This is a genomic window from Acidobacteriota bacterium (assembly GCA_016712445.1).
Taxonomy (GTDB): Bacteria; Pseudomonadota; Alphaproteobacteria; order Caulobacterales; family Hyphomonadaceae; genus Hyphomonas.
In genome coordinates this window covers 2,443,279-2,494,271 of the sequence record JADJRB010000001.1, presented here as the reverse complement: position 1 = coordinate 2,494,271, position 50,993 = coordinate 2,443,279, and the positions used below count along the sequence as shown (strand labels likewise).

Sequence of the window (50,993 nt, the reverse complement as noted above, 5' to 3'; positions counted from 1 at the left end):
CCGCCTTGCGCAGTTGCTGGATGAACTTGGAGTCGTCGACTTCGAGGGCGAAGCCGATGCCGCCTACGATCGGGTTCCGTGCCATCGCGCCCTACTCCGTCAGCCAGGATTCGAGGCCGGCCCAGACCTGTTCAGGCGATTTTCGTTCGTTGCGGGTGCGCGGGGATTGTTTGCCCACGAGGTAGGCTTCGAGGCGCTTCGGCTTCTTCGCGCGCTCCATGCTGAGGGCCATGTAGTGGCCGGAAATGATCTGGTTCTGGGCCGCTTCCTCGCGCTTGATGAATGCGGCGTGGACCTGCCGGAACTGCCAGCACGTCAGGCGCCAGAAACCGGCCTCCGGAACACCCGCGACCAGAGCCTGCGCAAGGTCGTCCAGAATGGCTCGCCCCAGCCCACGTTCGCTGTCCTCTCCGGCTTTCCCGCGTCGGCCGCCGCCTCCTTGGCGACGGCGTCCTGATAGCGCCGCAGACCTTCAGGCCCCTCCATGCAGAGCGACCACGCGCCGGTGATACAGCGCTGCACGTCGGCGACGGGCGGTGACAGGGCGATGATGTCGGCCGGCGGAACACCGGTGAAGATCGATGCGATCTCGATCAGGGCGGACGCTTTCTGGAAGCCCATCGCATCGGCCATCAGCGCTCGCCAATCGGCGTTCGCTTCGAGCTTCAACAGCGTCGCATAGCTGCACTTGAAAATGAGGCGCTGGCCCCCGTGTTCGAGAACCAGCGCATGCATGTCAGACATGGGGCGTCCCGGATCAGGCGTTCGTCGTGACTTCCACGACCGGGGCGCCGGTGCGCTTGATGGTATAGGCAAGAGAGGCGGCCTCGCCCGGCGCAAGCGGTTCGGCCTCGCCCGTCACGTTGACAAGGAATTTGATCGACTTCGTTTTGATGCCGTCCGTCTTGGTGACGCGAAGCGAGATCGGATCACCTCCGAGCGCGTCAATGATCTGCTGCTGCACCGTGTCGCCGATCAGCTCGTAGAATTCGATTGTGCCGTCCGAGAACGATTTGAAGCCTGTCAGTTCTTCACGGAAGTCGCCTTCGGACGAGAAGCTGGTCACGTCGACCAGCTCGGCCTCGATCGACCCGCGCTCCATGTTGAAAACTTCGGGGATCTCGGTCCAGGTCGCGGTCCCAAGGTCGAGGGAGCTGCCGATGAAGATATCAATCGAGCTTTCCTTGAGGATGTACTTCTTGGCCATCGCGTCCCGCCTCCGGTTCGTATGCTGACTGGATCAGCCCCGAACGTCGCATGCACGGGGCGCGTGGGGATTTGTGCCGAACGTCAGTCCAGCGTGATCAGCATACGCACGTTCAGACGCCGGCCGCCGATGGATGGCCCGCTCGTTGGCGTCTCCTCCGGCAAGCGGCAGTCGATATCGTTCAGCACGCCCCCATCGAAGGTGAGTGCGGCGTCCAGCAACGCCTGATGAACGCGCCAGGCGGCTTGCGCCAGAACCTCGTCTCCTTCGTCTCTGATCAGCGCGAAGATCCTCACCGGAACATCGAACATTGGGGTGCGGCTGGAAAAGCTGCCGAGCGAGCGCGGCCCCTCCTGGAACGGGTCAACGATGATGAAGGGCGCGGCGCGCGGGCGATACGCTTCCGGGGCCTCGGTGCGGAACACAGCGCGTCCCGATAGGCCGGGCAGCGTGAAGGTGTCCAGCACACCGTCAAGGACGGCCGCGTCCCGCAGGAACGCAATGATGCTGGCCTGTGGATCGATCATGAGTTCAGCGATCCGCGCGCGCGGGCATACTGCCGCCGGACGCCGACGCGGAATGCCTTGAGGATGCGCGACCAGCGCTTTTCCTCGTTCAGGAGCGAGATCCAAGGTCGGGGCCGGATGCGCTCTGTGCCTAGCTCGAGGTGTGCCCCATAGTTCAGTGCTGTGCCGACCACAGCGCTGAACGTATCGCCGAATTCCTCGGGATAGCTCTTTACCGACTGGCGAAGTTTGCCGCTAATCGGCGCGGGCGCCTCGCCCGGCGCGGATGAGCGGTTGTTGCCCTGCTTGTAAAGGATACCGCTCCGGCGCGGCGGGACGCTCAGTATGTCGATCAGCTCGTTCTCGGCCTGCAGCGCGGCATAGTCGATGCCGGTGCGGGCCACCTCGCGCGTGATCCCCTTCGCCACGCGCTTGTTGATGATGACCTTAATCTTCTGCGCCAACGTCATGACCTCCGGCGTAGTATACGCCGCCTTCGGGCGAGCGGCGCACATCGGTGATCAGCATGGCGTCGCCGGCAATGGTGAGGATGTCGTCGGCGGCCGGCGCAAACCCGGGATCCGGAACATGGGCGTAGCGCGGGCACTCAGGAAGGCCGAGGCGGCGCATCGACTCCGTGAAGGCGGTCCAGTGAGCCTTGATATCGCGCGTCTCGGTCGAGGCCCGGATCGCCCCGCCTGCGCCGGCGCTGTAGGCGACCTTCGTTGTCAGCGTGGCGGGCTTCGAAAGGGCCGCCGCGGCCGTGCGAGTGATGCGACCTATGTTCATGCCACAAAGCCGATTGGACGATAGGGCTCGCGGATCGCAAGGTACCGGCGCCCGTAAGATGTGCTGGCGAAGAGCGTGTCGGCTTCTGATCGTGAGGCGCCTTCGCCGAGGAAGAACTCGACCTCGGTCGCGCCATCCTTGATCCGCTTCGCGCCGGCGGCCTTGGCTTCCGCATAGCCCGCAGCGGACGCGTCACCGAAGCCTTCCAGCGTCAGCTCATGCGCCGCAACGAGCATAACGCACCGCGGCTGGATTTCGTCGGGGAGGTAATAGGCCACGGCGCTGGCCGCGTCGGTCAGATACGCCGTGACAGTGTTGTCCGGGGTCTCATCAAACGCGGGGTGCCGTGCCCTGAACTCGGAAAGCGTGGGCGCGGGCATCCATTATCCGGCGGTGGTTGCGCCGCCTTCTGGCTGAGTCTCGGTGACGGCTTCAGGGGCCGTCTCGGCCTGGGCCTCGGTTGCCGTTTCGGCGACCGCTTCTGCAGCGGGCTGCTCGGTGACCGTACCGTCAGCGGCCACCGCTTCGGTGGCGCCCGGATCGGTCGTCACTTCGGCGGTGGCCTCTCCGGCGGCATCAGCAGGCGCGGCGGTATCAGTGGAAACGGGATCAGCGGCGGGCTGTTCGGCGGCCGGGGACAGGTTGGCGGCCGGCGCAGGCTGGGTCGCCACCGGCGTCCCGGCATTGATGGCCAGCGTCGAGGCTTCGCCTGGCAGAACAGTCACGGTCAGTTGGCCGACCAGGTTCTTCACGCCTTCGCCGAGATCGGCGTCGACCGTGCAGGTGATCAGGGCCGCACCAACGATTCCCTTGGGGCGGACGACCTTGTCGAACTCGTCAGCGCCCGGAAGGATTTCAACAAGCGCCTCGTCGCTTGACTTCCAGACGGGGGGGCCGTCAACGCGGGCGATATTGCCACGCGAGTCGCGGGGCGAAATGTGAACCGGAAGCTCTTGGTTGATCGTGATCTCGGCCATGGTCGGCGCTCCTTACGAAATGGGGCGAGGATCGCCCGCGATAATGGTAACGGACCCGGCCTGCGCGTCAGCGGCGAGGCGCGCGTCGGTGTCCCGACGCTGCGCTTCGAGGCGCGAGGCCTCCTCCGTTGCGGCTCGGGCCAGTTCGGCAGGATCAGCCTCGCCGTCCCTGACCATCCGCCCTTCATTGAGCCAAGCCCTGATCGGCGGGTGGTCGACATCGATGTCGCAGGTCACCGAACCGCCCCGCTCAAGATAGACCTCGGCGCCCCTGCGGTCATAGAAGATCAGCGCGCCGTTGCCTTTGTTCGTGAACTTTGCAGCGGCCATGGCGCGCCTCCTTGTCTGGCTCAGAAGCCCGTGGCGTAGCGAACCGCCTTCGGCCGGCGGATGTTCGTGCCACCCATCCGCATCACACCCGGAACGACGACGTTCAGGCCCGCGACCTGAGGCGGCAGGAACTGGTGGGGCATGGGCAGGTGGAACTTCAGCACCTCGGGCGAGCGGCGATAGGCAATCATGCGCTTGGCGCCCGACGCGATGGTCTCAAGATCCGTCAGACCACGGATGTCCAGCGGCTTGCCGGTCAGCGCCGTGTAGACGTTGTTCGCCTTGATGAAGGCCAGCACGGTCATGTTCGAGTCCGTCAGGCGGCGGGTCGAAATATGGGTGAAGGTCGACAGCGGCATCAACAGCGTATCGGCGTTCTCGATCCCGCGCGTACCCGTCACCATGCCCGTGAGCAGCTGGTTGATGCGCGCCAGGATTTCGTCCGGCGTCATGGTCTCGAAGGTGGTCGTCGAGCCGGCGCCGGCCGCGAAGGCCACCGTGTCGATGGAGCTGTTGTTCAGCAGGCCCTTGAGGCTCTTGCCGGTATCGCCGAGCAACGCGACGCGGTCGCACATTTCTTCGGCCACGCGGGCAGCGCCGATGGCATAGTCCGCCGACAGATTGTGGCCCAGCATGCGGGCCTGACCGACTTCCTCGAAGCCGAGGTTGTAGCCGATCGCCGCGGTGAAGATCGGCTCCTCCTCTTTCGACATGTTCATGCCGACGACCGGGATGTCGTTCGAGTTGCCGTTGACCCAATCAGCCTTGCCGACGTTGTCGGAGTAGAAGAACGTGACGGTCTTCGCGAAGGGATGCGCCTCGGTCGAGACAGGGATCAGCTCGGAATAGACGAGGCCCTCATAGGCGACCTGCTGAACCTGGCGCTCGATGTGCGAGGTCTGGGACAGGACGAAGCCAAGGTTGGCCTGCGCGTCGTAGAGGTTGACTTGGTTGAACGTCATGGCGCGGGGCTCCTTATTTCAGCTTCAGCTTCACGAGGGCGCCGGATGCGGCGGTCGAGTCGAACCGCGCACTGTCGATGGCGGTGGTATCGGCCGTCGTGGCCTTCTTGAAGGAGCCGTCTGCGGTCAGGTACGCGGCGCGGTCGCCCGCCGCGACGTTTTCGCCGGCCACGACCCAGATCGTGCCTTGGTCAATGATGCGCACCGCATCGTTGGCCTTGAACTGATCGGGCGAGTCGGCGCCGGTGGAGAGATCGCGCACCGTGACGCCCAGGAAGCGGGCGGCGCTGCCGTCCACCGCCTTGCAGGCGTCGTCCGTCGCGCCTTGCAGGACCGCCTTGCCGAAGCCGATGGCGGCCGCGGCGCGCTTCGAGAAGAAGTTGGCGGACTGCTGATCCGCAATCATGCCTTCGTAGGCCTGATCGTGGTAGCGCGAGTAGGTGGTCTGGATCGGCATGGTGCTACTCCTTGGCGGTCAGGTCAGGTTAGGCGGCGGGGCGCTTCTTCCAGGCGTCCTGCAGCTGTTGCAGGCGCGTGTTCTGACCCGGCTGATTGTCGCTTGTGTGAAGCTGGACCTCGCCGGTCGGAACGATGGCATCGGCGCCCGTCGCGGGTTTCGCATCGACAGCGACCACGTCGAAAGCGACGCGCACCTGATCGGCGGTGTAGTCCTTGGCAGCGTCGCCGAGCTTGGCGATGACGACTTCCTTGCGGATCGTCTCGGCATCTTTGCCGGCCGTCACGATGTCCGGCTTCAGGGCTTTCGCCTTTTCGCACAGCGTGGCGTGATCGCGCGCCATCTGCTCAAGGCGGGCCGCATCGGGCACCTGCGCCTTCGCCTCGGCGATCTGGGCATCCTTCGCCGTCAGCGCGGCCGCATGGTTGGCCGTCTCGGTTGCCAGCTTGGCATCAGCAGCGGCGAGTTTCGCACGGGCATCGTCGCGCTCGCTGAGTACTTTCTGGAGCGCGACGGCGCCCGCTTCGGTGGTCTCGACGTTCAGGCCATCAACGGCGACGGTGCGAGTGGTCATCGGGGAGTCCTTCGGTTTGTGGTCGGGCTGGCCGCATTTGCACATGGCGCTATCTTTAAGCCGCGCGGCGAAGGCGGGGGATTTCGCCATGTCGCCCGCCCGGCATTCCGGGCCGCAACGCGCTACGTCCACGATGGCGATGTGATTGGCCCGGATTTCACGCGCAACGAGGTCGTAACGCTCGCCCTGGGGGCTGATCCCGGGCGACAGATCAGCCATGAAGGAATAGCCGGTGGAGAGTTCCCGGCGCCCGCGCTGCACGTCGTTGACCGCGCCGGCGTCGGTGATCAGCAAACGGTGCGCGACGAAGTCGCCATCGCGGGACGCCTCGCCTTCGGTCATGCCAACGGCGTGCTCCTTCCAGTTCGCGGCGCTGACATCTTCCCACGGATGATTGTTGGTGACCGGCAGACGGCTGAAGCTTGCCAGGGAGTCCGCCGCGAAGACCTCTTCGCCGGGGCGGTAGACGATGATCCGCGAGTCCCACTCGCGCTCCTTGAACAACTCGCCGAACTCGAAGGCGTAGTATTCCTGAACGCCTGTGCGGGCGACGCGCGCGGGGACCGACAAATAGCCGTTCGGGGTGACGACGGCCCCTTCCGGGCTCAGCGGCTCAAGGTCGGCGATCGTTATGCGGGTCTTCGTCATGCACGAAGCATCGCGCCAGCCCGGCGCATGGGGAAAGCGATCAGCCTTCGCCCCACCGGTTCATGCCCGGGATGACGGCGCGCGCCCGGCAGCGGCATCGGATCTCCGTGCCCGGATGGCCCCCGATAGGCGGATCGCTCCACCGGAACTCGTCACCGTTGCGCGCGGCATGCGTCGGCCTGACCCTGCCATCGCCGACGGTGAGCCATTGATACGAGTCGATGCCCGCTTCCGACTGGCGCAGCTCGTCAAGTTTGCCGGTCAGCTTCCCAAGCTGATCCTCGGCAATCAGGTTTGCGCGACGGCGGGCGTAGCCGAACTCATCCCTCAGGCGCTTGGCGAGACCCGCCTTGCCCTCTCCGTTCTCGAAGGCTTCCAGCGCGGCCCGCTCAAGCCGGTCGGCGGTCTGGTCGCCGATGTCACGGATCAGGCGGGTCGATTCACTGATCGCCTCGCGCAAGGCCGGGCCAATCGTCTCGGAGCGCGTCAGCGGCGTGACATCGATGTTGACCGCCGCCATAACGCGCGCCTGCCATTTCCGGCCGTGCCATCGCCCAACGCTTTCGGCCCATTCGGCGAGCCGCCCGATGGCCTCGGACCTCGGCAGGCGCACATCATTGCGCAACTCGTTGATCACGGTCTGGATCGGCGCGGGCCGACCAAGGCGGGCGGCCGACAGGTAGGCGTCGATCAGGTCGGGGCGCCCCGCTTCGTAGTGGCGGATGACCTGGTTGATCAGGCTGCGTAGCAGATCTTCGTGCTGCTTTGTCGGGTTGATCGCGCCGAGGCGGGTCTTGCGGCGGCGGGACACCATTCGCTTCAGGTCATAGGGCACGTGATCAGACCGCCGCGCTCAGACGGGCCAGGGCGATGCTGTAGTCCCGGATCATGGCGGTGACGGCACCCCGGCCGCCTGTCGCGGCCAACGCCGCCGCAGTGGGATCATAACGCTGGATGTGGGTCGCGGCCACGTTCCCGGCCTGACGGAGCGGGCGCGCCTCGGGTGTCAGGATCACGGACGTCCACACCTGCCCCGTGCGCTGGCGCTCGCCCTGCGACAGGGGGTTGCGGTGCCGGATGCCGGCTGCGAGGCGGGCGTAGGCGTCACATCCGAACCGGGCCGCTCGCATGAACACAGCCTGGCGGGCAAGCGCAGGTGTTTGTTTGAGATCCGCCAGTCCGGACAGCTCGTCCCACGACTCCGAGGGATAGAGCGTCTCGAACAGCGCGCGCGCTGCTGCGGCCGTCGCTTCGATCACGGTGCGGGCCGTCTCTGCCGTGGCGCGATACTCGATCGTCATTCCGGTGCCTTCTTTTCCTTGGCGGGCTTGGCGGGCTGGGGCGGAGGTTGCTCGTCCGGCGGGAGGCGCACTTCATCGTCCGGCGGATCGTCGTCCTTGAAGTCGATCTCGTTGCCTTCCTCGCGCCACTTCGCATAGGCGGCCTCGGCGCCGGGCATGTCGCCCGTCTCGGTCAGCATCGACTCGACCGCCGCCTCAAGAACCGGCTCCGGCATCACGCCGGTTGCGGCAAGCGTCTGGACCGTCTTGGCACGGATCTCAGCATGCTTGACGCGCATGTCCTCGGTCAGCGTGTCGGGGCGGCGCCAGTCGTACCACAGCGCGGCCTTCATGTCGCCGAAGGTGGATCGGATCAGCGCCTCGTCGAACGACGACATGCACGGGGACAGCGTGGACTCCTGGATCGCGGTCAGCATCGCGAAGTAGTTCAGCATGTCGGACTCGCCCGTCGCGTTCATGCCGGCGGGCGAGCGCCCGAGTAAGCGCGTGATCGGGATGTCGGCGGCGGCCGCGACGAGGGCGTGCTGGATCTCGACGATGTCCTTGATCCCGCCGAAGCTGAAGGCGTTGCGAGAATACTCCTGCGACTTGTCGAGCATCAGCAGGCGGTAGTTCGACTTGCTGGCGCTCATCAGGCCGGCGGCGGTCAATACCTGTTCCCGACCCTTTACCGTTTCGAGGCGGCCCAGCAGGCCTTCGGTCTGGATCACGTCGACGTTGGCTTCTTGCATGAGGTGCGTCGCCGCGCTGCGCGCCCCGCTCGCGTCACCAATCGCCGACAGCACGGGCTCAAGGGCGGAATCCCCCCACCACCATTCCGCGCGCGTCCCGTCATCGATCGCGTCACCATGCGTGATGAACACGAGACGGCTGTGGTGGATCGTCTTGTGGCCCTGCTGGACGAAGCGCTTCTGCGTCCAGTTCCACATCTCCGGGATGCCGTAGTGCGGGTCGGCCGGATCGTTCACGAACTTGTTCAGCGCCTGCGGCTGAAGCTCCATCCGGTTCGCGACGACGAGCGCCTTGAGCCCGCCCTTCTTGACGCTTGCCGCGATGAACGGCTTCGAGAGATCGGCCTGCCCGTCATGGATCACAAGCGCGGCGCCGCCGAAGAGGCGCGCCTGCTTCAGTGCCTGGCGCACGCGGTCCCGGACGCGCAGGCGTTTTTCCTCGTCGAACAGGGCCGAGTTGTCTTTCGCCTCGCCGTTCCAGACGCGCCACGGGCGAGTCGCATCGTCGGCCGGCACGTCAACGACCTGCCGGGCGAGAAAGTCATTGCGGTAAAGCTGCAGCAAGTGCTGATCGCTGACGACCGTGCCCATGGCTAGCGCGCCGTTGATCGATTTGTCGATGCCCGGTGTGCCGAGGCCGGTCACGAGGCTGGCATAGCTGTCCGCGAGATTGGTGCCGGCGGCCGATGCGTCAGCCACGACGGCCTTCGCTGCCTTGGCGGGGGCGGCCTTGGCCGATGCGGAGGAAGTGGATCGCTTGGTCATAGGCTGTCAAAGAAGCTCCGGGCGCCGCCGCACATCTCGGCCACCGCATCAAAGGTCGGGTCGCACTGGTCATCATAGACGCCCTGCGGGAAGCTGAGCATTTCAGCGCGCCAGCCCTTGACCCATGGAAACTTCGTCTCGTCGGGGTGAAGCGCCAGGCCGGACGCAAAGGCGGCGACGACATCGTGCGCCCGCATGACCTTGTCCTTGGCGCGCGGGATCGCTTCGACCGGGATGGAGTGCTTGCTGCGAAGGTTCTGGATCAGGCCCGTGCCGCTGACCTTGTCCTCGATGGCCATGGCCCTCAACGCGCCCATTGCGGTTGAGTCCATCGCCTTGTGTTTCGTCCAGAACGCGAGGGCCTGCCGCTCTAGCTCAGGCGCTTCGAGGCGCATGCGCAGCTGATCGATGAAGCGCGCCTTGCCATCGATGCCGCGCCCCCAGCACTGCATCACGGTCCAGTCGTGTTCCTCGCCAGCCTTCTGCGCCGTGTCGACGAATATCTTCCGGTACTCGAGGTTCGGCAGTTCCTTCCAAGGATGGAAGTGGTCGGCGGTGAAGATCAGGCCGCTGCCCTCGAGGGGCTGCTGCATGTACTGCGCCATGAAGATGGATTCGGGTTGGCGCAGCGCATCGATCTGGGCGGCGTTGTGCGCGAACTCCCATAGCGGCCCGGCCGGCAGGTCGTGCGCGAACGGAATGCCGTGCGTCCATTCGTCGGGATAGGTCCAGTTCGGGATGACTTCGACGGGCAACACGAGGTGATGCCACTTCTCGCCCGATCCGCCGGTCAGCAGGTGTCCCGATAGGTCATCGCGGTGCACACGCTGCTGGATGATCAGCACGGGCGTCGTCGAGGCCGGGAACAGGCGCGACTTCAGCACCGAGTGATAGCGCTGGTTGACGGCGCGCAGTTCGGCGCCGGTCATCGCCGATTTGATCGGGTCGGCGTCCTTCGCCATGTTCGGGTCATCGATGAGCAGAGCGCCTGTGAACTGGCCGGGATGCGCCTGCTGACGTCCGGCGCGCATGCCGGTGATGGCGCCCTTGCCCTGCAACGCGAAGAACTCGCCGCCCTGATGCGTGGACCATTTCAGGTCGCCGTTCGTCTTGAAGTCCATCGGGAAATGGCGCTGATATCGCTCCGCTTCCAGGACGCCTTTGATCTGGCGGGAGTTCGCGCTGACAACGTTCGGCGACGCTGAGGTGTGCAGGAAGCGGCAGGCCGGATTGATGGCGAAGCCGCGGGCCGCCAGCATCGTCGTAGCGAGCATCGTCTTGGTATAGCCCGGCGGCAGGCTGATGATGCCCCGCAGGATCTCGCCGGCGAACACCTTGTCGATAAATCGGCACATCACGTCATGGTGACTGCTCCACCGAAAGCCGGTGTCTTCGATGGTCTTGAAGTGCTCGTCGGTGAAAGCCCGGTGCGACTTGAGCTGCAACTGCCTGTCAATGCGCTGCCGGGCGAGTTTCGGGTTCTGCTTCAGCAAGTCCAGCGTCGAAGAGGCCTGCGAGGACATGGAGTTGCTCCGGGGTTGCGCGGTCCAGCAGGTCGTCCATGGCCTGGGCCTTTGCTGCTTCCTCCGCGGTCAGGTTGATGTTCCGGCGCGTGTTGTCCTGAGCGAACAGGTCGAGGTGGCGGGCCAGCGCTTCGAGGGCTTTGGCCTTGTCGTGGAACTTCACGCGGATCTCGCCGGATACGGTACGCGTCACCTCAGCGATCGATGCGAGCGTATCATCGTCGAGGTCGTCGATGTCGGTCAGGACGAGTTTGCCATCCTCCCAGCGGATCACGTCATCGGGCCGGGCGAAGGCGATCTTGGCGTATTCCTGAATGACGCGCTCGGCATCGACGTCGATCTTCTCGGCCAGCCGGGCCAGCCCGATTTCGATGGCCTCCTCGATTTCAGGTTTGTTCAACAGCTCGTTGCCGATCGATCCGGCCGTCTTCTCGCTGTATCCCGCCAGCACAGCGGCCTTTGAGGCGTTCCGGTGCCGGATGTATTGGCGGACGAAGAGTCGATGCTTCGGGTTGAGGCGTTTGCGGGGCTCGGTCATGGTCAGCCCCTGCCGTCTACGTCAGGCGTGCTCTCGCCCTCACGGATGAAGCCGTGCCAGCAACCGTGGCAATTGACGGAGGGTGACAGGGTCGGCTTCTCGCGGTCGCCGTTCCATTCCCATGTCGCGCCATTGCTGTTCCGCTGAGGCGATAGCGGCACCATGCATCGGGCGCCGGGATGGGTTTTCCCGCGGGACCCCGGACAGGGAAACGAGAACCACTTCGGGCGGCCGCCCTCGCCCTGGCCCATGAACATGAACTTTGCGGGCGGCTGTTCGTCTTCTTCGAACATCGCGTCGGCTTGGCTGTCATCGCTCATGCCGCAGCGATCCTTTCCGGCGGTGCGTCGGCCAGTTCCTGAGCCCGGGCGAGCACGGCGCAGGCCCTATCGATCCAGGCATCGACGGCGGGATCGTCCCGCAGCTCTTCGATCACAGTGCGGGCATGCTCGACAGTGGTGCGGTCCCGGCCCATGACGCGGGCCACTCGAGTCGCGTTCCAGCCATTGTTGATCGAGAGAGCATAGACCGTGAGCTGACGGGCAAGCGTGGCCCGGGCCGAGTGCCGGGTCGGCGCCATGATCTCGTCCGGGGTCGAATTGCACAGGCTGGCCATGACATGCACCACGCGCATCGCGTGATCGCGGTCCTCGACCGAGGGTGCCGGCGGCGGTTCATCCGGCGTGTCGGGAACGGTCGAGGCGTCACCGGGTGTGCGGGGAACGAACCGGAGGGCGCGGAGGTCTTCGCGCTTCATGCCGGGATGGATGACGCCCTTGCGGATCGCGGTCTCGATCGTGTCAGCATCGAGGCGGACCATTTCGGCGAGGATCGACCAGCGGGGAGGCAAATCCGCAGCCCGCGTAGGATTTGAGAGAACGGGGTGCGAGGCGATCTGGACCAACCGAAGCGCAACATTGACGCCGAACGGCAACCGCGACTCGACGAGCGATTCCCATTGGCCGTGCGCCGTCTCGCTCTTGAGGCGGACGAGCAGGCGTCCGGTCTCGATGATCGACGAGACCATCGACGACCAGGTGCGGTTGATTTCGCCGACGATCTGGTCGACCGCCGCCGACTCGGCCGCCTCGGCAATCCGGTCAAGGCTCGCGCCTTGCCCGCTCTCTGCATCGTTGGCTGCGGTCATCATGGCTTTGCATCCTTTGCGGCTTCGGGTGCGTGGGGATTTCCGGGCGGCGGCGCCGGAACGGTCAGGCCCTTTGCATGGGCGGCGCAGTAGGCGCGGCCCGCCTTCTGCTTTCGGCCGCAAAAGCGGTGCGGCGCCTCGGCGGTCAGCGCGTAGCGGCATTGGCCGTCGCGGATCTCGATGATCGTCAGGCCATCCTCGACCGATTGGCCCGGAAGCAGGCGCGGTTTCCTGATCCACACCCTCGCCAGTCCGGCCTTGCGCTCAGGCGAAGGCTCTGCCGGCGCATCGCGGCTGGCCCTGCCTTTGCTGTTCATCCGGCCCTGTTGGCGGTTCGTCTCAACGCTGCGCGGCGGCAGGCCCAGGCGGCTGACCTTGCCGGTCACCGCCATCTTCGTGCGACCATTGGCGAATTCGGCGTTGAGTCGCGAAGCGACCACCGGTGCGGTGTGGCCCTCGCCCCACAGTGTGCGCAGACGGACGATTTCCGCCTCGCCCCATTCCGCAGAGATCGCCTTGGCGGCCCCATCGGCGCTCAAAGCTTCATCCCCCCATGCGGCTTCGTCGTCTCGAAGTGATAGGCGCAGACGCCGAGCGTCTCGCCGCAAGCCGTCTTCATCTTCGGCTCGCCGCAGACAGCGAAGCCCTTGCGGCGGTCGGGACGCTGGCACGTCGTCGGCGCCGGGGCGCGTCGATGCGGCGCCGGCTTGGCCGCTTGCGTCGGCAAAAGGACGTTGGTGAAGCTCAGGACCTGGCTGACATAGGACCGACTGCAATTGAGCCGACGTGATATCTCGGCGCCGTGGACGCCGTCGGCGTCGAGCGCCTTGATCTGCTCCCGGAGGGCTTTGTGCGAACCGGTCATGCCGCCGCCCCCCGTGGCCGCTCGACCCGGTACTTCGCGTAGAGGTCATCCGGGTAGAGCCCGGCCGCCTCAGGATCATCCGGCTTGACCGGGCAGCCGAATTCACGGCCCCGCCACGCCCCGCCGCTGCCGTATTGGTAGAAGCATCGCTCGAGGTTCAGCCGGCGCTCGTCTTCGGGCGTGGCCTTCGCCGCTGCCTCGGCCGGTTGCAGGAAGGCGTCGAAGCGATTGTCGTTCAGCCAGACGTGGATGCCAGGGCAGAACCTGCCCTGCTCTTTCCGGGCGTCAGGTGTGCGCAGGAAGGCATGCCAGGCCGCGAGCAACTGCTCCGCGGCGATATCCTTCCGGGCCTTGAGGATCCTCGAGACGGATTCGGCGACACGCTTCTTGCTTGATCGCTCCCGGGACTGCGGGGGGCCTGCGTCCCAGATGGCTTTCAGGACCGGACCAAGGTCAGGCCGGTCAGGCGCCTGTTCCGGTTCCTTCCGGTTAAGTTCCGGTTCATCCTTATAGAGACCACCTGAAATCCGGGGGTCTAAAGGCTGGTTTTTTAGAGGTCTAACGCCTGTATTTTGGACCTCTAAAATCTGGGGGTCTAAAATATGGAGGTGTAACTCGAAGTCCCGGCGGCTACCTTTGCCGCGCCCCAGCGCCTTCGTATGCCGGGTCAGGAAGCCCCAATCTTCGAGTTCCTTGATGCAGGCCGCGACGGTACTGTCGGCCAACCCGCTCTTTTCCTCGATCCATTCCTGCGACGGAAAGCATGCCCCGGTATGGCCATTGTGCGCCTCGGCCAGCAGCATCAGGACGAGCTTGTGCGACCCCTTCACTTTCGCCTCTACGGCCCATGTCATCGCCTTGTTGCTCAAAGCAGCCCCTCCTGTTGCAATTCCCGCTTGTCGGCGCAGACCGTATTCGTCTCGAACTCGACGTGGACTTTGATCGTGCCGGGCTTGCCCTGGCGCACCTTGGCGGCGATCAGTTCGACGACGCCCTCAGCCTCGCGCAATTCGTTCTGCCACTCATGCCACTTGGTGTTCGTGGTCGACGGCCCACCCTTCGGCTCTTCCTTCGCGAGGTAGTATTCATCGCGGTAGACGAAGACGACCGCATCGGCGTCCTGTTCGATGGCACCGGAGGCGCGAAGGTCGGAAAGCTGCGGGCGCTTGTTGTCGCGCTGCTCGACCTCGCGGCTGAGCTGCGAGAGGCAGATGATCGGCACACCGAGTTCTTTCGCGAGGGCTTTCAGCCCCTTGGTGACCTTGCCGATGGCGCCGGCGTCATTCTCGCCGCGCCCGATCTCGTACTGGATCAGCTGCAGGTAATCGATGATCACAAGGTCGAGGCCGCCCAGCTTCCGGGACGCTTGCCGGCATCCGGCGACGATCTCTGGCAAGGTCAGGTCGCCCGTGGTGTGCCAGGCCACCGTCTTCGGCAGATGGGCGACGGCCGCCTTCAGGATGGCCGCCTCGTTCTGCCCGATACGGCCCTTGCGGATGTTGCGGTAGGGCACCTTCCCCTTGCGCTGGAAACGCGCGGCCATCGACATGACGCGGTGCGCCAGCGGATCATCATCCATCTCGAGTGAGAAGAAGGCGCAGCGGGCGGGGTGCTCGAAGCCTTCCTGATCCCGGCGCAGCGACCGGTGGGCGAGGTGGAGGCTGATGGCGGTCTTGCCCATGCCGGGACGCCCGGCCAGGACAATCAGGTCGCCGGGGTGCATCTTGCCGAGCTGCTCATCGAGATCCGCGAGGCCCGTCGATATCCCGGCCGGCAGCGGCTTTCCTGAAGCGAGTGTTTCGCTGATCCGACCGATCACCCCGTCCATGACCTCGTCGGCCATGTTGATCTGCCGGGTGCGGATCATCGCGCTCTTGAGGATCGACTCGAGGCCCGCGCTGGCGTCCATCGCCGCCGCTTGCCCGTTCCTGTCGACCGGCATCAGCGTGGCGTCGGCCTGTACGTCGGCGCCGAACCTGATCAACGCGCGCCGGGTCCAGAGGTCCCGGATGATCCAGGCGTAGTCCCGGATCTCGGGGCCGAACGCGGCGGCGTCGATCAGGTCGAGGAGGTATTTCGTGCCGCCAATCTCGGTCAGCTTTTCTTCGGCATGGAAGTGCTCCGAGAGCGTGACACCGTCTGCGGTGTGGCCCGCAGCGATCTGGGCGGCGATGACTTCGAAGAGGTGCCGGTGGGCCGGGGCGTAGAAGTGCTCCGCCTCGATCAATTCCGAGACGGACTTGAATGCCGTGTTGTCGAAGAGAATGGCGCCAAGCACCGCCGCTTCAGCGGCCAGGTTGTGCGGCGGCGCGATGGAGGCGGAGCCGTCAGCCATCAGGCGGCCTCCGCCATGTTCGCGCGGATGACGCCGGCAAGCACCTTGTGGATCGGGAGGCCTTGCGCCTTGGCGCGCACCGATGCCGTCCCGGTCAGAGTGTCCTGCCCGTGGCGGCGAAGCACACGGATGATGGCCTCGTCCTCTACCGGGATCCCGTTGCCCCAGATGATGGCCTCGATCGCCTTAAGCGTACCGCCCTTGATCGGGGTCAGGCCGGCCGCAACGCCGATCGCCACCGCGCGCTTGACGTAGACCGGGCCTCCCCGCTTCGCGAGCATCTTGAGCTGGCCGACGCAAATCAGATCGCCGGGTTGATAGACGCCCAGCGCCGGCGGCCCCTTGAGGATGCGGCCCCCGGCCGACTGGACGCCCCGCTGAACCTCCGCGGCGATCTCGTCGCCGGCGGCGAGCTCGGCAAAGAACACCTGCATCGGCGTCATGGCGAGGCGGTCCTGATTGAGGCTGACGAAGTCGGCCGCGCATTCAGCGACCGTCTTGCCGCGCGTGATCAGGCAGGGAAGCGACTCGATCCCGCCGTGCGTCGCGGCGGCGATTGCCGTGTGCTGACCATCGATCACCTCGAAAGCGCCACCTTTGGTTTCGACGACCGAAAGCGCCTTGACGCGCCCCCAATCGAAGCCGGCGACCATCCGCCGGATTATGCGGTGCGAGCGCTCGGAAAGGCTGCGCTGGTATTCATCGTTGATGACGAGGGCCGACAGCGGAAGCCAGGTCAGCTCGGGCCGCACCTTCAGGGAGGCGGGCGAAATGTCGGGCGCCTTTATGGGCGCAATGGGGCGAAGGAGATCAGACACGTGCCACCTCGTCGAACTTGCCCGCCTCGTTGCCCCATGTGTCCCAGCCGGGGCGCGACTGCCGGCTGAAAAGGTCGAGGCGCCGAAGCGCCCCCTGTCCCATCGCTTCCGCCTCCCGATAGGCCTCTTCGGGCTTGCGCGAATGTTCGCGCGCCGGGCCTTCGATCACGGTGCGGACGTTCTTAGCGGTCTTCGGATTCCCAAGCGTCCCGATCAGGAAAGGCTCAGAGGCGCAGCGCAGCCGGTAGCCCGTGCCAAAGGCCAGCTTGCCGGTCTTGGTCCGCTTCACCCAGACCCCGCTCGTGACATAGCGGAACCCCCATGCATCCATGACGTCGAGCGCCTCGCGCAACATCGGATGGGTTGCCCAGAGCCAAAGCAGACAGTCGCCGCGCCCGAGGTGTGAGACAGGCATCGCCTTGATGGCGTCGAGATCCATGAGGTCGTAGTGAGCCGACGCCGCCTTGTGCTTGCCCTTGTCTGACCACGACTCGAACGACCACGGCGGGTCGGCCATGATCAGGTCATAGGAGAGAGGCAGGAGCGTTTCGAACATCACATCCCACCCCTAAGCGGGTTCGAGTTCGCGATCCTTACGGGTGTCTTGAGCCAATGTTCCCCGAGGAAATCGGCAACCAAGGAGACCGACATCCCGAGAAGGGCCCAGCTAGCCAGTGCCAACGTCGTCACGACCGCGAACTTCAGTGACGCCCTCACAGCAGGGTCTCCCCGGCTTCGGCGCCAGCGGCGCGGCGGCAGGCTTCCCAGGCCTTGAACTCTTCCGGGTGCCAATGCTTCACCGCAACGAGCCAGACCGCGCAGGCGTCGGCCTCGTCGTGCCCCTTGGGGTCGAATCCCCAGAGCTGGGCGCGCGGCACGGCCACCTTCTTCGCCTCGGCCGACTTCAGACCGCCGTTGCCGTAGCAGAGCTTCTTGGCCTCGGTGTTCGAGACCTGCCGGGCCGGTATCCCGCGCCGGGCACATTCCATTTCGAGGACGCCGGCAAGGCCGTACAGCTTCCGCGCCGTCTCGAGGTTCAGCGCGGCGAAGGGCCGGACGGGCTTCTCGAAAGCGACGAGCTTGATCTGGTCGCCTTTGAGGAAACCGTCGAGCCAGCGGCTATGGGCGAGCAGTAGCCCGCCGATGTCCTCACGAAACGGCGGCAGGCGGAACGACCCGGTTTCAACCGGGCCGCCCGCTTCGCCGATGCACCAGCCCGAGCAGCTGGCGGAAAGGTCGAACGCTGCAATCACGCGTTCGCCCTCGCCCGCTTCGGACCTTCCTTGACCTTCGGCGGGTCAAACATGTCCGGCTGCTGATCAAACCCCATCGCGGTCCCGGAGCGCATCAGGGCGTTCCAGGCGTGCGAGCGGTTCGCCGCGTCTTCGATCTGGTCGAACTTGCGGATGATCTTGGAGATCCAGACCGGGACGCCGTGTGTGGCCTCGAACTCTTTCAGTTCGGCCTTCTGGCTCTCCGCGATCTCCTTCTTCTCGTCCTGCTTTTCCTCGTAGGACGCGAGCATGGACCGGATGTCGCCACCCGTCGCCGGGACCGCCTCGCGGCGATCCTCGTCTTCCGTATCGTTGATGTCCTTTGCCATGAGGCAAGGCCTCCTATCGTCAGTCGGCGGATTGAAAGCGGGCCTAGCGGCCAGCAGCGCGACGAGGCTCCGCCGGGGCGCCTGTCTCGATCTGGTTGAGTTCCTGCGCGCCCCAATCAATCAGGGCGCAGCCGTCAGCGATCAGCACCGGGTCATTCATCCGGCGGCCCAGGTCGCGCAGCCCCTCGCCGAGCTGGATCTTGCCCAGCGCGCCGCTGCGCCGCCGGCTGACGCGCGCCGCCAGCGATTTGATCCGCAGACGAAGCACCGCCCTTTCCAAGACGCGCTTCAAGGCGCGCCACCTCTTCCCGAAGGTCATCGATTTGTCTCGCCATTCGTTGTTCGTGTGTCTCGACTTCTGGCGAGAACAGCGCGAGCAGGCCTTCCCGGCCCATGTCTGAAATGATCGCGAGCAGGGCTTCGCCCTTCGGCTCGCGGGCTTCCTCTACCCAGCCCCGCGCAGTGCGCAGGTCAGATTGTGTGATTGAAGCGGCGTGCTTCGCCGCGTCCCTGCCGAAGCGCCAGCGCAGGTATCTCTGAACGCGCTGCCCCAACGTTTCCCGGGCATCCCCGACCTCGATTTGCATGTGTCACTTGCTCCATAGCTTTCCGAGGAAGGAGGGCGGATGAAACGAGCCGATGAACTTCGAGACGAGGCCGCGTGTCTGGACAGGGCGGCGGCCTTCCTCTTCGCCGAGGCGATGCGCAAGCGCGCCCTCGCTTCGGAAATGGACAGGATTGGCGGGACGGAGGGCGCCCGGGGAGGAGATCGAATCCCCCCGCCCCGCCTCGACAGCCAGCGCCGGGGACATGGCGCTTGACCGGCGTTCAAGTTCGGCCGCAAGGCCGGGCGTGTCCCGCACCAGCGATGGCACGGCCTCGTCGGGCACCTGGCCGGACAAGATGCAGGCCGCGAGGTCGAAGGCGCGGGTCATGGCGAGGCCTCCGCGGCACCCTGACCGGCAATCTCCTCAATTTTCGAAAGGCCGCCTTCCAGCTTGCGCAGGTTTTCAATCGCGCGCGTTCCCCAGGCGGGCTGAAGCATCTCGTGAACCGTGGAGTAAGGAAGCCCGGAGACCTCACTGACCTGGCCCAGAGTGATCTTCTTGTCTGCAACCAGTTGGCGAATGCGGGTGATGGCATGGTCGATCATGCGTCTGGTATTTTCCGCAACTTCGGATTTGTCAACCGATTATTCCGAAATAGCGGAAATGACGCTCCGCGACCGCGCGCTTAAGCAGGCGGCATGGTGGATTCGAACAAGAAGCTTCGGGCGGCGATCAAGGCGGCCGGGATCCGGAAGATCTCGGAAGCGGCCGGCGTACCCTACAACACACTGCACACCTTCCTGAACGATCCCGCCCGGAACCTCCGGGGCGACAACCTCGAAAAGGTGCAGAAGGCGCTGGGCGAGTTCGGCGCGCCGCTGCCTGACAGCGACGTCCGGCAAGTCGCCATCTACGACATCCGGGCGTCCGCGGGCGCCGGCGCCCTCGTCGAGGACGGCACGCCGTCAGGCTGGCAGCCCTATCGGGCCTCAGAGATCGACCGCTGGAACATCGAAGACTTGGCCGTAATCCAGGTGGGCGGCGATTCGATGTGGGAAACCCTGCACGACGGCGACAAGGTTCTGGTCAATCGGGGCGAGCGGCGGATCGTGAAGCCGGGGATCTACATTCTCGCCTACGAAGGCGAGCTGCTTGTGAAACGCTGTCAGCGCAACCTGAACGACGGCTCGGTCATGGTGTCATCCGACAACCCGGCCTACGCCTCGTTCAAGGTCGACGACCCTGAAGTGCTCAACGTGATCGGCCGCGTCGTCTGGATCGGGCGGGCGCTGGGTTAGCCCGCGCCGCTTAGAATTCGTCAGCTTGCGCCGCCGACTTGTGCTCATAGTTGACGCCCAGAAAACCATCGTCGCCGCCGCAGAACATGCACGAGATCCCAATCGTGAGATCGCCGTCACGAAACTCATTCTTGTATAGGCGAAGGAATTGCGAGTCCTGCATTTTGGCGGGCATTTCATAAAGCGGAGCGCCATACCTGCGATTCAGCAGCGCCTCCACGGCGTGGTAGTCGACGGAGTTCGGGATCTCGCCCGTGTCATCCTTGCTCATCCGAAGCACGACCATATCAAGCGCGTCGCCGCTCATGATGAAGAAAACGTCGAAAATCTCGCCACCGATCGATCGGTCGTCGAGATAGAGAAGCGCAAGTCGATCCTCGGTGTATTCGACCGGCTTGTCGAAGGCCAACACGTCAGGAAACGCCTGCCGTATCTGCTCCAGGGAATCCCCCTTTTTTGCGCCCTGCCAAAGCTCCTGAGCACTCGCCGGCACGGTCAAGGCCATCGCCGCAAGAGCCAATACAACGATCGTTTTTCTGAACATTTTTATCCCCTTCGTAATGCCATCGTGAGTCGTCAGATGCCGCCAACGCGGGTTAGAGCGGCGCGTAGCGCGGCACTTCGCGTTCTTCGACTTCGCCCGCCCTGCGGGCCATGTCATAGGCCAGATGCCGGATTTCCCTCAGGATCGGCGTCACCGCAAAGACGATCAGGCTGACCTGCACGAGCCCCGCTCCTAGCCAGAGCGGGATCGGGCCGGCATATGGGTCTGCGATGGCCCACGTGATCAGCACACAGGCCACAAGCAGAGACAGCCAGGCGACGGCGATTCCGGATCCGCCCTGCGCGTTCGGCAGCGGTGGGCGGTTCCAGATCTTCATCTTGCGGGTTGCTGGCGTTTTGGTCATGGGCTCGTCCCTCTTCTCTTCAATCCGTTAGCTGGCGGGGTCCGCCGCCAGGGCGCAGGAGCACCATGGCGCATCGCACTCCGCGGGCGGCCACTCGCCTGCCCTGGGCACAGGAATCATCGCGCGGTCATGGCGCCGGGCGTAGTCGCACGCGCGGGCTCCCCCCGCGTAGATCCTGCATTTGCTCAAGCCGAGCGTACGCGCCTGACTGAATGTCCCTTCAAACGACACGGCACTCAGCGCCCGATGGTAGATCGTCTCGGCGGCGTCCACGGGATCCGCCTGCCCCGCCGGTGAAAGCGAGTTCCAATATTCGCGGTCCATCTTGATGCTGCCGCGCAGGCCCAGCGCCTTGAGTTCATCCTTCGTGAGCGCCGCGTCCCCGTCAGAGCATCTGACCTTCAGGGGCGACTCCGCGTTCCGGAGCACGTACAGCAGCCGGACCGCGATCTCCGCTTTTCCATTTTCGGAAAACTTGCCTGATCGGTTCACTTCCGACACCACGAGCTCGATGGCGCGGGCCGGTTGGGATTTCCATAAATCGGAGCTGGTCACTGTGGAAGCATGTCTTCGGCAGCGCGCATCTTCGCGCGTGCTGTGGTCAGTTTGGCCATTGCGGATTCATATCGAGGTAACACCTCGTTGATCTCAGTAAGGTCGCCCTTCGCCTCAGCCAAATCCATCTCGAACCGAAGACACGCCAACGCCGTCTCGCCGCGACTCTTGCTGGCATAGAACGTTGCGCACTCCGCGCCTTGCTCACGATAAACCTGCATTTCAATGCGGCATCGGTCAGCTTGGTGTGCCTGCTCTTCAAACAGGGCAATGTTGTCCTCGTGTGAACACGCCCGAGCGGGCGCTGCAGCCGTCAGCCCCAACGCCAACGCTATCAGAAACCGCATTTCCCTCTCCACCTGCCGCCGACCGACTTGAAACTTAGCGTTAACGCGGAGGGAGCGGAAAAAATATTCCGAAGTTTCGGAATCTTGTGTTGACGATTCCGCAATTGCGGAATAGCGTCCTTTCAACCCACAGGGAGAAAGCGATGCAACAACGACCCGCCACCGAGGCAGAATACCTCCGCCAGTTTGGCTACGCGCCGGGCAGCGCGGTCGGCAAGCTGGGCTGGGAATTCTTCTCCGCCCCGAACGACGCGGCCCGCATCAAGCTGGGCGCCATGATCGGGTGGACGGTGCCGGCCAACGAGGCGGAACGCCAAGCCCTCGAAGCCTTCGACCGCAGCGTCGAGCGCCTCCGGGTCAAGCACGGGGTCGCAGCATGACCCTCGTCATTGACCTACGCTCGCCCGAGGAGCGCCGCGCGGCAGCTATTGCCGACACCGAGGAAGCCCGCGCCGCTGAAGCCCGGCTGCAGCTGCTGGCCACTCACAAGGCGGCCACGGCGGGCGCGCTTGAAAGCCTCGAACAGACCCTCAAGGCGCGCATGGCCCCGCACGTCCAGCGCAAGGTTGAACTGCGCCGCGCTATCGAATTTCTCGAAGCGCTTGAAAGCGAGACCGACGACGCGATCGTCGCGGTTCAGGACGACTTGGCGCCGGCCATTGCCGCGGCCGAGGCCGACGCCGCCGCCGCCGACCTGGCTCATTGGGAAGCGTGGAAGGCGGCGCGCCAATGAAGCCGAAGCGTCTCTCCGCCGACGGTCAGGCCCGGCTCGACTTTGCCCGTGAGCGTCTGATCGGCGCCTACCGCCTGAAGGCATTCGCCGAGGCCGCCGGCGTCAAATCTGACATCGCCCCCGACGCCTTCCGCCAGCTTGAGCGGGACGTTGAGCGCGCCCGGCAAGGCAAACCCATCCCGGCCTATGACGCCCTCGGCGGGCGAGGCCTCTGGAACAATCGAAAGGACGAAGCGGCATGACCGACTCCGAGATCATCGAACACCTGATCGAGGCGCAGCGCGGCCTGATGGGCGCGCAGGCGCAGCTCGTCGCCGCGATCGAGGAAGTGAATTCCGAGCGCCCGGCAGTGGTGGAATACGGCGCGCGCCTTGAGACCGCGCACTTGGCCGTGGCCAAAGCGCTCGAGCACAACACCGACTTCACCCGATACGCGCGAAAGGCCGCCGAAGGGCTGCTGCAGCGCATCGCTCCGGAGGCGCCCTTCTGATGAGCACCGTCGAATATACCGAGGCCCAGCTGGAGCGCGTTCAGGAAGCCGCCGACGCGCTGATCCTGACAATGGCCGATTGCTTCAACGCCGAAACTCCGGCGGCTTTCCTAGCCAATGTGATCGGCCAGGTGATGGTGGCGCAGAACCGCCACACTGGAAACCAGATCACGTCCGCAGATGCCGCCAAAGCGGCGATCGCAGGCCTGCTCTACGCGGTGCCCGCGCCCGGCCACCTCGCCTCCCTGTCTATCGCCGTGACCTATGCGACCGGCCGCGCCATCGATATCGCAAGGGGCCAAGCATGATCACCGAAGCCTTTGGCCTGCCGATCCGCACACTGAGCGACGGCGAGCAGATCACCGAGAACGGGCTCTACTACGTCCCGATGTCCCGGTATCACCGCGATCCCGATCTTTGCGACGGCTTCGCGGTCAGCAACAGCCGGCTTAGGCTGGTCGACCGCTGCCCGGAGAAGCTGAAGGCACGTTACGACGAAGAGGAAGGCGAGTCCGATACGAAGGCGACCACCTTCGGGAGGATGGCCCATGCGCTCTGCATCGAGGGCCGCTTCCCCTCCGATATCGCGGTCAGCCCCTTCCGCGACTTCTCCAGCAACGAGGGGAAGGAAGGCCCGCACGAAGGCTTCGACAGCTTCCTGAAGTTCAAGAAGGCGTGGAAGGCCGAGCAGGAAGCGGCGGGCAAGACCATCTTCAGGCAGGACGAGATCGATGACGTCTATTCAATGGCTGAGCGTCTGGCCCGCGAGCCCATGGTCAAGGACGGCCTCTTTTCCGGCCCACTCGAAGTCACGGTCGCGGCGCGCGATCCTGAGACCGGAATCTGGATGCTCGCGCGCCCGGATAGTCTGCCTACGGATACGATCTGGGGTGATTACAAGACCACGCGGAGCGCCGATCCCGAGGATCTGCGATTTGCCATCAAGAACTATGGCTATCACTGCCAGGCGGCCTTCAGCGCAGAAGTCATCGCCCGTGCCACCGGCCGCGTATTGGAGACTTTCGCGCTGATCGCGCAGGAGAAGAAAAGCCCCTTCGTAGTGACCATCGCCCCGATCGATGACGAGGCGATCGAATGGGGCGCGCGGGAGAACCGCCGCGCCCTGCGCCGCCTTGAGCACTGCATCAAGACCGACAGCTGGCCCGCCTATTCCGAAGGCCCGGTCACAGTCGGCCTGCCCGCCAACCACGTGAAATGGCTGCGCGAGAACGACGCCCTTTTCCCCCAAGTCCCGTCTCTGAAGGAGATTGCAAATGCCCGATACCCAGCAACAGTCTGACGACATGAGCCCCGCCGTGATCGAGCGGCCGGGCACCCTGCCTCAAGCCGTCAAGGCCGGCGACCGGGTGCCGATGACCAGCTTCGGCGGCTCGTTCATGGTCGCCCCCCAGAGCCTCGGCGAGCTCGTCGAAATGGCCAAGCTTATGGCCGGCGCCGGGCCGATGGTCGGCAAGGCCGTGCGCGGCAACACCGGCGCCTGCCTGGGCATCATCCTTCAGGCCGGCCGGGTCAACATGGACCCCTTCGCGCTGAGCCTGAAGGCGTACATGGTCAACGATGCCATCGCCTATGAGGCGCAGGCCGTCGCCGCCATGATCTACGCCAGCCCGGTCCTCGACGGGCGCCTCGATTATGAATTCAGCGGATCGGGCGACGAGCTGACCTGCACCGTCCGAGGGCGGATCAAAGGCGAGTCGAAAGAGCGGGTCTACACGTCACCTGCGAAGGGCACGATCAAGACCCAGAATTCGCCGCTCTGGAAAGCCGACCCCGAGCAGCAGCTTGGCTATTACTCCGCCCGCGCATGGGCGCGCCGGCACGTTCCGGACGTCATTATGGGCGTCTATACCCGGGAGGAAGCCGAGGCGATGCCCGGCGGCTTCGTGAACGTCACGCCCGAAAAGGCCGACCCCGCCGAGCGCCTGCTCCAAAATCTTGCCGAGGGCCGCAAGGCATCCGCGCCGGACCAGCCCGAGCCCGACCCGCCGGCGGCGTCGCAGCCGATCCCGGAGAATGAGCCGGACGCGGACGACGACCAGGCCCAACCCCTTGCAGCCGAGACGGAGGGCGAGGCAGGCGAAAAACCAGCTGCCGGGGCCGAGCCGTCCGTCCAGGAGCTTCCGCCCCACCCCGGCGAACTGATCCGCACCAAGAAAGGCGGGCTGGAATATGCCGAGCGGTGGGCCGTCCGTTACCGCGCGCTTCCCGCTGACCAAGAGGACGCGTTCATCGACGAGACCGCCGAGGACTGCCGTCTCGCCAAGGCGCTGAATCCAAAAGCTGAGGACATCATGTCCGACGCAGTCAACTCCCCGAAAACCCCTGTCTGACCCCAACCCCTCGAAAGGAATCCCTTCCCATGCCTGACACCCTCACCCGCGAGCCTGGAAGCCGCTCCCCGACCGAGATCGACAAGCAGGTCGGCCGGAACATCCGCACCCTCCGCACCGAGGCCGACATGACGCTCGACGAGATGGGCGATGCGCTCGGCATCAGCCACCAGCAGCTGCAGAAGTACGAGACGGGCACGAACCGTCTCAGCGCCGGCATGCTGGCCGCTGTGGCCCGCGTCCTTCGCGTCCCGATCCAGTCGCTCTTTGACGAGGAACCGGCGGCCTCGCCCTTCATCCCCGGCAACCTGCGGCGGTCGCTTGAGGCGGCGCAGCGGGCCATTGCGACGGCGCTGGAAGGAGCTGCCGTATGAGCCCGCTCGTCTGCCTCCTCGACGTCGAGACTACCGGCATGGAAGACGACGCTCGAGTCGTCGAGATCGCCGCCATCACGGGCCGCCTGTTTGACCGCGGCGCCCCTATCGAGCGGACGATCAACACGCTGGTCAATCCTGGCGTGCCGATCCCCTGCACAGCCTCGGCGATCCACCACATAACTGATGCGATGGTGCAGAACGCACCGCCGCTCGACGAGGTGATGGAGACCTTCCCCGTCGCCGATCTGTACGTCGCCCACAACGCCGCGTTCGACCGGCGCTTCCTTCCGCACCTGAAGGCCGCGCCCTGGGCCTGCACGCTGAAGGTGGCCTATGCCGAGTTCGACGACGCACCGTCCTACGGCCTTCAGGCGCTCCGGTATTGGCTCGGCACACCCGGCCCGCCGCTCGGCTCAGGCGGCCACGCGCACCGTGCGATGTACGACGTGTGGACCTTGGCCGGGCTATTCGATGACCTACGCTCGCGCGGCTGGACCCGTGAGCGGATGATCGAAGTGTCGGGCCGCCCGCGCCTACTCCGGACGATTCCGTTCGGGAAGCACAAGGGTGCGAAGTTCACAGATGTGCCGGGCGACTATCTCTCATGGCTCCGGCGCCAGACGGATCTGGATGAGGACGTCCAGTTTACGCTCGACCAGCTGGCGGGGGCGCGCTGATGAATAGGCCAAAAACCGCACGAGGCCACGCCCACGCCGAGGCGTTCTGCCTGATGAAGTACCGCTGCGACGAGTGCGGTCATCAAGAAGTGATCTGGAATTCCAGAGACGGGGTTACGCCCTTCAGCATGGGCTGTCCAAGTTGTGGGGGCCTGTCCCTTCTGCATTGCGACTTTCGGGGCGACGTCTATGCGCCGGGTCACGCTCTCAACCGGGGCCAGCGATTCTGGCGCGACGGCACACCGGAAGAAGCTGAAGCCATCATGCGGCGCCGCTTTGAAATGATGCGGGCCGAGTACCCAATTGCGCCTGAGCGCGCCGAAGAGATCGTCCGTCAAATTCGGGATGGAACGTGCACGGAGTTTCGGCCCGGCTGGCCAACTATTGATCGCCATGCTGAGCAGACATGACCTGCCATCGCATCCAAACCCCCGCGGGTGTCGCCATCGTCTGCGGCCCGACGAAGCGCTGCAAGTGCGGCAACCGCGCCACGCTGGAATGCGACTGGAAGGTGCCGACGAAGAAGTCCGGGACCTGCGACGCGGGCCTGTGTTCGCGCTGCACCACGTCGCCGGCGCCGGAGAAAGACCTCTGCCCAAAACATGCGGCGGAGTGGACGCACCGGCTTGCGCAAGCGGATTCCTCTAAACGCCGTCAGGGAGCAAGCGATGCCTGACCAAACCACCCCCTTCGAACCGTTCGACGATGACGACGACGAGCCCGGCTACTGCGAGGCCTGCTGCAACACGGGCGAGGTCGACTGCTACTGCGGCGGGGACACCTGCGCCTGCGGGGATGAAACCCGGCCCTGCCCACAATGTCATGGAGACGGTTACGATGGCTGAAGACACAAAAATTGAGTGGGCTGACCACACGTTCAATCCGTGGATCGGGTGCACGAAGGTCTCGCCGGCGTGCGATCATTGTTATGCCGAGGCGCAGACGAAGCGGTTTGATCCGGACACGGACCTGTGGAGTGGCGGGCGCCGCCGGACCGCCGAGGCGAACTGGAAACAGCCGCTGAAATGGAACCGGCAGGCGCCGGCGTTTTTCGCAGCGCATGGCCGGATGCCGATGGTGTTCTGCGCGAGCCTTGCGGACGTGTTCGACAACCAGGTGCCGCCGCATTGGCGCGATGCACTCTGGGCGCTGATCGATGCGACGCCAGAACTCATCTGGCTCTTGCTCACCAAACGGCCGCATAACATCCGAAAGATGCTGCCGCCATTCAATTGCTGGGAGAACCATCCCTGGGAGTGGGACACACGGCCATGGCCGAACGTCTGGCTCGGCACGACCGTCGAGAACCAGGCCGAAGCCGACCGGCGCATCCCGCACCTGCTGGCCGTGCCCGCCGCAAAACGTTTCCTGAGCTGCGAGCCCCTGCTGGGGCCGGTGGATCTGACGCGCATCCCCGTCGCCGCACAAATCAACGCGGGCGATCAATTTCGCGACGCCGAAGTCAACTGCCTTTCGAGCGGGATGATCGTTCAACGGCCCGGCATTGATGCGCTGGTCCGCTCACCATCAAAGATCGATTGGGTCATCGCCGGGGGCGAGAGCGGGCCGCAGGCGCGCCCGTCGCACCCCGATTGGTTCCGGGGCCTGCGCGACCAGTGCGCGTCGGCCGGCGTGCCCTTCCTGTTCAAACAATGGGGAGATTGGGTCTGCGAGATTCAAGCGCCGGAAGACGCCGTATTCCCCGGGGAAGGCCGGAACTTTTTCGGGATGCCGGACTACTGGGGAAAGTTAGGGAAGAAGAAGGCCGGGCGCCTGCTCGACGGTGTCCTGCATGACGGTCGCCCGGAGGTGGCGCCATGACCGTGCGTCCGATCATCTTCAGCACACCGATGGTTCAAGCACTGCTCGCTGGCCGCAAGACGCAGACCCGCCGCCTGGCATCCTCACCGCTCCGGCGGGTTGAGGTCGGCGATCTGCTCTGGGTCCGCGAGGCTTACCGGCAGCGCGACGGCGGGGTCATCCGTGACGCTGCGGGCGGTTTCGAAGACGCTTTCGACCCTGAGACAGTCTACGCCGCCACCAGCCCGAAAGGCGGACCGTTCAAGCCTTCAATCCACATGCCCCGCTGGGCCTCGCGCCTCACCCTCGAAGTGACCCGCGTCCGGTATGACCGGCTGCAGGCGATCAGCCGTGAGGACTGCCAGGCTGAAGGCCATCCGTGTCGACCAGAAATTTCTGACGAACTGACGGTGCATCTCGACGCGGCCCACGACTGGTTCATGGACCTCTGGGACACCTTGCACGACAAGCCCGGCGAGCGGTGGGCGGATGATCCGCAGATCGTGGCGCTGACCTTCAAGGTGCACCTCGCCAACGTCGATCAGGTCGCGGCCGGAAAGGCGGTGGTGTGATGGCGCGCGTCCTAATCGCCTGCGAGTTTTCCGGCGTCGTCAGGCGCGCCTTCACAGCGGCGGGCTTCGATACCTGGTCCTGCGATCTTCTGCCGGCGGAGGATGGATCGAACCATCACATCCGCGGGGACGTGCGCGAAATCCTCGACGACGGCTGGGACCTGATGGTCGTCGCGCATCCGCCGTGCACTCGCCTTTGCAATAGCGGTGTCCGCTGGCTGTCAAAGCCGCCGCCGGGCCGGACGGCTGACGACATGCAGACCGAGCTTCGGGACGGCGCCGCGCTGTTCTCCGACCTATGGAACGCGCCGATCCCCCGTGTCGCGGTCGAGAACCCGATCATGCACCGGCATGCCAAGGCGCTGATCCGCAACTACGCGCCGCCGGCACAAACGGTCCAGCCTTGGCAGTTCGGCCACGGAGAGACGAAAGCGACATGCCTGTGGCTTCGCAATCTCCCGGCCTTGACGCCTACCCAGATCGTGGACGGTCGAACCCAGCGCGTCGCCCGGATGCCACCCGGCCCGGATCGCTGGAAAGAGCGCAGCCGCACCTTCGACGGGATCGCCGCCGCGATGGCGGATCAGTGGGGCGCATTGCTTCGCGAGCAGATCAGGAGCGCGGCTTGATCGACCTCCCCTGCCTCGAATGCCCGAACGATCAGGCCGAATTCGTCACCGGCGCGGTGATCTATCCGAACCGCCGCGATCTGGCGGACAAGAAGCTGTGGCGCTGCACCAGATGCGGCGCCTATGTCGGCTGTCATCCGGGGACGGTCGATCCGCTCGGCCGGCCGGCGGGCTTCTACACGCGCCGGGCGCGTGGCTTTGTCCACAAGCTGCTGGACCCGATCTGGCGCGAGGCCTGGCGCGATTATCCCGCCGCGGCGAAGCGGCCGCACATCACCCGCCTGGCGCGCGTCCGCTGCTACGAGTGGCTCGCTGATCGCATGGGGCTGGCGGCCGAGGAATGTCACACCGGCCTTTTCTCCATCGAACAGTGCCGCGAGGCCTACAGGCTGCTGCGCGCGATCACCTACGCTGAGATCAGAGATTGGGCGAAGGCCCGGAGGGAGAAGGTATGAAGACCTGCGAGAACTGCAAATTTCAAGGTGGCTTCGGCCCGCCTCAAGATCAGGACGTCACGCACTTTGTCGAGTTTGTGCGATGCAGACGACGCGCTCCGGTGATCACCGGTGGCATGATGTCGGCGACGATGACGATCTGGCCGCAGGTCCACAAGAATGGCTGGTGCGGAGAGTATGAACCGCCGGACGAAATCATCCCGGAGGGCGACGTGATCCGCGACGGCGACAGGCACTATGCGAAGGACTTCCTGTCATGAGCGACTACACGCCCGAAGAGAAAGCACGAATTGCCGCCGAAGCGCGCGCCGAAGAGGAAGCCCGGCTTGTCCGACCAATGGAACCGCAGCGCGGAAACCGTAGGTCGCGGCGCATCCAGAAGTCGATCTTTCGTAAGACGAAACGCGAGGAGCGGAAGTCATGAGCATCCCCGACGAAGCGCTCGACAACCACCTCGCGATCCTCGGCAAGACGGGTGCGGGCAAGACCGTGACCGCGAAGGGCGCGGTCGAGCGCCTGCTGGACGCTGGTGAACGTGTCTGCATCATTGATCCGACCGGAGCATGGTGGGGCCTGCGCCTCATGGCTGACGGAAAGACGCCTGGCTATCCCGTCGCGATCTTCGGCGGCTCGCGCGCTGATTGTGGAGGACACCCCATGATCGAACACCCCCACACCCGCGAGCGCGCTGAACTGCTGCTGGACGCCCTCGGGCGCAACCCGCTGCCCGTCGTCCCAAAAGCCATCGAAGCGCGCTGTGTGACGATGAGCGAAGATTTGATGCGCGTGATTGAGCGCGCGAAGCGTCCGGATACGGAGGGAACGAAGTGACTGACGAACAGATCACCCAGGTGCGCGAGATCCTTCAATTGGCTGCCAACACGTTTGGCCGCTATGAAGACTTGCACCGAGAAAAAGGCACCGAAGATGGCAACCGCAAGGCCAACGCCAATGCGGCTTTGATGCTGCGTATGGAGGAAGCCCTCGCGCTCCTGCCCGCCCCGGCTCCCGAGAGTGCGGTGGATGAGGTGGAAAAGGTAGCTGCGCAGTTGCGAGCCGACACGCAGATGATGGCTCACAACCGCTGGGACATGGGAATGTCCACATGGAACAGCGTGTCCAACAACATTCTCCGCGCCGCCGACCTTCTCGACGCAGAGCGTGCTGCGCGTGTGAGGGTGGAGGAGGCGGCGATCAAGGCGCTTGATCAGTACGCTGAGTCATTTCGTAAAATGTCCTGCGAAGAATATCTCGTGGACAGGCTAACTTTTGGCGGGGCGAGCGATAACGTCAAGCTGGCAGATGGCAGAGCGCAAGGAATTGAATTGGCCCGTGATCGCCTCGCCGCAGCGCTTCAGGAGCCAGCCCCGGTCGCACAAGGAGACAGCCATGAGTGAGACGACACAGAGCGCGATGCGGCTCATTGCGCCGCAGGACCGCAAGGCGGTCGAGGCCTGGATCGGGGAATGGGCGACGAAGGACGAAGGCGCGGGCATCATCTCGTCGCTTCCGTCCCTGCCGCGCGGCGAAGGCTGGGTCTGGGCGCCGGAGCTGGACATGCTTGAACGCATGCGCTTCCCGCTGATGAAAACCTTCGACAGCTCGAAGGCTCCGAAACGAGGTGAGGCGCGCATCGAGGCGCAGACCCTCGCCGAGGTCGACCTGACGCCGATCCGGCGGGCGCTTGAGCCCGCGCCCCCTTCGGGCGGATCAGCCGTGAAACCTCCGGCCAAGGCGAAGCCGGCTGACTGGCAGGCCGAGACCGACCGCCTCGTTGCGTCAGCTCGCGAGGAAGGCTTCAGCGAAGGTCACAAAAAAGGCATTCAGAGCGGCATCGGAGCCGGCATCCTCATGGCCCAGAAGGCGCTGTCTAAGCTATCGGAAAAGCACTGCGAAGCCGCAGCGGAGATCGCACATCCTTCTGCGCCGCCGCCGCGCAAGCCGGCAGTGAAACCGCCTCAGGTGCCGCAGGCTGCCCCAAGCAGTGACGCAAGCCTGACCGGCCCGGAGCGCACCCTGCTCGGCGCCCTCGCCTTCTGGCGCGCGCTGGGGCACGAACAGCCGTCCCGGGCGATGGTCGCCGGCGTCGCAGGTTGGCGCATCACCAGCGGGCATCTGAAAAACGTGTCCGGCTCTCTGCGGACCAAGGGCATGATCGACTACCCAATGCCGGACCATATCGGGCTGACATCGGCCGGCATCGACGCCGCGCCAGAGCCGCCAGAGGGCGACCCGATCGACCTGATCAAGCCCGTGCTTTCAGGCCCGCAGGTGCAGGTCGTCGATACACTGGCTCAATACGGACGCCGGACGCGCGGCGAGCTATGCAACCTGCTCGGCTGGAACGAAACGAGCGGCCATGTCAAAAACGTGCTGGGGTCGCTGCGGTCGCTCTCGATCGTGACTTATCCGGCGCAGGGCGAAGTCGATCTTGAGGGATGGCTGAAATGAAAACAGCGCTTCTTTTGGCAATGCTGGCGGGCTGCGCCAGTCCCGTGCGGGCTGAGCCCCTGCCGCAGGTCTACGACTGCTCCGAGGCCAATCCGCGCAATCCGTCGAAGGTCTGGACCGCCGCGCCGACGGCTGTGATCGACGGCGACAGCTTCTGCATGGGCGAGGTCGAGATCCGCATGCGCCGCTTCAATGCGCCGGAATACGACGAGCCAGGCGGCCCGGAAGCGCGCGAAAAGTTGCGCGGGCTCCTTTCCTCGGCCGGCGAGCTGACCTGCGAAGGCTTCGCCCGCAACGGCGACCGGATCATTGCTTCCTGCGCACTCCCGGACGGCTCAAGCCTCGACAAGGCGATGAAGCAATGACTACGGGGAGCCCCTATGTCGCGGTCGCCCGCGACCTTTGCCTGAACGTGAAGCGCGTCCGCCAATATCTCGACCGGACGCCTGGATCTCACTTGCTGAACGGGAACCGCAGGGTTTTACTGCCCGAACATATCCTGAAGCTGAAGAAGGCGATGGAGAACCGCCCCAAATGCTCAAGCTCATCGCCCCCGGCACTCGTAAGGGCAACCGCTTCTGGCTCGTCAAAGGGACGTTCGAAGGCGTCAGCGTGGAGCGAAGCACAAGCACTACTGACCGGCGAATAGCCGCCCGGAAGCTGGACGAGATCAAGGACGAGATCCGCGCCCAGATCGCCGCCGGGCCTCAGACAACGTTCGTGCAGGCCGCCGTGCCCTACATGGCCGACCGAAAGGAAGTGATGGCGGCCAAGGGTCTCGCCTATCACAAGTCGGCCGAGGCCCGGTACATGAAGGCCCTCCTCGACCACCTTGGCCCGGAGCGCACCCTGGCGTCGCTGACGCCCCCGATCATCGATGCGGTCGCCCGGGAGCTCTATCCCGAAGCCAAGGCCGTCACGCGCCGCCGGCAGGCCGTCACGCCGATCCGGGCGGTGATCAACCACCACGCCCGCGGCGGGCTTGTGCAGCCATCAGACGCCCAGCGCCGCATCCGCTGGCTGACGCCTGAGGAAGCCGAGCGGCTGATCGAAGGCGCGCGCCGCGTCGATGCCGAGCGCGCCTGCGGCCCGGCGATGTGCGAACGTCTCGTGCTGATGCTGCTCGGCACCGGGTGCCGCACGGGCGAGCTGGTCAACCTGACCTGGGAGAACGTGAACCTGAAGACCGCCGAAGCCTACGTCGCCGATCCGAAGAACGGGATCTCGCGGTGGTCGGGGATCGAACGTGCACGGACGTTGGCGCATCTGCGCGAGTCGCCAGCGGAGGGCGCCGTGATGCTGACGCCGAAGGGCCAGCCCTATCGCATCCGGGACAACAATTCAGGCGGCCAATTCGCGGGCATCTTCAACAAGGCACGCGACTATGCCGGGCTCGAAGCCGAGGGTCCGAGCCGTGTCACGCCGCACGTGCTCCGGCACACATGGGCGACCTGGTTCTGGGTCGCCTCCCGGCACAATCTCGTCGCACTTCAGCGCAACGGGGGATGGGAGGATTCCCGCACAGCGATGCTCTACACGAAGCTGGCGCCGGCCGATCTTTCCACAAGGCTCCGCGCCCATGGGTGGAACTTCGCAAATGGGGGAGATTTCGGGGAAGGCGTCGCCCGCCCTCAACTTCGCGCAGTGTAAACAATGACTTAGCCGAAGCGCCAAGGCCCTTAGCAGGGGCGCGCCTTCGACCACTCGGCCACCTCTCCAACGCGAAAGAGGGGTCTATTGAAACCGCCCCGCCTCCGCAAGCCCTGCATACCGTTGAAATTTGGGAAGTCCCTTCAACCGGATATTGACGATACCCGCATAGCTTCGGCCCCGGAGCGCCCAATTCGGCAGCATGGCAATGTCAACGTTAACATCATCGCCGCCGAACCGGCCGCGCATGGCCGGAAGCGGCTTGCCGGCCACCCCGCCCCTGGCACGCAATCCACTGCTCGGAAGGCGGCGCTCCCGTATCGCTTCGGCCGTGGTGCGCACCAGCGCCCGCTGGGCTGCCATGGCGGCTGCCATCACCTGCAGCATCGCGTTTCTGCCTGAAGGCGTCACCACGTCGCTTCTGCACGCCCTGCCATTCCTCTGCCTTCCCTTCGCCAGCGCGACCGCCTTCGTGTTCTCGCGCGGCTTTGAGTTCAACCGCGGCAACCATGCTGTCGGCCGCATCATTCCTTCCGCCTTCAGCCTCTGGTGTGTCCTTGCCCTGGTGTGTGTCGCCGCGCTGGCCAGCGTGCCGGGGATGCCGGCGAACGCCCTCTTCTCAGCGGCGCTCGGCGTGTTCGCCAGCGGGGTGCTGATCCAGGCCGGCGCCGCAATCGCGTACGACATCCTTCGCCGGCGCGGCCTGTTCAGCGAAACCGCAATTCTTGTCGGGGCAACCGACAACGCGCGCCGCCTCATCGCCGGCAATGCGCGCTCTCGCGAACTCGATATTGTCGGCGTTTTCGACGACCGCACGAGCCGGGCGCCTTCCGATATCGAAGGCGTGCCGGTCATCGGTGCCATCGATGACCTTCTCGGTTGGGACCAGCTGCCCCACATCGACCGCATCATTGTCAGTGTGACCAGCGACGCGCGCGGACGTGTGCGTGGATTGATCGAACGCCTGCGTATCCTCCCGCAACGCGTAGTCCTGTTGCTCGACCTCGACGGCTTCGGAAGCGAAAAGCAGACGCTCGCGCAGATCGCGCGGTCCCCTGCGGCCTATGTCTGCGGTGCCCCGGAAGACCTCCGCCGCGCCATCGTCAAACGCTGCGGCGACATCTTCTTCGCGCTGACGCTACTCGTCGTCTTCGCGCCCGTGCTGCTGGCTGTCGCCATCGCGATCCGGCTCGATAGCCCCGGCCCCATCCTCTTCCGGCAGCGCCGCCACGGGTTCAACAACCGCATCATACGCGTCTGGAAGTTCCGCTCGATGCGGGATGATCCGCGCGCCGAATACGCCATGACGGCGCAGGCCACCGCAGACGACCCCCGCATCACCCGTGTCGGTCAGCTCATTCGCAGCACTTCGCTCGACGAGCTTCCCCAGCTTGTGAACGTGCTGATGGGCGAGATGTCCATCGTGGGGCCTCGCCCCCACGCGCTCGGCATGACGGCCGAGTCAACCGAAGTGCACGCGATCGTAGCCGACTATGCGCACCGTCACCGGGTCAAGCCTGGGATCACGGGCTGGGCCCAGATCAAAGGCTCGCGCGGTCCGGTGCACACCAAGGCGGAAGTGCGCGAACGCATCCGGCTTGACCTTGAATACGTCAATCGAAGCTCGTTCTGGCTCGACCTTTACATCATGTTCATGACTGCGCCTTGCCTCTTTGGCGACCGTCAGAACGCGCGGTAGGACATGTCATGACAAGTCTTTCCGAGCCATCCGACATCATCCTCGCAATATGTATCCCGGCCTACCGGGACAATGCCAGCGACTTGATCCGGGCACTGAGCGCCTTGCCGGAGGCATCCAGGTGCGCCCTGCTTCTCTATGACGATGGCTCAGGTGACCCGGAGCTCGCCCGCGAACACACCGACGCGCTGGCAGTCTACCCCGGCCCCACACGCCATGAAGTCGCCGCCGAAAACCGGGGGCGCAGCTTTGCGCGAAACTGGCTGGTCGCCAACGCACAGTCAGACTGGATCCTGCTGATCGACGCCGACATGCGTCCCGACCAGCAGGATTTCCTCGAAGCCTACATCGCCGCCCTGCGCAGCGCGGGCGGACCCGCCCTGATCGCCGGCGGTTTTTCGGTCGACCAGGCAAACCCTGCGCCCGACCGGCGCCTTCACTACGCGCAATCGCGCAAGTCTGACTGCGTGGACGCCGCCGTGCGCCAGTCAGACCCCGGCCGCTACGTTTTCAGCTCGAACGTGCTCGTGCATCGCGCCATCTTTGACAGCGTCGCCTTCGACGAGTCCTTTTCTGGCTGGGGATGGGAAGATGTCGAGTGGGGCCTGCGCGTGGCAGACGCCTTTCCAGTCATCCACATCGACAACACCGCAACGCACATGGGTCTGGAGACCGACGCCCGCCTGCTGGAAAAGTTCGGCAATTCCGGCGCCAATTTTGCCCGCCTCGTACAACGCCATCCGGACGCTGGCGCGCGCATGCCGCTCCTTCGCGCCGCGCAACGGGTCAAGGGCATCCCCCTGCTCGCGCCTGCAGCACGCACGCTGGCCGCCGCGCGTTTCCTGCCGGACCCCGTGCGAGTCATGGCCCTGAAAATCTACCGTGCCGCCGCCTATGCGCCATTCGTGGAGCCTGCGCCGTGACCATGGCGACCGCCGGCGACTACGCGCCCAGCCGCAGCCTGCCGGCGCGCCTTGAACGCCGCCGCGTGCAGTGGCGTACGGCTGCCCCCCTCGCGCGGACACCGGATCGCCCGATCATCACCTTCACCTTCGACGATTTTCCGAAGTCGGCCGCCGAAGCAGGCGCCGCCATCCTTGAAGCCGCAGACGCCCGGGCCACGTACTACGCCGCCAGCGGTCTCGCCGGCACGCGTCTCGTTCTTGGCGAGATGTACGACGCGGGTGATCTCGCGTGTCTGCGCGCGTCGGGCCATGAAATCGCAAGCCATACCCACAGCCATGCGGACTGCGCCCGCAGACCGCTTGCCGACAGCCTGGCCGACATCGCCCAGGGCGAAACGAACCTGCGGGCGATGCATGCCGGACACGACACCCGCCAGTTCGCCTATCCGTTCGGCGAAACAACGTTCGCCCTGAAGCGGGCGCTCGCTGGCCGGTATGACTGCGCCCGTGGCATCCTTCCCGGCATCAACCGCAAGGGCAGCGACCGCACCCAGCTGCGCGCCATCGAACTCGGCGATGACCTTTCACGTATTGTCCGCGCGCTCGACGCCATCCGGGAGGTCGTCCGCAAACCCGGCTGGTTGATCTTCTACACCCACGATGTGCGCGAAAACCCGTCCGCCTACGGCGTATCCCCGGAAACCCTCCAACAGATCGTCAGCGCAGCCCGCGCCAGCCGCGCCGACATCCTGCCCATGCAAACCGCCTACGCCCGTATCATGGCAGGTGCCACATGAGCGCGCCGGTCACGGTAGTGATCCCGACATTCCGGCGCCCAGATTGCCTCGCACGGGCCCTCGAGAGTGTGTTCGCGCAAACGGGCGCGCCGCCGTTCGACGTCCTTGTCGTCGACAACGATCCCGCTGCAAGCGCCCGCGCAGTCGCCGATCAGTTCGCACAACAAGCCGTGAGCGGCATCCGCCTCACCTACCTGCATGAACCGCACCCCGGTGTGGCGAACGCCCGCAACGCCGCCATTGGCGCCGTCCGCACGCCGCTCGTCGCTTTCCTTGACGACGACCAGACGGCCACCGAGACCTGGCTCGCGGCCCTGCTGGCCTGCCACAAACGCTTCCCGGCCGCCGTGACCTTCGGCCCCGTGCGCGCCGCCCTTCCTGCCCCCGGCGGCCCGCACGAAGCTTACCTCACCGAGTTCTTCAGCCGGCCGGAATCGGGGCCGACGGGCTACATCCGCCAGCCCTTCGGCTGCGGCAACTCCCTCGTCGACCTGTCAGCCATTCCGCCCGCTCGCCCGGTATTCGATGCACGCACGAATGAAACCGGCGGCGAAGATGATCTCTTCTTCGCCCGCGTCAAAGCGGCTGGCGGTGCTTTTGCCTGGTGCGCCGAAGCCGCGGTACTTGAGCACGTCCCCGCGGCCCGCGCCCGGCTTGGCTATACGCTCCACCGCGCCCTTGCCTACGGCCAGGGGCCGATCACGCTGGCCCGCCGGAAGACGCCGGTCGACTGGCCGGCGATTGCACTCTGGATGGGCGTCGGCGCCTACAAGCTGGCCGGCAACGGCGCCTTGTACCTCGCGGGCCTCATCACGCGCAGCCCGCACCGGGCCTGGCACCTTGACCGCGCCGCGCGCGGTCTGGGAAAGCTGATCTGGTGGGTCAAGTTCCGCTTCTACGGCGCCGCGCAGCTCTAGAGCGAGCCGTCAAGACGCCCCGCGAGCAGGGCGTCATCCTGAATCCGGTTCATCACGATCCCGAGCACCCGCCCGCCATGCGCCTCGATATCCTGGCGCATCGCCGCTACATCCGCTGCTGCCGTCTGGTCCGCCTTCACCACCAGCACCACGCCGTCGGCCTGCGATACGAAGGCCAGCGCGGCGCGTGTCCGCTCCAGTGGCGGCGCATCAATCACGATCCAGTCCGCAGCCGCTCTGAGCGCGGTCCACCATCCGGGCGCCGTTCGCAGCTGCACCTTCTCGCCGGCCGCCAGCCGGTCTCGGCGAAAGCGCGTCACCAGCAGGCGAAGCCCGTCAATCTGGTGGGCATTGAACAGCTTGCCGTAAGCGGGATCCTTCTCACGCCCGGCAACGGCGTAAATCTGCTCGGCGCCCAGCGACGCATCCAGCGCGTGTCCCGGCCGGCCAGCATCCTTGATGATGCCCTGCGCAAATGCCGTGTACTGAGTGTTCCGCCGGATATCGAGATCCACCAGCCAGGCCGTGCGGGCAGCGCGGCTTGCCGCGATCAGCGCGAAGGATGCCGCCACACTGCTCGTGCCTTCACCCGCATGCGCAGCAACGAACAGGATGACCCGTCCGCCCCGCGCCGGTTCCACCTGCGAGGCGAGCCGCCAGAGGCCGGCTAGGTCTGCCCTGAGGTCACGCATCCGCGAACCTTCTCAATACTTCTGGATCGAGGCAAGCACGGGCAGACCCAGCGTGCGCTCGGCCGCGCCGGGCGTCGCAAACCCGCTGCGCGTCAATGCCCGCATCAGCCCTACTACCAGCGCCGTGAACCCCGCGAACAGCAGCGCCAGGACCGCCGCCGGCACTTTCAGGCTTGATCCCTTGATCGGCGCAGTTGCGGGCTCCAGCAGCCGGATATTGTCCGCATTGCGCTGTGTCAGCTCGCCGCGCGCCCGCTCTTCCACTTCGCGCTCGGCAAACGCCTGCGCGGAACGTTCTGCCACATCCCGGCTGCGTTCAAGCTCCTGCAGCGCCGGCTCCAGTTCCACGAGCCTCCTCTGACGCTCCTCGAACGCGCCGATCTGCGACTTCAACTCGGTCTCCTGGCTGCGCAGCGCCTGCACTTCCGATTGCAGCGTCGCAATCGACGCCTCGACCTGCTGGTAAAGCGGGTTCGGCCCCCGGCGCACCACACCGCCCGGCCCGCTGCGCGTGTCCAGAAACGCTTCCGCCTGCTCGATACGCTTGTCCAGTTCCGTGATCACGCGGGAATCCTCGCGGTAGCGCGACAGCTTCTCCTCACGTTCCAGCTTCAGCGCGGTCAGCGTCTGCTGCGTCGAGTCCTCCACATACAGATCCTGTTCCGGCGGAATCGTCTTGATCTGCCGCTGGTAGTTCGCGAGTTGCGACTCCAGCTGGCGCATGCGCGACTGCGTCACCAGCAGCTCGCTGCTCGCCGACTGGTAAAGCTGACGCAGCGTGTCGCGCTCGCCCGCAAGGTTGGTCAGGTTGTTCGCCAGCAAGTAGGCGCGGATCGCCTGGTCCGCTTCGGCGAGGTCCTGTTCGAACCGCTCGCGCTGCTCCCGGAACCGGTCCGGACGGTCGTCCGCGAAGATGTCGGCGCGGTAGGCGAGGTAGGCCTCCACCAGCGCATTCAGCAGCTCGGCCGACATCGCGGCATTGCGGTGTTCGAACTCGGCAATCATCACCGGATTCTTCGGCGTCCCGCCCGCCGTCAGCCCTTCCGCAATCGCCGCGACGCCTTCACGCCCACACGTCTCCGGCTTGCAGCGCGCCGCGATCTCCGGATAGGCCCGCGCAAGGGTCACCTTCGCCAGCGCCGCCTCGGCCACCACCGGGCTGCGCAGCAGCTCCAGCTCGGACTGCACCAGCGCCTCGATCTCCGGCGACACGGTGCCGCCTTGCCCGGCCGGGCCGACCGACGGGCGATACACATACTCGTCACCGAGCGAGACCATCAGGCGCGCGACCGACGTATAGCTGCGCGGCAACGTCATCGCCGCCAGCAGCCCGAGCAGCAGCAAGGGCAGGAAGACAGCGGTCATCAGCCACTTTGCGCGCCAGAGATGCACGGCAATGTCCAGCGCGCCGAGCCGGGGGCGAATTCGCCCTGCCGCCGTCGCCGTCCCTGGATTGCCCTCGCCGGCCGTCGCCATCGTTTGTCCTGACCCCGGAATGCCTCAACGTTCAGGCTTCGCATGTCGCATTTGATATTTCCTTAATCATTAACGCCGATGTCTGGAGGCCAGCAGAGACAGCATCCCGGTTCATGCCCGAAGCCCACGGCCCCCTGCGCGCCCGCGTTCAGATCGCCCTTGCCGCCGGCCTTCTGGCCGCCTGCGTCAACGCTTGCGCCGCGGCGCCTGCCAAGGCGTCGGACACATTCCCGATCGACGCCTGGGCCGGCGCTAGCCTCGCCGATACCGCTTACTTGCTCGCACCCGGCGACAAGATCGAAGTCATCGTCCACACCGCGCCTGAACTCTCGCGCGAACTCGTGGTCGCCCCCGATGGCCGCATCCGCATGCCGCTGGCCGGGTCCGTCATGGCAATGGCGATGACACCTGACGAACTCGCCGAAATCCTCCGCGACGCGCTCGCCAGCGAACTGATCGATCCCGACCTCGACGTCGTCACCACCGAGTTCGCCTCTCAGAAAGTCTTCGTCGGCGGCGAAGTGCGCGAACCCGGCATGTTCGACCTGCCGGGCCAGATCGACCCCTTCCAGGCCATCGTCATGGCGGGCGGCCTGACCCGCGACGCCCAGCCCAAGGACGTCATCCTGATCCGGCGCCTGCCCGGCGGCGAAGTCCGCTCCGCCCTCATCGACGTGCGCTCCGGCCTGCGTGACCCGGCCTTCGCGGGCTGGCTGCCGCTGCGCCGGTTCGACATCATCTACGTGCCGCGCACCCGGATCTCCGAGCAGAACCAGTTCGTGCAGCAATACATCCGCGATGCGCTGCCCGTGCAGTTCTCGCTGTTTTACGACGTCAGCGGCAACAACCGCTAAGCCGCGACCGGGACATTTCGGCCACTATCTGCAGCGCGCCTGTTCTGGCAGAATGCGCGCATGACCCAATACTTCGAACCCATCCCCTATTCGCTCTGGTCGACGGACAAGGCTGCCTTCGCCGACAAGCTCGGCCGGTCCTTCCGCGAGACCGGCTTTGCCGTGATCACCGGCCACCCGGTCTCCGAAAAGACCATCAACGACAACCTCGCCGCCACGAAGGCCTTCTTCGCGCTGCCGGTTGAAGCCAAGGAGGCGTATCACGATGCGCCGGGCGGCCGCCAACGCGGCTACACGCCGTTTGCGACCGAGAACGCCAAGGGCCAGGCCAAGGCCGACCTGAAAGAGTTCTGGCACACCGGCCGCGACCTTCCCGCGGGCTCGCCCTACCGCGACACGATGAAGGATACCCCGCACGTTGCCGAGGTTCCGGATTTCGACCGCGCCACGCGCACGCTCTACGCGGAGCTCGACGCGTTCGGCGCGGACATCCTGAAAGGTGTCGCCCTCCATCTTGGCCTTTCCGAGAACTGGTTCGGCGACAAGGTCAATTTCGGCAACTCGATCCTCCGCCTGCTGCACTATCCGCCGCAAATGGATCCGCCGCCGGAAGGTTCAGTCCGCGCCGGCGCCCACGAGGACATCAACGTCATCACGCTTCTGCTCGGCGCCGAAGAAGCTGGCCTCGAAGTGAAGCATCGCTCCGGCAAATGGCTCGCGGTCAACCCGCCCGCCGGCGCCCTCGTCATCAATTGCGGCGACATGCTCCAGCGCTACACCGGCGGCGTGCTGCCCTCGACCACGCACCGCGTCGTCAATCCGTCCCCGGAGCGTTCGAAGTTCCCGCGCTACTCGACGCCTTTCTTCCTGCACTTCAACCAGGACTTCCTGATCGAAGCCCTGCCCGGCTGCCTCGCCGAAGGCGGCAAGGCCGAACCTCCGATCACGGCGCAGGACTTCCTGATGGAACGCCTGCGCGACATCGGCCTCGTCAAAGCCTGACCCTCGCAAACCCCTTCTCCCTTCAGGGAGAAGGGGTTGCGGATGAGGGGGCGCAACCCCTGCAACCTGCGCAATGATGGCCGGCGAAACCGGCCTAGGCCCGCGCCACAAACTCCCGGAACGCATCGACCGTGTCGAACGCATAGTCGGGCCGCTCGGCTTCCAGCGCCGCCTTCATCCCGAATCCCCAGGCCACCGAGGCCGTCATGAGGCGCACGTCGCGCGCCGCTTCTATATCGCGGATCTCGTCGCCAACGCCGAGCGCACGCGCCGGCGCAACATTCGTCTGCCTCAGCACGTCGCGAAAATGCTTCGCCTTGCCGAACATGCCGGCGCCGCAGCTCCAGGCGCTGATCAGGCCACTGAGCTCGGGCCCAAGCGCCCGGCGCACATTGATTTCCGCATTCGAAGAGACGACCGCCATCGGCACCTCCGACGCGGCGAGCGTGCGCAGCACCTCGGGTATGCCCTCGAACAAGGGAAACGCCTCTGCCCGCGCCGCCCGCTTGCGCACATGCACCGCGATCAGCACCAGCTTCCAGTGCGGAATCTTCAGGATACGCATCACCTCGCGCGGCGGCTTGTGACGCAGCACTTCCAGCTCTTCCTCGTCCGGGCACCGGAATCCAAACCTCCGCGCAAGATCCGGCAGGATCGACCGGAACCAGCCGGCGCTGTCTGCCAGCGTGCCGTCGAAGTCGAAGACCACCAGATCGAAGGGACGCGCGCTGTTCAAACGACCGCCTAGATCAATCCACCGAGCGGCGAGCTCGGATCGGCATACATCTTCTTGGGCATCCGCCCGGCAAGGTAAGCGTCGCGACCGGCGATCACGGCATGCTTCATCGCGCGCGCCATGCGCACCGGATCCTTCGCAGCGGCGATGGCGGTATTCATCAGTACACCATCACATCCGAGTTCCATCGCAATCGCAGCGTCGGACGCTGTGCCGACGCCGGCGTCGACGATCACCGGCACACGCGCCGCCTCGACGATCAGGCGGATGTTCACCGGGTTCATGATGCCGAGGCCAGAGCCGATCAGGCTCCCGAGCGGCATGATCGCGCAGCAGCCTGCCTCTTCCAGCAGGCGCGCGTAGACCGGGTCATCCGAGCAATACACCATCACATCGAAGCCATCCTTGATCAGGGCTTCAGCCGCCTTCAGCGTCTCCGGCATGTTCGGATAAAGCGTCTTCTGGTCCGCCAGAACTTCCAGCTTCACGAGGTTCCACCCGCCTGCTTCGCGCGCGAGGCGTAACGTGCGCACCGACTCGTCGGCCGTGTAGCAGCCCGCAGTGTTCGGCAGGTAGGTGAACTCGTCCGGCGTCACAAAGTCCGACAGGATGTCCTGGCTCTTGTCAGTCAGGTTCACGCGCCGCAGCGCCACGGTCACGATTTCGGCGCCGGCCGCGCGCGCCGCTTCAGCGTTCTGTGCATAGGACGCATACTTGCCCGTGCCCACGATCAGGCGCGAAGAATACGTCTTGCCGGCGATGATCAACGGGTCGTCAGGGTGCTTTTCGGTCATGCGGCTGATCTGGCCGTCCTTGTCCCGGGCGTCAACGCTTCACACGCCTGCCGCGCGAAAACACTCCATAAATACCCCCTCTCCACAGGGCGTTTTATGGACAGGTTGTGGAGTGTTTCAGCCGCCGCCGACGAACTGCACCAGCTCGATCCGGTCGCCTTCGGCCAGCGTCGTCAGCGCGTGCTCGGACTTCGGAACGATCTCGAGATTGCGCTCGACAGCGACCCCGCGCGGGTCCCGTCCCGCCTGCGCGGCCAGCTGTTCGACGAGCATGGCAACGGTGGTGCCACCCGCAATTTCCAGCGTCTCGCCATTCAGCGTTATCTTCATGGCAGTCTCGCTCCTGTTGCCCTCTTGCAACACATGGGAATCCAGCGCAAACGGGCTCCCATGTCGAAACCGGTATATGTCCTCGGTGGCCCAAATCTCAATCTGCTCGGCACGCGCGAGCCCGAGATTTACGGCCGGGACACCTTGGAAGATATTCACGCCCGGCTGCGCGCGCTGGCGCAGGATGCGCCGCTTGTGCTGCGCCAGACCAATTCCGAAGGCGAGCTCGTCACCTGGGTGCAGGAAGCCGGCCGCGAAGGCTCGGTCCTCATCCTCAACGCCGCCGCCTATACCCACACGTCCATCGCCCTTCATGACGCCTTGAAATCACTCAAGATTCCCGTCATTGAAGTTCACTTGTCAAATCCGGCGGCCCGCGAAGCGTTCCGGCACGTTAACTATGTTGCACCTGTTGCAACGGCTACGATTGCCGGGCTAGGTGCCTACGGATACGAACTCGCACTGGGGGCTGCCCTTCGCCTCACCGGTCGAGGAGGAAGCTGAAAAACATGAGTACTTCCAAGAGCAAGCTGGACACCGGCCTGATCCGCGAACTTGCCGCCATCCTGAGGGAAGGCGATCTTGGCGAAATCGAGATCGAGCATGAAGGCCTGAAGCTGCGCGTCTCGCGCGGTGGTACGCAGGTTGTCCACGCCGCCGTCGCGGCCGCGCCGGCACCGGCCATGGCCGCCCCCGCCGCCCTGCCCGCACCGGCCGGCCCGGGCGCGGCGGCCGTCCCCTCGGCGGCGCCGGACAACGCGGTGAAATCCCCGATGGTCGGCACCGTCTACCTGTCGCCTGACCCGCAGACGAAGCCTTACGTGAATGTCGGCGACAAGGTGAAGAAGGGTGACACCCTGATGCTGGTCGAAGCCATGAAGACCTTCAACCCGGTCGAAGCCGACCGCGCCGGCACCGTCAAAGCCATCTACGTCCAGAATGCCCAGCCCGTCGAATATGGCGAGCCGCTCGTCCTGATCGAGTAGTCATGGCTGAAACCCGCACCATTCATAAGGTCCTGATCGCGAATCGCGGCGAGATTGCGCTGCGCATCCATCGCGCGTGCAAGGAAATGGGCCTCGCCACCGTCGTCGTTCACTCCGAAGCCGACCGCGATGCGATGGCCGTGCGCCTTGCCGACGAAAGCGTTTGTATCGGCCCGGCCCCGTCCTCGGAAAGCTACCTCAAGAAGTCGCGCATCCTGGCGGCGGCCGAAATCACCGGCGCCGATGCGATCCACCCCGGCTACGGCTTCCTGTCGGAGAACGCCCAGTTCGCCGAAATGGTCGAAGCGCACGGCCTGGCCTTCATCGGCCCGACCGCCGAGCACATCCGCATCATGGGCGACAAGATCGCCGCGAAAGCCGCCATGATCGAAGCCGGCGTGCCTTGCGTGCCCGGCTCCGAAGGCGCGCTCGAATCGATTTCCGAAGCGAAGAAAGCCGCCAAGAAGATCGGCTACCCCGTCCTCGTGAAAGCCTCCGCCGGCGGCGGCGGGCGCGGCATGAAGCTCGCCCTCACCGAGGCCGATCTCGAGAACGCGGTGAAGACCGCCAAGACCGAAGCGAAGGCCGCCTTCGGCGACGACGCTGTCTACCTCGAGAAATACCTCCAGGGCCCGCGCCACATCGAGTTGCAGGTGATCGCCGACACGCACGGCAACGTCGCGCACCTCTGGGAGCGTGACTGCTCGCTGCAGCGCCGCAACCAGAAGGTCTTCGAGGAAGCGCCCTCGCCGGCGCTCAACCAGATCCAGCGCGAAGAGATCGGCATGATCTGCGCCCGCGCGATGCAGAAGATCGGCTATCGCGGCGCCGGCACGATCGAATTCCTCTACGAGGACGGCAAATTCTACTTCATCGAAATGAACACCCGTCTCCAGGTCGAGCATCCGGTCACCGAAATGATCACCGGCATCGATCTCGTGCGCGAACAGATCCGCATTGCCGAAGGCAAGGCGCTCTCGTTCCGCCAGGAAGACGTGATGCTGGTCGGCCATGCCATCGAATGTCGCATCAACGCGGAGCACCCGGAAACCTTCGTGCCGTCCCCGGGCCTGATCACCGAATTCCATGCGCCGGGCGGGCCGGACGTGCGCCTCGATAGCGCGGCCTATGCCGGCTACCGCATCCCGCCGCACTACGACTCGCTGATCGGCAAGCTGATCGTGCACGGCCGCACCCGGCGCGAATGCCTGATGCGTCTCAAGCGCTCGCTGCAGGAAATGGTCGTCGGCGGCGTCCACACGACGCTCGACCTGCACCGCCGCCTCGTCGACAACGACGATGTGGTCGCCGGCAATTACAACATTCACTGGCTGGAAAAATTCCTGGCCGAAGTGAAAGCGGCAGAGGCCGCAGCAGCAGCCGAGGGCTGAACCCGGCGAAACCTGACGCCTGGGTGAAGACAGATGCAGAAAGCAGAACCAGTCCTGCAGTCGCGTGCGGAGGGCGTGCTGACGCTCACCCTCAACCGGCCCGAGGCGCTCAATTCGCTCAACCGCAACCTGATGGAAAACCTGCGTGCGGCGCTGGCGCAGGCGGGAGCAGACGAGTCTGTCCGTGCCCTGATCATCACCGGCGCTGGCCGCGGGTTCTGCGCCGGCGCCGATCTCGTCGAACAGAGTGACACGCCGCCCATTTCGCGCGGCCAAGGCATCTCGGACGGGATGACCAGCCATTTCAACCCGCTCGCCCGCGACCTGGCCGCTTTCCCGAAACCGACCGTCGCGGCCGTCAACGGTGTCGCCGCAGGCGGCGGGGTCGGCCTTGCACTGGCCTGCGACATCGTCGTGGCGGCAAAGTCGGCAACTTTCATCCAGGTCTTCGCGCCGCAGCTTGGCCTCGTGCCGGACATGGGCTGCTCGTGGCACCTGCCCCGCCTCATCGGCGCGGCCCGGGCCAAAGGCCTGGCGCTCCTCGGCGACCGGCTGCGTGCCGAGGACGCCGCCGCCTGGGGGCTCATCTGGCAAGCCGTCGATGACGAGACGCTGACCGCCCGCGCGCGCGACATCGCTGGCAAGCTGGCAGGCGGGCCGACCCGCGGCCTTGTCGCCACCCGCAACGTGCTGGCCGCCGCGTTTGACAATGACCTTGCCGCCCAACTCGACCTTGAGCGGCGCACGCAGTTCGAACTTGGCAATACCGAGGATTTCGCCGAGGGCGTTCGCGCGTTCGTCCAGAAGCGTCCGCCTGAGTTCAAAGGCCGCTGACACCGGCCCGCGACGGCGCGTTTACTTCCCGCGCGGCACAAACCATATCTGCGCCATGTCTGCGCGCTTCAGCACCCAGGACCTGCTCGCCTGCTATCGGCGGGGCGTGTTTCCGATGGCGGATTCACGCGATGATCCGAGCCTGTTCCTGGTCGATCCGGAGCGCCGCGGCCTGCTGCCGCTCGACGCCTTCCACATTCCCAGACGCCTGAAGCGCCGCGTCCTGCAGGACCCTTTCCGCGTCACGTTCGACACCGCCTTCACGCGCGTCATCGAGGCGTGCGGCGAGCCGCATCCGAACCGGCCAAACACCTGGATCAACTCGGCGATCGTCAATCTCTATTGCGCGCTTCACCGGGAGGGCCACGCCCATTCCGTCGAATGCTGGGACGGCGACCGGCTGGTCGGCGGGCTTTATGGCGTCGCGGTCGGCGGCGCCTTTTTCGGCGAGAGCATGTTCAGCCGCGCCGATGACGCGTCCAAGATCGCGCTCGTGCATCTCGCCGCGCGCCTCATCGACCGAGGCTATGTCCTGCTGGATGCGCAGTTCTACAATCCACACCTCGACCAGTTCGGCCTGATCGAAGTGTCACGCGAAGAATTCCGTGCACGGCTGAAGCGCGCGCTGAAGGTGCAGGCGAGCTTCCACCCGGAGGCCGGCGATCAGTCGATCGGTTCGGGTTCTTCCGGCAAGGCTGGCGGCTGGTCGGACTCGGTCACACCTGACGGCACGTCATCCACCAGCGGTTCATCGCCGAGCGGAATGGTCACGCGGTCCGGCAGCTTCACGGGCGCAGGCGCGGTGCAGCGGATCACCCAGATATCATAGACCGGATGCTCCAGCGCGCTGAGGCCGGGCGAGGAGGCATACATCCAGCCCGAAAACACCAGCGGCGCTTCCTTCACTTCATCCGTCTCTTCGTCCGCCATCGGAAGGGTCGACGTGATCTGCAGGAAAGCGGCGCTTTCGGGCACCTCTTCCGGCGGGGTCTGGAAGCAGGCTTTGAGGTCGATGTTGAGCGAACCGTAAACGACCGGCGTGCCGACCTTGACGACGATATCGGTCGAGCGGCCGGTGATCTTGTCAAGCGCCCGCAGCGTGGCGCGGTTTTCCTTCGCATAGGTCGCCGCCGAGGCGATGCCGACCAGCGCAAGTCCGACAACCGCCGTTGCGGCGACGCGAAGCAGGGTTTTCAAGGTTCAACTCCGTCAAACTCTTCAGCCGGTTCGTCCGCAGACGTATCATCGCCGCCGCCACCGCCGCCCGAGGCGAACGAAGCGAACAGCGTCAGCAGGTCGACACTGCCGCGCGTGTACTGGATTTCGCCGGTGCCATCCTGCGGGATGTTGTCCATGCCCGCGCCCGGCTCAAGCGCCACATAGGCGCCGCCGAGCAGGCCGTCGGTCGAGATGCGCGCGTCGGTATCGTCCGGCAGCGCCCATTTCTGGTCGAGGCTCAGCGTCATCACCGCCTCGAAACGCTCCGGATCGCCGTCGATGGCTTTCACCACGCCGGCCTTCACGCCCGCGATGCGCACATCCGAGCCGCGCGAGACGCCGGACACGTTGTTGAAGCGCGCGGTCACGTCATAGGTCTTGCCGGCCGTCGTTGCCTCCCCGCCGCGCGCCAGCGCGAACCAGAGGAAGAACGCCGCCACGCCGACCACCAGCGCGCCGATCAGGGTTTCAAACGCAGATTCACGCATCCGGGGTCCAGGCCTCGTAGTCGGCATCCGATTTCTGGCGCGCGTCGCCGGCAGCCAGGCTGCCCTTCGGTTTCGTGGCGTAAGGCGTGCCGGTCATGTTCGGGGTATGGTCGATTTCCCACTCGCGCCGGTCGAGCGGCATCTTCGTGGGCGGCGATTCGAGCGTGTGGTGCAGCCAGCCGTGCCAGTCAGCCGGCACTTTCGAAGGCTCGGCGAGGCCATGGTACATCACATACCGGCGCCGGCGCCCTTCCAGCGAGGGCTTGCGCTCCTCGAAATAGCGGTTCCCGTATTCGTCATGGCCGACATAGGTCGCACGGCGACCGATATCGAAGGCCGCGCCGATCGTGTTGCCGCTCCACCAGGTGAAAATCTGCTTAAGCATCTCGGGATTTCCTGACCTCACTTGATGGCCGCAATATGGCCCCGCTGCGGCAAGTAATCCATCCGCCGCCTGCAGGCAACTTTGCCGCAAACACGCGGCTGCACAGGGTTGCGGCGGCCCCTGCCGCAAGGCACCCTGCGGCCAACTGATTCGGTGCGGAGCCCCGTCATGGCAGCAAAATCCCCCCATGAACTGCTGGAAGCGGCTGAAGCGGATGGTCTCCTGTCCCCGGAAATCCGCTTGCGGGACGTCCTGCGCTCCGCCGGCCGGCCGCCACAGCCTTTGACCGGGCCAGCCCTGCGGGACGTCCGCGCCGCCTGGTCTGCCGCCAACCTGCTCGGCGTATCCCAGCTCGCCACCGCCGAAATGCTCGAACGCCTCGGCGATGCGCCGAAGAATGCCGAACTGGCCGAAGCCCTCGCCGCGGGCCTGCCCCAGGATGTGCTGGAAGAGGCCCTGCGCCAGCCGGGCGGCATCCTGAAAACCGCCGCCTCACTGCGCGCCGCCGCCGTCAGCACCCCTTCGCCGCGCCCCGGCGTGTTCGAGGCCGGCCATATCGATGCAACCCTCTCCGCCTCGCTGCTGGGCGCGCTCGAGGAAGGCGCCGAGATCCACCTGATGCGCAGCGCGCTGCCTGAGGCCGGCACGCGTTGCCGCGTCCTGGATGTCGCGCAGGCGGTTGGCCCGGCCGGTCTCGAAGCCGATTACCTCGTCACCGCCGTCGATGCAGCGGCCCGCAGTCTGGGCGATGGCATGCTGGTCGTCGCCGGGCTTGGCGCCGCCGTACTATCGCTTGGCCTCGACTATGCCTCCGAGACGGGCGTCAACGTCGGCGCGGCGATTGCCGCCCTGGTCAAGTCCGCCGCCACCGGCGCCGCCTTCCCGGCAGCTCAGGGACGCCTGCTCGGCCTCGAGGCCATGAAGGCATCCGGCCGCAAACCGTGCCAGCTGGCCGTGCTGCCCCTGCGCGACATGGCAGCCGTGTTGCCGGAATGCGAGAGCGAGGGCGCCGCCCCCGTGCGCACCGTGCTCGCTTACGGCGAAGACGCGCCCAGCCTGTCACGCGCAGCCCGGCTCGGCCTTGCCCGCCGTGCGCCGGAACAGCTTCCCCTGCTGCTCGAACGCCTCGCCCAGGCAGGCGAACACGACCTCGATTCAGCGCTCGGCCGCTCGCGCCTGCGCGACCGCGGGTTCACCGAGGAAGCCATCGACCGCGTCACGCGCGCCATTGGTGACGGCCTGCCGCTGAACGCCGCCTTCTCGCGCTGGGTGCTCGGCGACGAGATCATCGTCTCCGACCTGAAACTGTCACCCGAGCGCTTCGATTCCGACGGCCGCGCCCTGCTCTCGGCGGTCGGCTTTTCGAAGAAGGACATCGCCGCAGCCGAACTCGCCATTGACGGCGCCATCGAAGACATCGCGGGCAAAGGCCTCGCCCAGTCAGGCCTGTCGCTGCAGGTGAGCGCTGACGCCGAGATCCGGTTCACCGCCGCCGTCGCCCGGGCGCTCGGCGGTGTCGGCATGCTGCGCGCGCCGTCGGCTGAAGGTCTCCGTCTCGCCGAAGCGGCGATG

Annotated in this window: 77 protein-coding genes, 1 tRNA gene and 2 pseudogenes (2 of these 80 only partly in view); 35 read left to right on the top strand and 45 right to left on the bottom strand. The window is 65.6% G+C overall.

Going from position 1 to position 50,993, the window contains the following annotated elements; all coding sequences use genetic code 11:
• From IPK75_12810 to IPK75_12660, 31 genes are all read right to left on the bottom strand, one after another.
• A protein-coding gene (locus tag IPK75_12810; GenBank protein ID MBK8199237.1) for a phage tail tape measure protein crosses the window boundary here: on the bottom strand, nt 1–85 show its beginning. 3,731 nt of this gene lie to the left of the window's left edge; 85 of the gene's 3,816 nt are visible here — the first part of the coding sequence; its start codon is at nt 83–85; its stop codon lies beyond the left edge, outside the window.
• 6 nt (nt 86–91) lie between these two features.
• Complete coding sequence (locus IPK75_12805) at nt 92–232, bottom strand: hypothetical protein (protein ID MBK8199236.1); 141 nt, start codon at nt 230–232, stop codon at nt 92–94.
• Between the two features lie 83 nt (nt 233–315).
• Nucleotides 316–744: a hypothetical protein gene (locus IPK75_12800; protein ID MBK8199235.1), complete on the bottom strand. Its 429-nt coding sequence runs from the start codon at nt 742–744 to the stop codon at nt 316–318.
• A gap of 13 nt (nt 745–757) precedes the next feature.
• The gene (locus tag IPK75_12795; GenBank protein MBK8199234.1) at nt 758–1,207 is read right to left on the bottom strand and encodes a hypothetical protein; all 450 of its coding nucleotides are present in this window, start codon (nt 1,205–1,207) and stop codon (nt 758–760) included.
• An 83-nt stretch (nt 1,208–1,290) separates the two neighbouring features.
• The gene (locus tag IPK75_12790) at nt 1,291–1,734 is read right to left on the bottom strand and encodes a hypothetical protein (GenBank protein MBK8199233.1); all 444 of its coding nucleotides are present in this window, start codon (nt 1,732–1,734) and stop codon (nt 1,291–1,293) included.
• Entirely contained in the window at nt 1,731–2,177 is a 447-nt protein-coding gene (locus IPK75_12785; GenBank protein MBK8199232.1) for a hypothetical protein, read from the bottom strand. Before IPK75_12785 ends, IPK75_12790 begins: the two co-directional genes overlap by 4 nt.
• Nucleotides 2,161–2,502 carry a hypothetical protein gene (locus IPK75_12780; protein ID MBK8199231.1) on the bottom strand — a complete coding sequence of 114 codons (342 nt, stop codon included), beginning with the start codon at nt 2,500–2,502 and terminating at the stop codon, nt 2,161–2,163. The genes IPK75_12785 and IPK75_12780 overlap by 17 nt, the downstream gene beginning before the upstream one ends.
• Complete coding sequence (locus tag IPK75_12775; GenBank protein MBK8199230.1) at nt 2,499–2,882, bottom strand: DUF4054 domain-containing protein; 384 nt, start codon at nt 2,880–2,882, stop codon at nt 2,499–2,501. The genes IPK75_12780 and IPK75_12775 overlap by 4 nt, the downstream gene beginning before the upstream one ends.
• Before the next feature lie 3 nt (nt 2,883–2,885).
• Entirely contained in the window at nt 2,886–3,479 is a 594-nt protein-coding gene (locus IPK75_12770) for a hypothetical protein (GenBank protein MBK8199229.1), read from the bottom strand.
• 12 nt (nt 3,480–3,491) lie between these two features.
• Nucleotides 3,492–3,809: a hypothetical protein gene (locus tag IPK75_12765; GenBank protein MBK8199228.1), complete on the bottom strand. Its 318-nt coding sequence runs from the start codon at nt 3,807–3,809 to the stop codon at nt 3,492–3,494.
• Nucleotides 3,810–3,829: 20 nt separating this feature from the next.
• Entirely contained in the window at nt 3,830–4,771 is a 942-nt protein-coding gene (locus IPK75_12760) for a DUF2184 domain-containing protein (protein MBK8199227.1), read from the bottom strand.
• Between the two features lie 13 nt (nt 4,772–4,784).
• Nucleotides 4,785–5,228, bottom strand: a complete 444-nt coding sequence (locus IPK75_12755) for a hypothetical protein (protein MBK8199226.1) — start codon at nt 5,226–5,228, stop codon at nt 4,785–4,787.
• A gap of 28 nt (nt 5,229–5,256) precedes the next feature.
• Entirely contained in the window at nt 5,257–6,450 is a 1,194-nt protein-coding gene (locus tag IPK75_12750; GenBank protein MBK8199225.1) for a DUF2213 domain-containing protein, read from the bottom strand.
• Nucleotides 6,451–6,490: 40 nt separating this feature from the next.
• Nucleotides 6,491–7,264 (bottom strand): minor capsid protein, encoded by a 774-nt coding sequence (locus tag IPK75_12745; protein MBK8199224.1) that lies wholly within the window; start codon nt 7,262–7,264, stop codon nt 6,491–6,493.
• A gap of 25 nt (nt 7,265–7,289) precedes the next feature.
• Nucleotides 7,290–7,751: a hypothetical protein gene (locus IPK75_12740; GenBank protein ID MBK8199223.1), complete on the bottom strand. Its 462-nt coding sequence runs from the start codon at nt 7,749–7,751 to the stop codon at nt 7,290–7,292.
• Nucleotides 7,748–9,247 (bottom strand): DUF1073 domain-containing protein, encoded by a 1,500-nt coding sequence (locus IPK75_12735; GenBank protein ID MBK8199222.1) that lies wholly within the window; start codon nt 9,245–9,247, stop codon nt 7,748–7,750. The genes IPK75_12740 and IPK75_12735 overlap by 4 nt, the downstream gene beginning before the upstream one ends.
• Entirely contained in the window at nt 9,244–10,770 is a 1,527-nt protein-coding gene (terL, locus tag IPK75_12730) for a phage terminase large subunit (protein MBK8199221.1), read from the bottom strand. The genes IPK75_12735 and terL overlap by 4 nt, the downstream gene beginning before the upstream one ends.
• Nucleotides 10,700–11,308 (bottom strand): terminase small subunit, encoded by a 609-nt coding sequence (locus tag IPK75_12725; GenBank protein ID MBK8199220.1) that lies wholly within the window; start codon nt 11,306–11,308, stop codon nt 10,700–10,702. Before IPK75_12725 ends, terL begins: the two co-directional genes overlap by 71 nt.
• A 2-nt stretch (nt 11,309–11,310) precedes the next feature.
• Complete coding sequence (locus tag IPK75_12720) at nt 11,311–11,628, bottom strand: hypothetical protein (GenBank protein ID MBK8199219.1); 318 nt, start codon at nt 11,626–11,628, stop codon at nt 11,311–11,313.
• On the bottom strand, nt 11,625–12,458 hold the full coding sequence (locus IPK75_12715; GenBank protein MBK8199218.1) for a hypothetical protein: 834 nt from the start codon (nt 12,456–12,458) through the stop codon (nt 11,625–11,627). The genes IPK75_12720 and IPK75_12715 overlap by 4 nt, the downstream gene beginning before the upstream one ends.
• On the bottom strand, nt 12,455–12,994 hold the full coding sequence (locus IPK75_12710) for a hypothetical protein (GenBank protein MBK8199217.1): 540 nt from the start codon (nt 12,992–12,994) through the stop codon (nt 12,455–12,457). Before IPK75_12710 ends, IPK75_12715 begins: the two co-directional genes overlap by 4 nt.
• Nucleotides 12,991–13,320, bottom strand: a complete 330-nt coding sequence (locus tag IPK75_12705) for a hypothetical protein (protein MBK8199216.1) — start codon at nt 13,318–13,320, stop codon at nt 12,991–12,993. The genes IPK75_12710 and IPK75_12705 overlap by 4 nt, the downstream gene beginning before the upstream one ends.
• Complete coding sequence (locus IPK75_12700; GenBank protein MBK8199215.1) at nt 13,317–14,189, bottom strand: helix-turn-helix domain-containing protein; 873 nt, start codon at nt 14,187–14,189, stop codon at nt 13,317–13,319. The genes IPK75_12705 and IPK75_12700 overlap by 4 nt, the downstream gene beginning before the upstream one ends.
• A complete protein-coding gene (locus IPK75_12695; protein MBK8199214.1) occupies nt 14,186–15,655 on the bottom strand; it encodes an AAA family ATPase in 1,470 nt (489 codons plus the stop codon). The genes IPK75_12700 and IPK75_12695 overlap by 4 nt, the downstream gene beginning before the upstream one ends.
• Nucleotides 15,655–16,473, bottom strand: coding sequence for a hypothetical protein (locus IPK75_12690; GenBank protein ID MBK8199213.1), 819 nt, complete (start codon nt 16,471–16,473; stop codon nt 15,655–15,657). Before IPK75_12690 ends, IPK75_12695 begins: the two co-directional genes overlap by 1 nt.
• The gene (locus IPK75_12685) at nt 16,466–17,029 is read right to left on the bottom strand and encodes a DNA methyltransferase (protein MBK8199212.1); all 564 of its coding nucleotides are present in this window, start codon (nt 17,027–17,029) and stop codon (nt 16,466–16,468) included. The genes IPK75_12690 and IPK75_12685 overlap by 8 nt, the downstream gene beginning before the upstream one ends.
• Nucleotides 17,030–17,186: 157 nt before the next feature.
• Nucleotides 17,187–17,726 (bottom strand): Holliday junction resolvase, encoded by a 540-nt coding sequence (locus IPK75_12680; GenBank protein ID MBK8199211.1) that lies wholly within the window; start codon nt 17,724–17,726, stop codon nt 17,187–17,189.
• Nucleotides 17,723–18,076 (bottom strand): hypothetical protein, encoded by a 354-nt coding sequence (locus tag IPK75_12675; GenBank protein ID MBK8199210.1) that lies wholly within the window; start codon nt 18,074–18,076, stop codon nt 17,723–17,725. The genes IPK75_12680 and IPK75_12675 overlap by 4 nt, the downstream gene beginning before the upstream one ends.
• Before the next feature lie 43 nt (nt 18,077–18,119).
• Nucleotides 18,120–18,368, bottom strand: a complete 249-nt coding sequence (locus IPK75_12670) for a hypothetical protein (protein ID MBK8199209.1) — start codon at nt 18,366–18,368, stop codon at nt 18,120–18,122.
• Between the two features lie 298 nt (nt 18,369–18,666).
• Nucleotides 18,667–19,011: a hypothetical protein gene (locus tag IPK75_12665; protein ID MBK8199208.1), complete on the bottom strand. Its 345-nt coding sequence runs from the start codon at nt 19,009–19,011 to the stop codon at nt 18,667–18,669.
• Nucleotides 19,008–19,229: a hypothetical protein gene (locus IPK75_12660; protein ID MBK8199207.1), complete on the bottom strand. Its 222-nt coding sequence runs from the start codon at nt 19,227–19,229 to the stop codon at nt 19,008–19,010. Before IPK75_12660 ends, IPK75_12665 begins: the two co-directional genes overlap by 4 nt.
• Before the next feature lie 93 nt (nt 19,230–19,322).
• On the opposite strand from IPK75_12660, the gene IPK75_12655 reads away from it, so the two are divergent.
• On the top strand, nt 19,323–19,922 hold the full coding sequence (locus tag IPK75_12655) for a helix-turn-helix transcriptional regulator (protein ID MBK8199206.1): 600 nt from the start codon (nt 19,323–19,325) through the stop codon (nt 19,920–19,922).
• 10 nt (nt 19,923–19,932) lie between these two features.
• On the opposite strand, the gene IPK75_12650 is transcribed toward IPK75_12655, so the two are convergent.
• Genes IPK75_12650 through IPK75_12635 form a run of 4 tightly spaced genes read right to left on the bottom strand, consistent with a single transcriptional unit; the run spans nt 19,933 to nt 21,732 of the window.
• Nucleotides 19,933–20,466, bottom strand: a complete 534-nt coding sequence (locus IPK75_12650) for a hypothetical protein (protein MBK8199205.1) — start codon at nt 20,464–20,466, stop codon at nt 19,933–19,935.
• 52 nt (nt 20,467–20,518) lie between these two features.
• The gene (locus tag IPK75_12645) at nt 20,519–20,830 is read right to left on the bottom strand and encodes a hypothetical protein (GenBank protein ID MBK8199204.1); all 312 of its coding nucleotides are present in this window, start codon (nt 20,828–20,830) and stop codon (nt 20,519–20,521) included.
• 27 nt (nt 20,831–20,857) lie between these two features.
• Nucleotides 20,858–21,385, bottom strand: coding sequence for a hypothetical protein (locus IPK75_12640; GenBank protein MBK8199203.1), 528 nt, complete (start codon nt 21,383–21,385; stop codon nt 20,858–20,860).
• Nucleotides 21,382–21,732 carry a hypothetical protein gene (locus IPK75_12635; protein ID MBK8199202.1) on the bottom strand — a complete coding sequence of 117 codons (351 nt, stop codon included), beginning with the start codon at nt 21,730–21,732 and terminating at the stop codon, nt 21,382–21,384. The genes IPK75_12640 and IPK75_12635 overlap by 4 nt, the downstream gene beginning before the upstream one ends.
• Nucleotides 21,733–21,875: 143 nt before the next feature.
• Here IPK75_12635 and IPK75_12630 point away from each other — a divergent pair, with 143 nt between their 5' ends.
• From IPK75_12630 to IPK75_12525, 22 genes and pseudogenes are all read left to right on the top strand, one after another.
• Complete coding sequence (locus IPK75_12630; protein ID MBK8199201.1) at nt 21,876–22,112, top strand: hypothetical protein; 237 nt, start codon at nt 21,876–21,878, stop codon at nt 22,110–22,112.
• Nucleotides 22,109–22,465: a hypothetical protein gene (locus IPK75_12625; GenBank protein ID MBK8199200.1), complete on the top strand. Its 357-nt coding sequence runs from the start codon at nt 22,109–22,111 to the stop codon at nt 22,463–22,465. The genes IPK75_12630 and IPK75_12625 overlap by 4 nt, the downstream gene beginning before the upstream one ends.
• Nucleotides 22,462–22,707 carry a hypothetical protein gene (locus IPK75_12620; GenBank protein MBK8199199.1) on the top strand — a complete coding sequence of 82 codons (246 nt, stop codon included), beginning with the start codon at nt 22,462–22,464 and terminating at the stop codon, nt 22,705–22,707. The genes IPK75_12625 and IPK75_12620 overlap by 4 nt, the downstream gene beginning before the upstream one ends.
• Nucleotides 22,704–22,955, top strand: coding sequence for a hypothetical protein (locus IPK75_12615; GenBank protein MBK8199198.1), 252 nt, complete (start codon nt 22,704–22,706; stop codon nt 22,953–22,955). Before IPK75_12620 ends, IPK75_12615 begins: the two co-directional genes overlap by 4 nt.
• Complete coding sequence (locus IPK75_12610) at nt 22,955–23,263, top strand: hypothetical protein (protein ID MBK8199197.1); 309 nt, start codon at nt 22,955–22,957, stop codon at nt 23,261–23,263. Before IPK75_12615 ends, IPK75_12610 begins: the two co-directional genes overlap by 1 nt.
• Nucleotides 23,260–24,255: a PD-(D/E)XK nuclease-like domain-containing protein gene (locus IPK75_12605; protein MBK8199196.1), complete on the top strand. Its 996-nt coding sequence runs from the start codon at nt 23,260–23,262 to the stop codon at nt 24,253–24,255. Before IPK75_12610 ends, IPK75_12605 begins: the two co-directional genes overlap by 4 nt.
• Nucleotides 24,230–25,306: a recombinase RecT gene (locus IPK75_12600; protein ID MBK8199195.1), complete on the top strand. Its 1,077-nt coding sequence runs from the start codon at nt 24,230–24,232 to the stop codon at nt 25,304–25,306. Before IPK75_12605 ends, IPK75_12600 begins: the two co-directional genes overlap by 26 nt.
• A gap of 29 nt (nt 25,307–25,335) precedes the next feature.
• Complete coding sequence (locus IPK75_12595; GenBank protein MBK8199194.1) at nt 25,336–25,680, top strand: helix-turn-helix transcriptional regulator; 345 nt, start codon at nt 25,336–25,338, stop codon at nt 25,678–25,680.
• A complete protein-coding gene (locus IPK75_12590) occupies nt 25,677–26,360 on the top strand; it encodes a DUF3820 family protein (GenBank protein MBK8199193.1) in 684 nt (227 codons plus the stop codon). The genes IPK75_12595 and IPK75_12590 overlap by 4 nt, the downstream gene beginning before the upstream one ends.
• Nucleotides 26,361–26,413: 53 nt before the next feature.
• The gene (locus IPK75_12585) at nt 26,414–26,770 is read left to right on the top strand and encodes a hypothetical protein (protein MBK8199192.1); all 357 of its coding nucleotides are present in this window, start codon (nt 26,414–26,416) and stop codon (nt 26,768–26,770) included.
• Nucleotides 26,767–27,036, top strand: coding sequence for a hypothetical protein (locus tag IPK75_12580; GenBank protein ID MBK8199191.1), 270 nt, complete (start codon nt 26,767–26,769; stop codon nt 27,034–27,036). The genes IPK75_12585 and IPK75_12580 overlap by 4 nt, the downstream gene beginning before the upstream one ends.
• A gap of 161 nt (nt 27,037–27,197) precedes the next feature.
• The gene (locus IPK75_12575) at nt 27,198–28,181 is read left to right on the top strand and encodes a phage Gp37/Gp68 family protein (GenBank protein MBK8199190.1); all 984 of its coding nucleotides are present in this window, start codon (nt 27,198–27,200) and stop codon (nt 28,179–28,181) included.
• Nucleotides 28,178–28,732, top strand: a complete 555-nt coding sequence (locus IPK75_12570; GenBank protein ID MBK8199189.1) for a hypothetical protein — start codon at nt 28,178–28,180, stop codon at nt 28,730–28,732. Before IPK75_12575 ends, IPK75_12570 begins: the two co-directional genes overlap by 4 nt.
• The gene (locus IPK75_12565) at nt 28,732–29,361 is read left to right on the top strand and encodes a hypothetical protein (GenBank protein ID MBK8199188.1); all 630 of its coding nucleotides are present in this window, start codon (nt 28,732–28,734) and stop codon (nt 29,359–29,361) included. The genes IPK75_12570 and IPK75_12565 overlap by 1 nt, the downstream gene beginning before the upstream one ends.
• Complete coding sequence (locus IPK75_12560) at nt 29,358–29,816, top strand: hypothetical protein (GenBank protein ID MBK8199187.1); 459 nt, start codon at nt 29,358–29,360, stop codon at nt 29,814–29,816. The genes IPK75_12565 and IPK75_12560 overlap by 4 nt, the downstream gene beginning before the upstream one ends.
• A complete protein-coding gene (locus IPK75_12555) occupies nt 29,813–30,076 on the top strand; it encodes a hypothetical protein (GenBank protein ID MBK8199186.1) in 264 nt (87 codons plus the stop codon). The genes IPK75_12560 and IPK75_12555 overlap by 4 nt, the downstream gene beginning before the upstream one ends.
• Nucleotides 30,073–30,240 carry a hypothetical protein gene (locus IPK75_12550; protein MBK8199185.1) on the top strand — a complete coding sequence of 56 codons (168 nt, stop codon included), beginning with the start codon at nt 30,073–30,075 and terminating at the stop codon, nt 30,238–30,240. Before IPK75_12555 ends, IPK75_12550 begins: the two co-directional genes overlap by 4 nt.
• On the top strand, nt 30,237–30,647 hold the full coding sequence (locus tag IPK75_12545) for a DUF87 domain-containing protein (protein MBK8199184.1): 411 nt from the start codon (nt 30,237–30,239) through the stop codon (nt 30,645–30,647). The genes IPK75_12550 and IPK75_12545 overlap by 4 nt, the downstream gene beginning before the upstream one ends.
• The gene (locus IPK75_12540; GenBank protein MBK8199183.1) at nt 30,644–31,213 is read left to right on the top strand and encodes a hypothetical protein; all 570 of its coding nucleotides are present in this window, start codon (nt 30,644–30,646) and stop codon (nt 31,211–31,213) included. The genes IPK75_12545 and IPK75_12540 overlap by 4 nt, the downstream gene beginning before the upstream one ends.
• Nucleotides 31,206–32,267, top strand: a complete 1,062-nt coding sequence (locus IPK75_12535) for a hypothetical protein (protein ID MBK8199182.1) — start codon at nt 31,206–31,208, stop codon at nt 32,265–32,267. The genes IPK75_12540 and IPK75_12535 overlap by 8 nt, the downstream gene beginning before the upstream one ends.
• The gene (locus tag IPK75_12530; GenBank protein ID MBK8199181.1) at nt 32,264–32,632 is read left to right on the top strand and encodes a hypothetical protein; all 369 of its coding nucleotides are present in this window, start codon (nt 32,264–32,266) and stop codon (nt 32,630–32,632) included. The genes IPK75_12535 and IPK75_12530 overlap by 4 nt, the downstream gene beginning before the upstream one ends.
• A gap of 169 nt (nt 32,633–32,801) precedes the next feature.
• Nucleotides 32,802–33,815, top strand: a pseudogene (locus tag IPK75_12525) (tyrosine-type recombinase/integrase).
• 50 nt (nt 33,816–33,865) lie between these two features.
• Here the strand turns inward: IPK75_12525 and IPK75_12520 are convergent.
• Together IPK75_12520 and IPK75_12515 are read right to left on the bottom strand one after the other, a co-directional pair.
• Nucleotides 33,866–33,985: transfer RNA gene (locus IPK75_12520), tRNA-Ser, on the bottom strand.
• Between the two features lie 16 nt (nt 33,986–34,001).
• Nucleotides 34,002–34,304, bottom strand: coding sequence for a hypothetical protein (locus tag IPK75_12515; GenBank protein ID MBK8199180.1), 303 nt, complete (start codon nt 34,302–34,304; stop codon nt 34,002–34,004).
• On the opposite strand from IPK75_12515, the gene IPK75_12510 reads away from it, so the two are divergent.
• From IPK75_12510 to IPK75_12495, 4 genes are read left to right on the top strand one after another with little or no spacing between them, the layout of a single operon-like run.
• Nucleotides 34,279–35,616 carry an exopolysaccharide biosynthesis polyprenyl glycosylphosphotransferase gene (locus IPK75_12510; protein ID MBK8199179.1) on the top strand — a complete coding sequence of 446 codons (1,338 nt, stop codon included), beginning with the start codon at nt 34,279–34,281 and terminating at the stop codon, nt 35,614–35,616. The genes IPK75_12515 and IPK75_12510 overlap by 26 nt on opposite strands.
• 8 nt (nt 35,617–35,624) lie before the next feature.
• Entirely contained in the window at nt 35,625–36,539 is a 915-nt protein-coding gene (locus IPK75_12505; GenBank protein MBK8199178.1) for a glycosyltransferase family 2 protein, read from the top strand.
• Nucleotides 36,536–37,318 carry a polysaccharide deacetylase family protein gene (locus IPK75_12500; protein ID MBK8199177.1) on the top strand — a complete coding sequence of 261 codons (783 nt, stop codon included), beginning with the start codon at nt 36,536–36,538 and terminating at the stop codon, nt 37,316–37,318. Before IPK75_12505 ends, IPK75_12500 begins: the two co-directional genes overlap by 4 nt.
• Complete coding sequence (locus tag IPK75_12495; protein MBK8199176.1) at nt 37,315–38,235, top strand: glycosyltransferase family 2 protein; 921 nt, start codon at nt 37,315–37,317, stop codon at nt 38,233–38,235. The genes IPK75_12500 and IPK75_12495 overlap by 4 nt, the downstream gene beginning before the upstream one ends.
• On the opposite strand, the gene IPK75_12490 is transcribed toward IPK75_12495, so the two are convergent.
• Nucleotides 38,232–38,927, bottom strand: coding sequence for a hypothetical protein (locus tag IPK75_12490; protein ID MBK8199175.1), 696 nt, complete (start codon nt 38,925–38,927; stop codon nt 38,232–38,234). The genes IPK75_12495 and IPK75_12490 overlap by 4 nt on opposite strands.
• 12 nt (nt 38,928–38,939) lie before the next feature.
• The gene (locus IPK75_12485) at nt 38,940–40,403 is read right to left on the bottom strand and encodes a hypothetical protein (protein ID MBK8199174.1); all 1,464 of its coding nucleotides are present in this window, start codon (nt 40,401–40,403) and stop codon (nt 38,940–38,942) included.
• Between the two features lie 113 nt (nt 40,404–40,516).
• Between IPK75_12485 and IPK75_12480 the strand changes: the two genes are divergently transcribed.
• A complete protein-coding gene (locus IPK75_12480; protein MBK8199173.1) occupies nt 40,517–41,257 on the top strand; it encodes a polysaccharide export protein in 741 nt (246 codons plus the stop codon).
• Nucleotides 41,258–41,317: 60 nt separating this feature from the next.
• Complete coding sequence (locus tag IPK75_12475; protein MBK8199172.1) at nt 41,318–42,259, top strand: isopenicillin N synthase family oxygenase; 942 nt, start codon at nt 41,318–41,320, stop codon at nt 42,257–42,259.
• A gap of 94 nt (nt 42,260–42,353) precedes the next feature.
• Here IPK75_12475 and IPK75_12470 read toward each other — a convergent pair whose 3' ends face one another.
• From IPK75_12470 to thiS, 3 genes are all read right to left on the bottom strand, one after another.
• On the bottom strand, nt 42,354–42,995 hold the full coding sequence (locus tag IPK75_12470; GenBank protein MBK8199171.1) for an HAD hydrolase-like protein: 642 nt from the start codon (nt 42,993–42,995) through the stop codon (nt 42,354–42,356).
• Between the two features lie 8 nt (nt 42,996–43,003).
• Complete coding sequence (locus IPK75_12465) at nt 43,004–43,789, bottom strand: thiazole synthase (GenBank protein ID MBK8199170.1); 786 nt, start codon at nt 43,787–43,789, stop codon at nt 43,004–43,006.
• A gap of 117 nt (nt 43,790–43,906) precedes the next feature.
• On the bottom strand, nt 43,907–44,119 hold the full coding sequence (gene thiS, locus IPK75_12460; GenBank protein MBK8199169.1) for a sulfur carrier protein ThiS: 213 nt from the start codon (nt 44,117–44,119) through the stop codon (nt 43,907–43,909).
• Nucleotides 44,120–44,179: 60 nt separating this feature from the next.
• Between thiS and IPK75_12455 the strand changes: the two genes are divergently transcribed.
• The 5 genes from IPK75_12455 to IPK75_12435 are packed head-to-tail and all read left to right on the top strand — an operon-like array spanning nt 44,180 to nt 48,159.
• Complete coding sequence (locus IPK75_12455) at nt 44,180–44,623, top strand: 3-dehydroquinate dehydratase (GenBank protein ID MBK8199168.1); 444 nt, start codon at nt 44,180–44,182, stop codon at nt 44,621–44,623.
• A gap of 5 nt (nt 44,624–44,628) precedes the next feature.
• Nucleotides 44,629–45,105, top strand: coding sequence for an acetyl-CoA carboxylase biotin carboxyl carrier protein (accB, locus tag IPK75_12450; protein MBK8199167.1), 477 nt, complete (start codon nt 44,629–44,631; stop codon nt 45,103–45,105).
• Between the two features lie 2 nt (nt 45,106–45,107).
• A complete protein-coding gene (accC, locus tag IPK75_12445) occupies nt 45,108–46,496 on the top strand; it encodes an acetyl-CoA carboxylase biotin carboxylase subunit (GenBank protein ID MBK8199166.1) in 1,389 nt (462 codons plus the stop codon).
• A gap of 33 nt (nt 46,497–46,529) precedes the next feature.
• Entirely contained in the window at nt 46,530–47,330 is an 801-nt protein-coding gene (locus tag IPK75_12440; protein MBK8199165.1) for an enoyl-CoA hydratase/isomerase family protein, read from the top strand.
• A 55-nt stretch (nt 47,331–47,385) separates the two neighbouring features.
• A complete protein-coding gene (locus tag IPK75_12435) occupies nt 47,386–48,159 on the top strand; it encodes a leucyl/phenylalanyl-tRNA--protein transferase (GenBank protein MBK8199164.1) in 774 nt (257 codons plus the stop codon).
• Here the strand turns inward: IPK75_12435 and IPK75_12430 are convergent.
• From IPK75_12430 to IPK75_12420, 3 genes and pseudogenes are all read right to left on the bottom strand, one after another.
• A pseudogene (locus IPK75_12430) lies at nt 48,135–48,479 on the bottom strand (DUF2155 domain-containing protein). The gene IPK75_12435 and the pseudogene IPK75_12430 sit on opposite strands and share 25 nt — an antisense overlap.
• Before the next feature lie 44 nt (nt 48,480–48,523).
• Nucleotides 48,524–49,036: an outer membrane lipid asymmetry maintenance protein MlaD gene (gene mlaD / locus IPK75_12425; GenBank protein ID MBK8199163.1), complete on the bottom strand. Its 513-nt coding sequence runs from the start codon at nt 49,034–49,036 to the stop codon at nt 48,524–48,526.
• Complete coding sequence (locus tag IPK75_12420) at nt 49,029–49,421, bottom strand: NADH:ubiquinone oxidoreductase subunit NDUFA12 (GenBank protein ID MBK8199162.1); 393 nt, start codon at nt 49,419–49,421, stop codon at nt 49,029–49,031. The genes mlaD and IPK75_12420 overlap by 8 nt, the downstream gene beginning before the upstream one ends.
• A gap of 168 nt (nt 49,422–49,589) precedes the next feature.
• On the opposite strand from IPK75_12420, the gene IPK75_12415 reads away from it, so the two are divergent.
• Nucleotides 49,590–50,993, top strand: the 5' portion of a protein-coding gene (locus IPK75_12415) for a hypothetical protein (protein MBK8199161.1). Its footprint extends 837 nt past the window's final position; the window shows 1,404 of its 2,241 coding nt (coding positions 1–1,404); it begins with the start codon at nt 49,590–49,592; its stop codon lies beyond the right edge, outside the window.

Bases quoted from the DNA above. Each gene is read 5' to 3' on its own strand.
- IPK75_12805 (MBK8199236.1), bottom strand. From the start codon at position 232: ATGGCCCTCAGCATGGAGCGCGCGAAGAAGCCGAAGCGCCTCGAAGCC.
- IPK75_12800 (MBK8199235.1), bottom strand. From the start codon at position 744: ATGTCTGACATGCATGCGCTGGTTCTCGAACACGGGGGCCAGCGCCTC.
- IPK75_12795 (MBK8199234.1), bottom strand. From the start codon at position 1,207: ATGGCCAAGAAGTACATCCTCAAGGAAAGCTCGATTGATATCTTCATC.
- IPK75_12790 (MBK8199233.1), bottom strand. From the start codon at position 1,734: ATGATCGATCCACAGGCCAGCATCATTGCGTTCCTGCGGGACGCGGCC.
- IPK75_12780 (MBK8199231.1), bottom strand. From the start codon at position 2,502: ATGAACATAGGTCGCATCACTCGCACGGCCGCGGCGGCCCTTTCGAAG.
- IPK75_12775 (MBK8199230.1), bottom strand. From the start codon at position 2,882: ATGCCCGCGCCCACGCTTTCCGAGTTCAGGGCACGGCACCCCGCGTTT.
- IPK75_12770 (MBK8199229.1), bottom strand. From the start codon at position 3,479: ATGGCCGAGATCACGATCAACCAAGAGCTTCCGGTTCACATTTCGCCC.
- IPK75_12765 (MBK8199228.1), bottom strand. From the start codon at position 3,809: ATGGCCGCTGCAAAGTTCACGAACAAAGGCAACGGCGCGCTGATCTTC.
- IPK75_12760 (MBK8199227.1), bottom strand. From the start codon at position 4,771: ATGACGTTCAACCAAGTCAACCTCTACGACGCGCAGGCCAACCTTGGC.
- IPK75_12755 (MBK8199226.1), bottom strand. From the start codon at position 5,228: ATGCCGATCCAGACCACCTACTCGCGCTACCACGATCAGGCCTACGAA.
- IPK75_12750 (MBK8199225.1), bottom strand. From the start codon at position 6,450: ATGACGAAGACCCGCATAACGATCGCCGACCTTGAGCCGCTGAGCCCG.
- IPK75_12745 (MBK8199224.1), bottom strand. From the start codon at position 7,264: ATGGTGTCCCGCCGCCGCAAGACCCGCCTCGGCGCGATCAACCCGACA.
- IPK75_12740 (MBK8199223.1), bottom strand. From the start codon at position 7,751: ATGACGATCGAGTATCGCGCCACGGCAGAGACGGCCCGCACCGTGATC.
- IPK75_12735 (MBK8199222.1), bottom strand. From the start codon at position 9,247: ATGACCAAGCGATCCACTTCCTCCGCATCGGCCAAGGCCGCCCCCGCC.
- terL (MBK8199221.1), bottom strand. From the start codon at position 10,770: ATGTCCTCGCAGGCCTCTTCGACGCTGGACTTGCTGAAGCAGAACCCG.
- IPK75_12725 (MBK8199220.1), bottom strand. From the start codon at position 11,308: ATGACCGAGCCCCGCAAACGCCTCAACCCGAAGCATCGACTCTTCGTC.
- IPK75_12720 (MBK8199219.1), bottom strand. From the start codon at position 11,628: ATGAGCGATGACAGCCAAGCCGACGCGATGTTCGAAGAAGACGAACAG.
- IPK75_12715 (MBK8199218.1), bottom strand. From the start codon at position 12,458: ATGATGACCGCAGCCAACGATGCAGAGAGCGGGCAAGGCGCGAGCCTT.
- IPK75_12705 (MBK8199216.1), bottom strand. From the start codon at position 13,320: ATGACCGGTTCGCACAAAGCCCTCCGGGAGCAGATCAAGGCGCTCGAC.
- IPK75_12695 (MBK8199214.1), bottom strand. From the start codon at position 15,655: ATGGCTGACGGCTCCGCCTCCATCGCGCCGCCGCACAACCTGGCCGCT.
- IPK75_12685 (MBK8199212.1), bottom strand. From the start codon at position 17,029: ATGTTCGAAACGCTCCTGCCTCTCTCCTATGACCTGATCATGGCCGAC.
- IPK75_12675 (MBK8199210.1), bottom strand. From the start codon at position 18,076: ATGGCAAAGGACATCAACGATACGGAAGACGAGGATCGCCGCGAGGCG.
- IPK75_12665 (MBK8199208.1), bottom strand. From the start codon at position 19,011: ATGACCCGCGCCTTCGACCTCGCGGCCTGCATCTTGTCCGGCCAGGTG.
- IPK75_12660 (MBK8199207.1), bottom strand. From the start codon at position 19,229: ATGATCGACCATGCCATCACCCGCATTCGCCAACTGGTTGCAGACAAG.
- IPK75_12655 (MBK8199206.1), top strand. From the start codon at position 19,323: ATGGTGGATTCGAACAAGAAGCTTCGGGCGGCGATCAAGGCGGCCGGG.
- IPK75_12650 (MBK8199205.1), bottom strand. From the start codon at position 20,466: ATGTTCAGAAAAACGATCGTTGTATTGGCTCTTGCGGCGATGGCCTTG.
- IPK75_12645 (MBK8199204.1), bottom strand. From the start codon at position 20,830: ATGACCAAAACGCCAGCAACCCGCAAGATGAAGATCTGGAACCGCCCA.
- IPK75_12635 (MBK8199202.1), bottom strand. From the start codon at position 21,732: ATGCGGTTTCTGATAGCGTTGGCGTTGGGGCTGACGGCTGCAGCGCCC.
- IPK75_12630 (MBK8199201.1), top strand. From the start codon at position 21,876: ATGCAACAACGACCCGCCACCGAGGCAGAATACCTCCGCCAGTTTGGC.
- IPK75_12625 (MBK8199200.1), top strand. From the start codon at position 22,109: ATGACCCTCGTCATTGACCTACGCTCGCCCGAGGAGCGCCGCGCGGCA.
- IPK75_12620 (MBK8199199.1), top strand. From the start codon at position 22,462: ATGAAGCCGAAGCGTCTCTCCGCCGACGGTCAGGCCCGGCTCGACTTT.
- IPK75_12615 (MBK8199198.1), top strand. From the start codon at position 22,704: ATGACCGACTCCGAGATCATCGAACACCTGATCGAGGCGCAGCGCGGC.
- IPK75_12610 (MBK8199197.1), top strand. From the start codon at position 22,955: ATGAGCACCGTCGAATATACCGAGGCCCAGCTGGAGCGCGTTCAGGAA.
- IPK75_12605 (MBK8199196.1), top strand. From the start codon at position 23,260: ATGATCACCGAAGCCTTTGGCCTGCCGATCCGCACACTGAGCGACGGC.
- IPK75_12600 (MBK8199195.1), top strand. From the start codon at position 24,230: ATGCCCGATACCCAGCAACAGTCTGACGACATGAGCCCCGCCGTGATC.
- IPK75_12595 (MBK8199194.1), top strand. From the start codon at position 25,336: ATGCCTGACACCCTCACCCGCGAGCCTGGAAGCCGCTCCCCGACCGAG.
- IPK75_12590 (MBK8199193.1), top strand. From the start codon at position 25,677: ATGAGCCCGCTCGTCTGCCTCCTCGACGTCGAGACTACCGGCATGGAA.
- IPK75_12585 (MBK8199192.1), top strand. From the start codon at position 26,414: ATGAAGTACCGCTGCGACGAGTGCGGTCATCAAGAAGTGATCTGGAAT.
- IPK75_12580 (MBK8199191.1), top strand. From the start codon at position 26,767: ATGACCTGCCATCGCATCCAAACCCCCGCGGGTGTCGCCATCGTCTGC.
- IPK75_12575 (MBK8199190.1), top strand. From the start codon at position 27,198: ATGGCTGAAGACACAAAAATTGAGTGGGCTGACCACACGTTCAATCCG.
- IPK75_12570 (MBK8199189.1), top strand. From the start codon at position 28,178: ATGACCGTGCGTCCGATCATCTTCAGCACACCGATGGTTCAAGCACTG.
- IPK75_12565 (MBK8199188.1), top strand. From the start codon at position 28,732: ATGGCGCGCGTCCTAATCGCCTGCGAGTTTTCCGGCGTCGTCAGGCGC.
- IPK75_12555 (MBK8199186.1), top strand. From the start codon at position 29,813: ATGAAGACCTGCGAGAACTGCAAATTTCAAGGTGGCTTCGGCCCGCCT.
- IPK75_12550 (MBK8199185.1), top strand. From the start codon at position 30,073: ATGAGCGACTACACGCCCGAAGAGAAAGCACGAATTGCCGCCGAAGCG.
- IPK75_12545 (MBK8199184.1), top strand. From the start codon at position 30,237: ATGAGCATCCCCGACGAAGCGCTCGACAACCACCTCGCGATCCTCGGC.
- IPK75_12535 (MBK8199182.1), top strand. From the start codon at position 31,206: ATGAGTGAGACGACACAGAGCGCGATGCGGCTCATTGCGCCGCAGGAC.
- IPK75_12530 (MBK8199181.1), top strand. From the start codon at position 32,264: ATGAAAACAGCGCTTCTTTTGGCAATGCTGGCGGGCTGCGCCAGTCCC.
- IPK75_12510 (MBK8199179.1), top strand. From the start codon at position 34,279: ATGGCGGCTGCCATCACCTGCAGCATCGCGTTTCTGCCTGAAGGCGTC.
- IPK75_12515 (MBK8199180.1), bottom strand. From the start codon at position 34,304: ATGCTGCAGGTGATGGCAGCCGCCATGGCAGCCCAGCGGGCGCTGGTG.
- IPK75_12505 (MBK8199178.1), top strand. From the start codon at position 35,625: ATGACAAGTCTTTCCGAGCCATCCGACATCATCCTCGCAATATGTATC.
- IPK75_12495 (MBK8199176.1), top strand. From the start codon at position 37,315: ATGAGCGCGCCGGTCACGGTAGTGATCCCGACATTCCGGCGCCCAGAT.
- IPK75_12490 (MBK8199175.1), bottom strand. From the start codon at position 38,927: ATGCGTGACCTCAGGGCAGACCTAGCCGGCCTCTGGCGGCTCGCCTCG.
- IPK75_12485 (MBK8199174.1), bottom strand. From the start codon at position 40,403: ATGGCGACGGCCGGCGAGGGCAATCCAGGGACGGCGACGGCGGCAGGG.
- IPK75_12480 (MBK8199173.1), top strand. From the start codon at position 40,517: ATGCCCGAAGCCCACGGCCCCCTGCGCGCCCGCGTTCAGATCGCCCTT.
- IPK75_12475 (MBK8199172.1), top strand. From the start codon at position 41,318: ATGACCCAATACTTCGAACCCATCCCCTATTCGCTCTGGTCGACGGAC.
- IPK75_12465 (MBK8199170.1), bottom strand. From the start codon at position 43,789: ATGACCGAAAAGCACCCTGACGACCCGTTGATCATCGCCGGCAAGACG.
- thiS (MBK8199169.1), bottom strand. From the start codon at position 44,119: ATGAAGATAACGCTGAATGGCGAGACGCTGGAAATTGCGGGTGGCACC.
- IPK75_12455 (MBK8199168.1), top strand. From the start codon at position 44,180: ATGTCGAAACCGGTATATGTCCTCGGTGGCCCAAATCTCAATCTGCTC.
- accB (MBK8199167.1), top strand. From the start codon at position 44,629: ATGAGTACTTCCAAGAGCAAGCTGGACACCGGCCTGATCCGCGAACTT.
- accC (MBK8199166.1), top strand. From the start codon at position 45,108: ATGGCTGAAACCCGCACCATTCATAAGGTCCTGATCGCGAATCGCGGC.
- IPK75_12440 (MBK8199165.1), top strand. From the start codon at position 46,530: ATGCAGAAAGCAGAACCAGTCCTGCAGTCGCGTGCGGAGGGCGTGCTG.
- IPK75_12435 (MBK8199164.1), top strand. From the start codon at position 47,386: ATGTCTGCGCGCTTCAGCACCCAGGACCTGCTCGCCTGCTATCGGCGG.
- mlaD (MBK8199163.1), bottom strand. From the start codon at position 49,036: ATGCGTGAATCTGCGTTTGAAACCCTGATCGGCGCGCTGGTGGTCGGC.
- IPK75_12420 (MBK8199162.1), bottom strand. From the start codon at position 49,421: ATGCTTAAGCAGATTTTCACCTGGTGGAGCGGCAACACGATCGGCGCG.